Here is a 50,209-nt window from a genome sequence, read left to right as displayed (position 1 = left end):
CTTTTGAGCCAGTATGAATTTCCCGGGGACGACGTGCCCGTAATTACCGGCTCTGCTTTAAAAGCACTGGAATGCGGCTGCGGCAAGCGTGACTGCCAGTGGTGCAAGAGCGTTTGGGAACTGATGGACGCTGTTGACGCCTACATTCCCGATCCCGAGCGTGATATAGACAAACCGTTCCTGATGCCCGTGGAAGACGTATTCACCATCACCGGGCGGGGCACCGTGGCCACGGGTCGTATCGAGCGTGGCACCATTAAGGTGGGCGAAGAAGTGGAAATCGTGGGCCTCATGGACAAACCGCGCAAGACTGTAGTCACCGGCGTGGAAATGTTCCGTAAGATTCTGGATCGCGGCGAAGCCGGCGACAACGTGGGCTGCCTGCTGCGGGGCGTAGAGCGCAAAGAGATTGAGCGCGGCCAGGTGCTGGCCAAACCGGGCAGCATTAAACCGCATACCAAATTCCATGCTGAAGTATACGTGCTGACCAAAGAAGAAGGCGGCCGTCATACCCCGTTCTTCAACGGTTACCGCCCGCAGTTTTACTTCCGCACCACCGACGTGACCGGCGTGGCCAAACTGCCGGAGGGTGTGGAAATGGTTATGCCCGGTGACAACATTAAAATTGACATCGAGCTGATCACTCCCATTGCCATAGAAGAAGGTTTGCGTTTCGCCATCCGTGAAGGTGGCCGTACCGTGGGTGCCGGTGTGGTTACCGGTATTAATGAGTAAGTTTTATTTACTCTTTTCTTCCAGGCGAAAGGAGGTCAGTGCATGAAAAATCAAAAAATCCGTATCCGGCTCAAGGCGTATGATCACCACATGCTGGACCAATCGGCCCAGAAAATAGTGGATACCGCCCGGCGGACCGGTGCCAATGTGGCAGGCCCTGTGCCTCTGCCCACGGAAAAAAATATATACACCATCCTGCGTTCCCCACACGTCAACAAAGACTCCCGGGAACAGTTTGAAATGAGAACCCACAAGCGGTTGATTGACATCATGGAACCCACACCCAAAACGGTGGACGCGTTGATGCGCCTTGATCTGCCTGCAGGTGTGGATATTGAAATCAAACTATAGTAACTAGCATTAAAAACAATAGATAGCAGTCTCGAAGGTCAAGTTCAGCGCATGTGGCAAACCTCGTCAAGGCGGCCAATACGTTGAACCGCTGACGGCATCGAAAAGCCTAGCATATACGGCAGTACTTCGAGCAGGCTCGGGAGGTGCATGAAAGAATGCCCAAAGCAATATTGGGTAAAAAGGTTGGCATGACCCAAATATTTACCGATGAAGGTATCGCCGTGCCGGTAACCGTTATCGAAGCCGGACCCTGTACGGTGGCCCAAAAGAAAACCATTGCCAAAGATGGTTATAACGCTATTCAATTGGGTTTTGGTGAAAAGCGGGAAAACCTGTTTAACAAACCCATGAAAGGCCACTTTGCCAAGGCGGGTATTAAGCCCAAGCGTTATTTGCGGGAAGTTCGCGTTGATGATATTGATGCTTACGAAGTGGGCCAGGAAATCAAAGCGGACATCTTCACCCCCGGCGAAAAAGTGGATGTTGTGGGTACCACCAAGGGACGCGGTTTCTCAGGCGGTATCAAACGCCATGGATTCCATCGTGGCCCCATGGCACACGGTTCCAAGTATCACCGGCGGCCCGGTTCGCTGGCGGCCAAAGGCCCGGCCCGGGTGTTCAAGGGCAGGAGACTGCCGGGACATTACGGCGCCGAGCGGGTAACCATACAGAATTTAGAGGTTGTCCGGGCGGATGCCGGGCAAAACCTGCTGGCTGTTAAGGGAGCCATTCCGGGCCCGCGCGGCGGTCTGGTCATGGTCAAACAATCCGTTAAAGCCAGGTAACGGCGGCGCAGCGAAAGGAGGAAGTCATTCATGCCCAGAGTTGCCATGTATAATATAAACGGTGACCAAGTCGGGGAAATCGACTTAAAGGATGAAATATTTGGTATTGAGGTGCACCAGCAGGCTCTGCATGATGCAGTAACCATGCAACTGGCCGGTAGACGGCAGGGCACCCACGATACCAAAACAAGGGCCGAGGTCAGCGGCGGGGGTCGTAAACCGTATCGCCAGAAGGGCACCGGCCGGGCCCGGCACGGGTCTATACGTTCACCCATCTGGCGTGGCGGCGGCATTGTTTTTGGACCGCACCCGCGCAAATACAGCTACCGGATTCCCAAAAAGGTACGCCGTTTAGCTATGAAATCGGCACTGTCATCCAAGGTGAAGGGCGGCACTATTGTGGTGTTGGAGGAGCTTAAACTGGATGCCCCCAAAACCAAGGATATGGTAAAAATACTGAAGAACCTCAATGTGGATAGTAAAGCTTTGGTAGTGACAGCCCAGCGGGATGACGCGGTTTACAAATCGGCACGTAACATACCGGGTATTAAACAGTTAAGCGTTCCGGGACTGAACGTGTATGATTTACTGGCTCATAAAACGCTGGTAATTACCAAGGATGCAGTGGCCAGGGTTGAGGAGGTGTTTGTTTAATGAAAAATCCTCGTGATATTATTAAAAAGCCGGTGGTCACTGAAAAAAGTATGGGCCTGGTGGAGGAAAACAAGTACACGTTTATTGTGGATATGGGTGCCAACAAAATTGAGATTCGCCAGGCTGTGGAAGAATTGTTTAATGTTAAAGTTGACAAGGTGCGTACCATGCGGGTGAAGGGCAAGACAAAACGGGTACGTAACCGCTGGGGCAAAGCGCCTGACCGTAAAAAAGCCATTGTTACCCTTAAAGAGGGCCAAAAGATTCAACTCTTTGAGGGTGTTTAGTGAAATGACCCTTCGCTTTCATTATAGTGGACGCGGGGGTGCGATAAGGAGGGAAACCAGGTGGGGATTAAAAAATTCAAGCCCACATCGCCGGGTCGGAGGTTTGTAACTGTATCGACCTTCGAGGAAATAACCGCCACCGAACCGGAAAAGTCCCTGCTGGAACCGCTTAAAAGAAAAGGCGGCAGAAATGCCAGCGGCAGAATAACCGTTCGTCATCGTGGTGGCGGGCACAAAAGGAAGTACCGGTTAATTGACTTTAAACGGGATAAGGATGGTATACCGGCCAAGGTTGCCACCATTGAATACGATCCCAACCGCTCGGCACGGATAGCCCTTTTGCATTATGCCGACGGTGAAAAACGTTATATAATTGCACCGGTGGGATTGCAGGTGGGACAGACGGTGGAGTCCGGGCCCGATGCCGATATCAAAGTGGGTAATGCCCTGGCTTTGCGCAATATCCCGCTGGGTACGATGATCCATAACATTGAGCTGCATCCCAAGGGCGGCGGCCAACTGGTGCGCTCCGCCGGCGCTGCGGCGCAGCTTATGGCCAAGGAAGGTAAATACGCCCACGTGCGCATGCCTTCGGGCGAAATGCGTTTGATATTACAGGACTGCCGGGCTACCATCGGCCAGGTGGGCAATGTGGATCACGAAAACATTTCTATCGGTAAAGCCGGTCGCTCTCGCTGGCTGGGCAAGCGCCCGACAGTACGCGGTGTGGTTATGAACCCTGTGGACCACCCCCATGGTGGTGGTGAAGGCCGCTCACCCGTCGGCAGGAACCCGGTTACTCCCTGGGGTAAACCGGCGCTGGGCGCACGTACCAGGAAGAAGAAACCCAGTGATCGCTTAATTGTCAAGCGGCGCGGTAAATAATATGTATATGTACAGGTGCAGGAAGGAGGCCAGCCGATGGGTCGCTCTCTAAAAAAAGGCCCGTATTGTGACGAGAAACTCCTTAAAAGAATCCGAGAGATGAACGAAAAGGGCGATAAAAGGGTCATTAAGACCTGGTCCCGCCGTTCCACCATTTTCCCGGATATGATCGGGCATACCATTGCGGTGCATGATGGTAGAAAGCATGTTCCCGTATATATTACCGAGGATATGGTCGGGCATAAATTAGGCGAATTCGCCCCCACGAGGCTTTTCAGGGGACACGGATCACATACTGAAAGGTCTACGGCTTTGAAGTAAACGTGTAAAGGGGGTAAAACCATGCAAGAAGCAAAAGCGGTGGCGAAATATATTCGTATCTCCCCACGTAAAGTACGTCAGGTTATTGACATCATCAGGGGTAAGGATGTGCAGGAGGCTCTGGCTATTTTAAAATTTACACCCAAGCGGGCTTCGGTACCCGTAGCCAAAGTGGTTAAATCAGCAGCTGCCAATGCCGAACATAATTATGATATGAACAAGGATAACCTGTATGTGGCCGCTTGTTATGTAGACCAAGGACCCACCTTAAAGCGGTGGCAGCCCCGGGCAATGGGCCGCGCGGATGTACTGCGTCACCGTACCAGCCACATTACCGTGGTACTAAAAGAAAAGAAGGAGGGTTAGTGTGGGCCAGAAGGTAAATCCGATCGGATTGCGTATAGGCATCATAAGGGACTGGGAAGGCAAATGGTATGCGGATAAAAAGAATTTTTCCGCTCTTTTGCTGGAGGATTACAATATCCGCAAGTTTGTTAAAAAGAAACTGTATGCCGCCGGTATTGCCCGGATCCAGATTGAACGGGCCGCCAATAAAATAAAATTATCCATTCACACCGCCAAACCGGGTATTGTTATCGGACGCGGTGGTGCCGAAGTGGAGAATTTGCGTAAACAACTGGAACAAATGACCGGCAAGCATGTCAACATTAACATAGTTGAAATAAAGGTGCCCGAAATCGACGCTCAATTGCTGGCGGAAAATGTTGCTTCCCAGTTGGAAAGAAGGATTGCTTTCCGCCGGGCTATGAAGCAAAGTGTTGGCCGGGCCATGAAGATGGGGGCCAAGGGGATTAAGATCTCCTGCAGCGGCCGGCTGGCCGGGGCGGAAATTGCCCGGACGGAATGGTACAGTGAGGGCAAAGTACCCCTGCATACATTGAGGGCGGATATTGATTACGGTTTTGCCGAAGCAAATACAACTTACGGAAAAATAGGAGTAAAGGTTTGGATATATAAAGGAGAAGTTTTGCCGGAAGTAAGAAGAACCGCTGCCGGTAAAGGAGGCGAATAGGCTTAAATGCTCATTCCAAAAAGGGTAAAATACCGCAAGCAGCGCCGCGGACCAATGCCCTCGGGTAAATCCAAGGGGGGCAATGAGGTCCATTTCGGGGAATACGGGTTAAAAGCCCTGGAGCCTGGCTGGATTACCAACAGGCAAATTGAAGCCGCTCGTATTGCCATGACCCGTTATATCAAGCGGGGCGGTAAAGTGTGGATTAAAATATTTCCTGACAAGCCAATAACCAAGAAGCCGGCTGAAACCCGTATGGGTAGCGGCAAGGGAGCCCCCGAATGGTGGGTGGCGGTGGTTAAACCCGGCCGGATATTGTTTGAACTGGCCGGGGTCAGTGAAGAAGTTGCCCGGGAGGCCATGCGCCTGGCCTCGCACAAGTTACCCATTAAAACCAAGTTTGTAAGACGTGGGGAAGTAGGTGAGGCAAGTGAAAGCTAAGGAACTGCGTGATATGACAGTTGAAGAATTGCACAAGAAAATGAACGATACCAAAGACGAATTGTTCCGGTTACGCTTTCAATTGGCTACCGGACAACTGGATAATCCCATGCGTATAAAAGAAGTGCGCAGAAATATTGCCCGCGTCAAGACTGTGATCAGGGAACGGGAAATTGGTATCAAGCGGGCATAGTAAAAACATAATATCCCGGCAGGAAGGGGGTAGCCAGGTTGACGGAGCGCAATATGCGCAAATCTCAAACCGGTGTGGTGGTAAGCAATAAAATGGATAAAACCGCGGTTATCGCAGTGGAAACACTGGTCAGACACCCGCTTTACGGCCGCACCATCAGGCAAACCAAGAAATACAAGGCTCATGATGAACAAAATATGTGCAATATCGGCGATAAGGTAAGAATAATGGAAACCAGGCCCTTGTCCAAGGATAAGCGGTGGCGTGTGGTGGAAATATTGCGCAGGGCGGAGCAATTGTAGCCGCCGGTAGCCCGCCGGTTATTGTGCGAAGGAGGCTAACTTAAGTGATTCAAGTACAGTCTATGCTTAGAGCAGCAGATAATACCGGTGCTCGAAAGCTGATGTGTATTCGTGTACCGGGCGGTTCTATGCGCCGGTATGCCAGCCTGGGTGATGTGGTAATCGCCTCCGTCAAGGAAGCCACACCAGGCGGCGTTGTTAAGAAGGGTGACGTGGTCAAAGCAGTTATCGTGCGCACCAAAAAGGAAGTGCGGAGACCCGATGGGTCCTACATTAAATTCGATGAAAACGCCGCAGTAATTATTAAGGATGACGGAACTCCACGTGGCACTCGTATATTTGGGCCCGTGGCCCGGGAATTAAGAGAGCATGATTATATGAAAATCGTCTCCCTGGCCCCGGAAGTATTGTAGTAGATGCCGCTACAGGAGGTGTAACGGATATGACCAAACCCAAAGTGCATGTGCGTAAAGGCGATACAGTGTTGGTAATTCGGGGCAAAAGTGCAGGTAAAAAGGGCAAGGTGTTGGAAGTTCAACCCCTGAAAAGCCGTGTTATCGTGGAAGGGGTTAACAAGGTAAAGCGCCATATCAAGCCCAGCCGTAGCATGCCGCAAGGCGGTATTACGGAAAAAGAGGCACCTATCCACAGCTCCAATGTGATGCTGTATTGCAATAAATGCAACAAACCCACCCGGGTGGGCAAAAAAATACTGGAGGACGGCAAAAAGGTTCGCCAGTGCAAGAAATGCGGGGAAGTGCTCAACTAACCTGCGCGGAAGGAGGGTATTGGTGTGCCTAGGCTTAAGGATAAATTCAAAGATGAAGTTGTTAAGGCGATGATGGAACGTTTCGGCTATAAAAACCCCATGCAGGTGCCCAGGTTGGAAAAGGTAGTTGTCAATATGGGGGTGGGTGAAGCCATTCAGAACAGTAAGGCCATTGACGCCGCTGTCAATGATTTGATGATTATCACCGGCCAGCGTCCCGTGGTGACGAAAGCGAAAAAGTCCATTGCCGCCTTCAAACTGCGTGCCGGAATGACCGTCGGCTGTAAGGTCACGCTGCGTGGTGACCGTATGTACGAGTTTGTTGACAGGCTGTTTAATATTGCCCTGCCGCGGGTGCGCGACTTCCGCGGGATATCCCCGAAGTCATTCGACGGGCGCGGCAATTACACCATGGGCGTACGGGAACAGCTTATTTTCCCTGAGATAGAATATGATAAAATCGATAAGGTCAGGGGTATGGATATAATCTTTGTTACCACGGCCCGGACAGACGAGGAAGCACGGGAGTTGCTCCGTTTACTGGGTATGCCCTTTAAAGCTGCCTGATGATATTATTTTATAGCCAAAGGAGGGAAATGTGTGGCGAAAAAGTCGATGATCGCCAGGTCCAAGCGCCCTCCCAAATTTTCAGTGCGGGCGCACAACAGGTGCAATATTTGTGGCCGGCCTCATGCTTACATGCGCAAGTTCGGGATTTGCAGGGTATGTTTCCGGGAGTTGGCATATAAAGGCGAGATACCCGGACTGAGGAAGGCCAGTTGGTAAAAGGAAGGAGGTATTCCTTAGATGGTGATGACTGATCCTGTTGCCGATTTTTTGACCCGTATCAGAAACGGCAATATGGTTTATCACGATAAAATTGAAGCACCCGCTTCCAGGGTGAAGCGAGCCATTGCAGAAATTCTCAAACAGGAAGGTTTTATCAGGGATTACGAGTATATCGAGGACGGCAAACAGGGTATTCTTCGTGTTTACCTCAAGTACAATGCCGGTAAAGAACGGGTTATTACCGGTCTCAAGCGTATATCCAAACCAGGTTTGCGGGTCTATGTCCGCAAGGATTCCATTCCCAAGGTGCTGGGTGGGCTGGGCATTGCCATAATATCCACCTCCCGGGGGATTATGACAGACAAAAAAGCCCGTAAAGAGGGCCTCGGCGGCGAGGTAATCTGCTACGTCTGGTAGCGCGGGGGCATAGGAGGTGTAAGGCATGAGCAGAATCGGCAAAAAACCGGTGCCGCTTCCCGATAAGGTCACGGTCACGGTGGAAGGAAATACCGTCCGGGTCGAGGGACCCAAAGGGAAGCTGGAAAGAGAGTTTCACCGGGACATGCAAATCAAATTTTTAGATGATCGTACCATGGTAGTGGAAAGACCATCGGACAATAAATTGCACAGGTCTTTACACGGTCTAACCCGCACCCTGCTCAACAATATGGTGCAGGGCGTTGCCAACGGATTCCAGAAAAATTTGGAACTGGTGGGTGTGGGTTACCGGGCTGCCATGCAGGGCAATAAACTGGTATTAACCGTGGGTTATTCACATCCGGTGGAGATCGAACCACCGCAGGGAATACAGATTGAAGTGCCTACTCCAACCAAAATATGTGTCAAGGGTATAGACAAGGAATTGGTTGGTGCCATTGCGGCCAATATTCGTGCGGTAAGGGAACCCGAACCTTACAAGGGTAAAGGTATTAAATACGAGGGTGAACATATCCGCCGCAAGGTAGGCAAAGCCGGGGTTAAACGTTAACGGGGGAAGGAGTGAAGTGGCATGATTAATAAGCCTGATCGTAATGCGCTGCGCAAGAAACGTCAGCAGCGTGTGCGTAACAGGGTAAAAGGCAGCGGCCAGCGTCCCAGGCTGAACGTGTACCGCAGTCTCAACAACATATACGCCCAGATAATTAATGATGAACGCGGTGAAACCCTGGTGACCGCGTCGTCCCTTTCGCCCGAAATAAAAGGTACGGTTTCCGGGGGCAACAAGGAGGCGGCTGCAGCAGTGGGTAAACTAATTGCGGCCAAGGCACTGGAAAAGGGTATCAAAAAAGTGGTGTTTGACCGGGCTGGTTATGTATATCACGGGCGGGTCAAGGCCCTGGCCGATGGAGCCAGGGAGGGCGGCCTTGAATTCTAAGATGTATCGGTTAAAAAGGAGGGGAAACGGTGTCAAGATTTGAACCACCCAAGTCCGAGTTTTCCGAAAAAGTAGTATTTATCAATCGCGTGGCTAAAGTGGTCAAGGGCGGCAGGCGGTTCAGCTTTTCGGCCCTGGTAGTTGTCGGAGACGAGAAAGGCACGGTTGGTGCCGGTCTGGGCAAAGCCAGTGAAGTGCCTGAAGCTATACGGAAGGCTGTGGAAGACGCCAAGAAAAAGCTTATTCACGTACCATTTGCGGGATCTACCATTCCGCATGAAGTGATTGGACGGTTTGGCGCCGGTAAGGTACTGTTAAAACCTGCCGCACCCGGTACCGGCGTTATTGCGGGCGGTCCCGTAAGGGCTATTATGGAGCTGGCCGGTGTAAAGGATGTACTGACCAAGTCCCTGGGCTCCAATAATGCCAATAATGTAGTGCGTGCCACTTTTGAAGCCATTAAAATGCTGAAAACGCCGGAACAGGTAGCCCGCATGCGCAATAAATCAGTGGAAGAACTGCTGGGTTAGGGGGTTTTAGTTGTGGCCAAGTTGAAGATTACCCTGGTCAGGAGCGTCATTGGGCGCCCGGAGACCCAAAGAAAAACTGTGCGCGCCCTGGGGCTTAAAAAGACCAACAGCTTTGTAATTCAGGAAGATACACCCCAGATAAGGGGCGCCATCAGCAAAGTGTCCCATTTACTAAAAGTGGAGGAAGTGTAAAGGAGGTGCACCATGAACCTGCATGAACTGAAACCCACCCCTGGATCCCGGCGCAAACCCACCCGTAAAGGCCAGGGCATCGGATCCGGATTGGGTAAAACCGCCGGGCGTGGCCATAAAGGTCAAAAAGCCCGCAGCGGCGGCGGAGTAAGACCCGGATTTGAGGGCGGCCAAATGCCCTTGCAAAGACGTATGCCCAAGCGGGGATTCACCAATGCACCTTTTAAAAAGGAGATTACCACAGTTAACCTGGATAAACTGAATCGCTTTGAAAATGGTACCGAGGTGACCCCGGAAGTTTTATTGGAAGCCAGAGTGATCAGAAAAATACAGGACGGGGTTAAGATACTGGGCGAAGGCAACCTGGAAAAACCATTAACCATTAAGGCCCATGCATTTAGCAAGTCGGCGCTGCAAAAAATCGAGGCCGCCGGCGGCAAGGCCGAGGTGATATAAAATGCCTCAGATGCTGGACGGCTTGAAGGGTGCCTTTAAGGTCAGTGAGCTGCGCACCAAGCTTTTGTTCACCTTATCCATGATCTTTATATTTCGGGTGGGAGCACACATACCCGTACCCGGGGTGGATGTTGACGCGTTTCGTGAACTGATCAGCACCGCCGGTATAATATTGGGTTTCTTTGATGTTATTTCCGGCGGCGCCTTCAAGAGTTTTTCCGTTTTTGCCATGAGCATTATCCCTTATATTAATGCCTCCATTATTATGCAGCTACTGACAGTGGTTATTCCGCATCTGGAACGCCTGGCCAAGGAAGGCGAAGAGGGACGCAAGAAAATTTCACAGTATACCCGTTATTTTACGGTGGTACTGGCTTTTTTGCAGGCCGTCGGTATGAGTGTAATGATGGGCAACTACGGGGTTTTGCATAACCCGGGCTTTTTCAGCTATGCTGTAATAGTATTCACCCTTACGGCAGGTACAACTTTACTGATGTGGATCGGTGAGCAGATTACCGAACGGGGTGTCGGCAACGGTATTTCACTGCTGATATTTGCCGGTATTGTAAGCCGCTTGCCGTCCGGTATCCAGAACTTATACCTGCAGCTTGAGGCCGGCACCATAAATGTGCTCAGCCTGCTTATCTTGCTGGTTATCGGTGCTCTGGTCATTGCCGCGGTGGTAGCTGTCCAGGAAGGCCAAAGGCGGATTCCCGTACAATACGCCAAGCGTGTGGTGGGGCGCCGGGTTTACGGCGGCCAAACCACTCACCTGCCCCTTAAAGTGAACCAGGCTGGCGTGATACCGGTAATTTTTGCTTCCTCGTTACTAATGTTTCCCGAACAAATTGCCCGGTGGTTCCAGGGCTCAGCCATTGCGCAGTTTTATGTAAATTACTTTGGCTGGAATTCAGCAGCTCACACTATACTTTATGCTTTGCTGATTATTGGATTTACTTATTTTTACACTGCAGTAATCATGAACCCCGTGGATATGGCCGACAACATCAAAAAGTACGGCGGCTTTATTCCCGGTATCAGACCGGGGCGACCAACAGCTGAATATATTGCCAGGGTAATGAATCGTATCACACTGGCCGGGGCTGTTTTCCTGGCATTAATAGCCATCCTGCCCAACTTTGTATTGCTGGCCACCAGGATACCGAATATTTATTTTGGCGGCACGGCCCTTCTCATTGTGGTTGGTGTGGCTCTGGACACCATGAAACAAATCGAGTCACAGCTTTTAATGCGCAGCTACCAAGGATTTATCAAGTAGCCGGGGTGTACGTATGATTATCTGTAAATCCGAACGGGAATTATCCTATATGCGCAAGGCCGGTCAGGTGGTGGCGGGTGCCCTGGAAGAATTGGCCCGGGTGATTAAACCCGGGGTAACCACTGCGGAACTGGACCGGATAGCCGAGGAGTATATCCTGTCCATGGGTGCCACCCCGGCCTTCAAAGGATTATATGGCTTTCCAGCCACTATATGCGCGTCGGTTAATGAACAGGTGGTACATGGTATACCTGGTTTAAGAGAATTGGAAAACGGGGATATTATTAGTATTGACATTGGTGCGGAAATAAATGGATATTACGGTGATCATGCCCGGACCTTTGCTGTAGGCGAAATTTCTGCCCAGCTGCAAAAATTACTGGATGTAACCCGTGAATCGCTTGCGGTGGGTATTAGTATGGCCAGGTGCGGCAACCGGCTCTCCGATATATCCCATGCAGTACAAACTTATGTGGAGAAAAACGGTTTTTCCGTGGTCAGAGATTACGTGGGGCACGGTATCGGCAGCCAAATGCATGAGGAACCCCAGGTACCTAACTATGGCCGGCCCGGACGGGGGCCACGGCTTAAAGCAGGCATGACATTAGCGATAGAACCGATGGTAAATATGGGCACATATCATGTGCAAACTCTTCCGGATAATTGGACAGTGGTGACAAGGGACGGCCAACCGTCGGCTCACTTTGAGCATACCATTGTTATTACCGACGGCGAGCCGGTGATACTGACATTGCCGTAACAGTCTGTGCCTGCCGGTGACCAAGACCTTGGGCAAGGTGTTCGAACAAAGGACTGTGTATATACGCGCTGGTTGAGCGGGAGGTTGGTTGTTAATGAAAGTCAGGATAACTCCGGGGCAACTGGTGGAACCCAAGGCCGGGCGGGACAGTGGCAGTTTTTATCTGGTGATTGACGTTATTGATGGTAAATATGTGCTTGCCGTCGATGGCATGGTTAGACGATTGGAGAATCCCAAAAAAAAGAACATTAAACATCTCATTATACACCCGCAGATCGCCGGGGAGATTGTTGATAAGTTGAAATCAGGCCAGCGCATTAGTAACGCTGAAATACGCAGGGCTATTTTGCGCCTGATGGGCAACGCGGAAGAGCCGCCATTTTAAAGGAGGTTGGTTTTTTATCTAATGTCAGGTAAGGATGTTATAGAAATGGAAGGTACCGTAATTGAGCCGTTGCCCAATGCCATGTTTCGGGTGGAACTGAAAAACGGCCATAAGGTACTGGCTCACGTGAGCGGAAAAATCAGAATGAATTTTATCCGAATTTTAGCCGGGGACCGGGTGATGGTGGAACTATCCCCGTACGATTTAACCCGGGGTCGTATTGTCTACCGCTTTAAATAGTTACAGGCAATAACGATACATGTCTTTCAACTAAAGGCCGAGGAGGTTGAACAATGAAAGTCAGGCCTTCTGTGAAACCGATCTGTGAAAAATGTAAGATCATCCGCCGGAAAGGCAAAATTATGGTGATATGTGAAAACCCCAAGCATAAACAAAGGCAAGGGTAAGTTGGAGGTGTTTGAAAAGAATGGCACGTATCGCGGGTGTGGATTTACCGCGGGATAAAAGAGTGGAAATTGGTCTTACCTATATTTTTGGTATTGGTAAGCCCACTTCGCAAAAAATTCTAGAACAAACCGGAGTTAATCCCGATACCAGAATCCGGGACCTGACTGAGGACGAAGTTAACAGGTTAAGGGATGCCATTGAAAAGAACTACCATGTAGAGGGCGACCTGCGCAGGGAAATAGCCATGAACATCAAGCGGCTGATTGAAATCGGCTGCTACAGAGGCTTGCGCCATCGCCGCGGGCTGCCGGTACGGGGCCAAAACACTAAGAACAACGCCAGGACCCGCAAAGGACCGAAACGCACCGTTGGCGTACGCAGGAAGAAGTAGGGGGGTGAAATAAATGGCACGTAGAACAACCAGAACCAGAAGAAAGGAACGTAAAAATATTGATCGTGGTGTGGCCCACATCAAGTCCACCTTTAACAATACCATAGTTACCATCACCGATACCAAAGGTAACGCCATCTCCTGGGCCAGTGCCGGCGGGGTTGGTTTTAAAGGATCAAGGAAGAGCACCCCCTTTGCAGCCCAAATGGCCGCTGAAAAAGCTGCCCGGGAGGCTATGGAACATGGCATGAAAGAGCTGGAAGTGACAGTGAAGGGACCCGGTGCGGGTCGCGAAGCCGCCATTCGTTCCCTCCAGGCAGTGGGCCTGGAAGTTAGCGTAATTAAAGACGTTACACCTGTTCCCCATAACGGATGCCGGCCGCCCAAGCGCCGGAGAGTATAAGAGGAGGTGTAGTGAAAAGCTTATGGCAAGATATACGGGTGCGCAGTGCAAGCTGTGCCGTCGCGAAGGTCAAAAGCTGTATCTTAAAGGTGACCGCTGCTATACCGGTAAATGCGGTATTGACCGCCGTAGTTATGCCCCCGGTCAGCATGGTCAGAGTCGTAAAAAGATTTCCGAGTACGGACTGCAGTTAAGGGAAAAACAAAAAGCCCGTCGCTTCTACGGTATATTGGAAAAACAATTCCGGAATTATTATGTAAAAGCCGCCAGGCAGCCTGGTGTGACCGGTGAAAACCTGTTACGCCTGCTGGAGCGCCGTTTAGATAACGTGGTATACCGCCTGGGTTTGGCCGCCTCACGTAACGAGGCCCGCCAGTTAGTGCGTCACGGTCACTTTGTTGTAAACGGGCGCAAAACCAATATTCCTTCATTCCTGGTACGGGTGGGGGATGAAATTGTTGTACGTGAAAAAAGTAAGGAATCGCCGCGGGTTAAAGAATTGATTGAACGTGCTGCTGACAACACACCCCCGGCATGGCTGGAATACGACGCCGAGCAATTAAAAGGCCGGGTGGTGGCGCTTCCCTCCCGGGAGCAGATAGATGCCCCCGTTCAAGAAACCCTGATTGTGGAGCTATACTCCAAGTAGTACGGGTTTATCAGGGATAATCCCATTCCGTCCTAAGGAGGGGTTTAAATCTCAGCTATGTTGGAAATTGAGAAGCCTAGAATCGAATGTGTGGAAACCGATGATGAACAGCATTATGGAAAATTTGTTGTTGAACCGCTGGAAAGGGGTTATGGCATTACCCTGGGCAATTCCCTCAGGCGTATTTTGCTGTCCTCACTGCCCGGCGCGGCAGTAACCTCGGTAAAAATAGAAGGGGTTCTGCATGAATTTTCCACGGTGCCCGGTGTAAAGGAAGATGTTACTGACATTATCCTGAACCTCAAAGCCCTTTGCCTGAAAATGCACACCGATGAGGAAAGGGTTATGCGTATTGAGGCCCAGCAGGAAGGACCTGTAACGGCCGGTGATATTTTGACCGATCCGGACGTGGAGATACTAAATCCGGATTTGCACATTGCCACCCTGGCCGATGACGGGCGTTTGTTTATGGAAATGACCGTTTCCAAAGGCCGCGGTTATGTATCCGCTGAACGTAACAAAAAAGGCGATCATATTATCGGGGTTATTCCGGTGGATTCGATATTTACCCCCGTGCGCAAAGTAAATTACCAGGTGGATAATACCAGGGTGGGGCAGCGTACAGATTACGATCAGTTAACCATGGAAGTCTGGACGGACGGTAGTATCAGACCAGATGAAGCGGTCAGTCTAAGTGCCAAGATATTAAGCGAGCACCTGCGGCTTTTCATTGGTTTAACCGAGTCTACGGACGAAGTTGAAATCATGGTGGAGAAGGAAGAAGAACAAAAGGATAAAATACTGGAAATGCCCATTGAGGAACTGGATTTAAGTGTACGTTCATATAACTGTCTGAAACGGGCGGGAATCAACACCGTGGAAGAGTTGGTTCAGCGCAACGAGGAAGATATGATGAAGGTGCGCAACCTGGGCAAAAAGTCACTGGAAGAGGTCATGAATAAACTGGCCGAATTGGATTTGAAACTGCGCGATGACGATGATTAAGGAGGGATGAAGGTGGCTTACGCTAAATTGGGCCGCAACACTGGCCATAGAAAAGCTATGTTGCGTAACCTGGTGACTGCTCTGTTCCGTGATGAACGTATTACCACCACCGAGACCCGAGCCAAGGAAGTTAGAAGAATTGCTGAAAAGATGGTCACCCTGGCCAAGCGGGGGGACCTTGCCGCTCGCCGTCAAGCACTGGAGTACATTTATGAGGAAAGAGTGGTACGTAAACTTTTTGATACCTATGGCCCCAAGTACGCCGAACGCCAGGGGGGTTACACCCGAGTAGTCAAACTGGGTTACCGGCGTGGTGATGCCGCCCAGATGGCTCTTTTGGAACTGGTTTAATAGTCTTTTGCTGACCGGGAAATCGCAACCAGCGGTTTCCTCTTGGCATTTATAGGCGGGGAGTTATTGCTATGCCCGGTCAAAGAAACTTGCTTATTGAGCTGCAAAGGGTATCCTACAGCTACCCCGCGGGTAATTCTCCCGTCCTGCAGGATATAAATGCCCGGGTGGAAAAAGCTCAGTTCATTGCAGTGATCGGTCCCAACGGGTCGGGTAAATCCACTCTGGCCAGGATAATGGCGGGTTTATTGACTCCCACCGGCGGGCGGGTACTGGTGGACGGTATGGATACGGCCGTGCCGGATACCCGTAAAGAGATACGCCGGCGCGTTGGATTGGTGTTGCAAAATCCCGAAAACCAGCTGGTGGCCGCGGTGGTTGAGGAAGACGTGGCCTTTGGCCCGGAAAACCTGGGATTGCCGCCGGGCCAGGTGCGCCATCGTGTGGAGGAGGCGCTGTCCGCGGTAGGCTTGGGGAAAATGCGCCAGCGCCCGCCGCACATGCTCTCCGGGGGGGAAAAACAGCGTTTGGCCATTGCCGGTATACTGGCTCTGCGCCCGTTATGCGTGGTGCTGGACGAACCCACCTCCATGCTTGACCCCCTGGCACGGCAAGAGGTTTTTCAGGTACTGCGCCGTCTTGCGGCCGGTGGTACCGCTGTGGTACTGGTTACCCACCATATGGATGAAGCAGCCGTCGCTGACCGGGTTTGGGTACTGGGTCATGGCAGTATGCTGGCCGATGATAAGCCGGCAGCGGTATTCAGTGAGGTTAAACTGCTGCATGATCTGGGTTTGGCGTTACCCGAGGCGGGGGAACTGGCCCGGTGTATGGCCGGGCATGGTCTTGAGCCGCCCGCGGGTATCTGCACCCTGGATGATATGGTGGAGTATTTATGCAGTGTATTGAAGTAGAGAGACTGACCCATGTATATCTACCCGGCACGCCCCTTGAAAATGTGGCCCTGCGGGATATTGAACTGACGGTGCATGAAGGTGAGTTTATAGCTCTGGTGGGAGCGGCCGGAAGTGGCAAATCAACTCTGGTACAGCATTTCAACGGCTTGCTGTTGCCCACTGCCGGCCGTGTACGGGTTTTTGGCACGGATACTACCGATAAAAAACACCGCCAGGGGTTATGGAGCCAGGTGGGGCTGGTATTTCAATTTCCGGAAAGACAAATTTTCAGTGCCACTGTGTTTGATGATATTGCCTTTGGCCCCCGGAATATGGGGTGGGATAGGGCGAAGGTGGCCGGCCGGGTTAAAGAAGCGCTGGCCCTGGTGGGACTTCCCGAAGCAATACAAACCGCAGACCCGGCTACGCTCAGCGGGGGAATACTGCGGCGGGTTGCCATAGCCGGAGTGCTGGTTATGCGCCCCCGGGTGCTGGTTTTGGATGAACCCGGCGCCGGTCTTGAGCCCAGGGCCAGACAATTCATTCTGGCCGGTCTTAAGGACCTTCAGGTGCGGCTGGGCACCACTGTGATATTAATCACCCATTTCCTGGAGGATGCAGCCGCCTATGCCGACCGGGTAGTGGTACTAAAACGGGGAGAATTGTTATGCGACGGTAAAACCCGGGAAGTGCTCAGTCAAAGGCAAGTGTTACAAGAAGCCGGTCTCAAGGCGCCATTTGCCGTGGAACTGGCCCAACGGTTAAATGCCGCCGGCATAAACCTGCCCGCAGTGCCCTTAACCCTGGCGGAAGCCGCTCGCTTGTTGTGCGGGCTCATGCAGCCACCGGAGCCGGGACGGAGGTAAAACAATGATCAAGGGTATTTCCATGGGGCAATACCTGCCGGCCTGTTCACCGGTGCATCGCCTGGACCCCAGGGCCAAGCTGTTGTGCACGGTCATGGCGGTTCCCGCCGTGCTGGTGACCTATAACACCATCGCCCTGGTCCTGGTATCTATGTGGGTACTGCTGGCCGCGGCATTTTCGGGAATAAAACCGGGTGTGTACTGGAGCAGTCTTAAGCCTTTATGGGTGCTCCTGCTGGTAAGCTTTGTACTACAGGTTTTTTTTACTCCCGGTGAAGCGGTTTTAACCGCCTGGTTTATTAAAATATCCCGGGAAGGGCTGGTCAACAGTGGATGGTTGTTGTGGCGCATCAGTGTACTGTTGATAGCGGCCGCTGCCCTTACCTTTACCACTACGCCCCTGCAACTGACTGCAGCGCTGGAATGGTTGTTGTCACCGCTGCGCCGGGTGAAAGTACCGGTGCGGGAATTAGTCATGATGATTAATTTGGCGTTGCGTTTTGTGCCCACCCTTTTTGATGAGGCCAGGCAGTTGTTACTGGCGCAGCGTTCCAGGGGCGCTGATTTTACCCGTGGCGGTATCAAGGAACGCGCCGGCAGGCTGGCTCCCTTTATTGTACCCCTGCTGGCAAATATCTTCAGCCGGGCCGATGAGTTGGCTCTGGCCATGGAAATCCGGTGCTATGAGGTTGGTGCCCGGCGCTCCCGGATGCATGTACTGCGGTTCGGGCCGGCTGACTATACAGCGCTACTGGTTACCATGGCTGTTGTGCTGGCGGTGGCGGCCATGCGTGTGCTGTGATATATGCATTAAAAACTCGCGCCGGACATCTGCTATAATGCCAAAGCAATGATAACTTTTACGCGAGGTGGTCCGTTGCGGAATATTAAGTTAACCGTGGCCTATGACGGCACCAATTACCACGGGTTTCAGGAACAGCGGGGCACCGGGCTGGCCACTATACAGGAAACTTTGGAACAATGCCTTGGCCGCCTGGCGAGGCGGCGAGTGCAGGTAATCGGTGCGGGGCGTACCGACTCGGGGGTGCATGCCCGGGGCCAGGTAGTTAATTTCGATGCATCGGGGTGGCCCATACCGGTGGAACGAATACCACTGGCGCTAAACGGCCTGCTGCCCGGGGATATTGTGGTGACCCAAGCCCGGGAGGTGGAGGAAAATTTCCATGCCCGTATCTGCGCCCGTTCTAAAACATACCGGTATACAATATGGAACAGCGGGATCCCTTCGCCCTTTCACCGCCTGTATAGCTGTTTTTGGCCGGTATCCCTGGATGCTGAGGCCATGTCCGCGGCCTGTACATACCTCGAAGGCACCCATGACTTTAAATGTTTTCAGGCCTCGGGTGCCACCGTTAAAACCACGGTACGCACATTGTATCAAGCCCGGGTTATACGTGAAGGTCCAGTGATACACTTTGTTTTTAACGGCGATGGTTTTTTGTACAACATGGTGCGTATCATGGCCGGGACGTTATTACAGGTGGGTATGGGCAAAATCAAGCCCGAATCAATAAAAACCTTAATTGAATCCCGTAAGCGGGCGCTGGCCGGCCCGACGCTGCCCCCCCAGGGTTTATGTCTTGAGCGTGTGGAATATTAGAGCTATAAATTCATTTACCTTGACACTGGTAATGCTATGTATTAAAATATTTATATGTGTGACCTAATGGCGACCGACGAGCCCCCGGTTGGCCGGTAAGGTTTCTTTTCATCACACGGGAGGTAATAAATAGTATGAGGACGACATATATGGCCAAACCCGCCGATGTACAGCGCAAGTGGTACATCATTGACGGTGAAGGCAAGGTGCTGGGACGTGTGGCTGCTGAGGCCGCCAGGCTATTAAGAGGTAAGCATAAGCCAATCTTCACACCCCATGTTAATACAGGCGACCATGTAATTATTATTAATGCTGATAAAGTGGTACTTACCGGTGATAAATTGCGCCAGAAGATGTATTACCGGCATTCCGGTTACCCTGGCGGATTGAAAGCCACCAGATACGATAAACTGATGCAGGAAAAACCCGAACTGGCCGTTTACAAGGCAGTTACCGGCATGTTGCCCCATAACAGCCTGGGCAGGGATATGGCTAGGAAATTAAGAGTGTACCGTGGCAGTGAACACCCCCATGAGGCCCAAAAGCCGGAAGTTTGGGAAATGTAACGGTTGAAAAGGAGGAACTTTTTCAGTGGCCCTAGTTCAGTTTTACGGTACCGGACGCAGGAAAGACGCCGTAGCCAAGGTTTTTCTTCGTCCCGGTGAAGGCAAAATCACAGTTAACAATAAAACTCTGGAAGAATATTTTGGCCGCAAGACTCTGCAAATTATTGCCCGCCAACCGTTGGAGTTAACCGGTACAGGGAGTCGCTTTGATGTCATGGCCAAGGTGCTGGGCGGCGGCGTCAGCGGCCAGGCCGGTGCGGTTAAAATGGGTATTGCCCGGGCATTGATAGAGGCGGATCCCAATTTGAGGCCGGTGCTTAAAAAAGCCGGATTCTTAACCCGTGACCCGCGTATGAAGGAAAGGCGTAAATACGGCCTGAAAAAGGCCCGGCGTGCTCCGCAGTACTCCAAACGTTAGTACCATCATCAATTTAGTAAAACCGGGACCACCACATACAGGTGGTCTTTTTTTTTGGTTTCGAAAGCTTTGCGTGCACACCGCAGCTTTTCCTCATATCCCGTTTATCTCCTGCATATTTTAGAACGGGGGATGGGTACGGACCCCTTTAAGTGCGGGAGGGGATAGGTAAATGCTTCGGGTTATCCGGGTAAAGATACGTTTTTTATTGCTGGTAGTTATTGTAATGGTAGCGGTTTATTATACGGTACAGGGCATTGCGAATAATTTGGAAAACCGCCGGGTGGCCACGCTGTCCTGGTCGGTGGCCAACAAGGTTATTGTTGTCGACCCCGGACACGGTGGTATTGACCCGGGTTCAACAGGAGCCACCGGAGTACTGGAGAAGGATATCACCCTGGCTGTTTCGCGCAAGTTGAGCACTGTGCTGGGCCAGGGCGGTGCCATTGTGTTAATGACCCGGGAATCCGATACTGATCTCAGTGATGCGGACGGCGGCAAATTAATTACCCGCAAAAGACAGGATTTGTCAAGGCGGGTAGCCCTGGCCAATGAACGCAATGCCGATGCCTTTATCTGCGTGCATGTCAACAGTTTCAAGTCCGGTCCCAAAGAACACGGGGCACAGACATTTTACCAACCCGGTTCCGAAGAAGGGCAAAGATTGGCCATGGCCATACAGGGTGAACTGGTGCGGTTGTTAAAAAACACCACCCGCCGGGCCAAAGCCGTGGATTATTATACCACCCGCAATGCCAAAATGCCGTCGGTAATTGTGGAAATTGGTTTTATTAGTAACCCCGGTGAAGAGAAGTTGATGTGTGACGAAGATTACCAGGCGAAACTGGCTTACGCGATATATTCGGGCCTGGTTAAATATTTTGCTGAGGAGGCCACACCCACCAGTGGCTCGGTGGATATGGAGAAGGCTACCGAGACCTTTATGCACAACGAGGGCAAAGATTTCGGAGCTCCATAGAGGGGTCAGGCTTAAAGTTTATTAAAGTAACTTGCTATTGAAGGTGCCAGGTGTTTTAAATACCTGGCACCGAATTTTTACTTTTCAAACAAGCCTTTCAGAAAGCCTGTGTAAAAAATGAATCCCGGCTAAGCCGGGTCATATAAAAACCTCATCCGGTTCATAATTTGAATTACCGCCACCGAAGCTACAGTGGCAATCACTACAATTATTAAATTCTCCAAGGTAAGCGGCACGGTTTGCAGCACGCGGTTTAAGAGGGGCATGTAGACGGCCAGTGCCAGCAAAGCTAAAACAAGGGCAATGGCCCCCCAAATTAAGGGGTTACTGAACAGTGAGCGATCCAATTTGATTATCCCGCCCATGCGCACGTTGAAAACATGAAACAACTGCACTGTCGCCAGGGTGACAAAGGCCACGGTGCGGGCCTCGGCCAAATCGCCGGTGGCGCCCAAGGTGAACAGGTAGCTGCCTAAACTAACCAGCGCCAGTACCGTACCCTGTACCAGCAGGCGCAGCTTGAAACGGTTGGTAAGGATATCCTGACCGGGGTTCCGGGGGGGGCGACTCATGATACCGCGCTCCGCCGGTTCCCAGCCCAGGGACAGGGCGGGGAATACGTCGGTCACCAGGTTCAGCCATAATATCTGTAAAGCCACCAGGGGCAAAGGCACACCCATAAGCAGTGCCACAAAAATGAGGATGATTTCGCTGAGGTTGCAGGAAAACAGGTAATGAATGAACTTGGTGATATTGTCAAATATGACCCGCCCCTCTTTAACGGCCCGGATAATGGTGGCGAAGTTATCATCCGCCAGCACCATATCGGCCGCTTCCTTGGCCACCACGGTGCCTTCCTGGCCCATGGCGATGCCGATATCGGCTTCCTTTAAGGCCGGGGCGTCATTTACGCCGTCCCCTGTCATGGCCACAATCGCACCTTGCTTTTGCAAGGCTTCCACAATTTCCAGCTTATCTTTGGGGTTAACCCGGGCAAATATGCTGGTGTGGGCCAGTTCATTGGATAATTCCATTTTAGACATGTTTTGCAGTGACGAGCCGTGGACAACATCAGTGTGGGTCAGTCCCAGACGGTCACCGATGGCCCGGGCGGTTTCAGGCTGATCTCCGGTAATCATTATGGTACGTATACCCGCCTGGGATGCTTCTTCAATGGCTTGCTTTGCTTCCTTCCGGGGTGGGTCCATAATGCCGGCCAGGCCGATTAACACTAAATCCCGGTAAGGCTCTTCATCCACAGTATCCACCGGGCGGTAGGCTACGGCCAGCACCCGCAATCCCCGGTGGGCCATTTGGTCGTTGGCCTCCTCCACCTGCTGCCATACCTGCCGGTCCAGGGGTACCCGGGCACCGTCCTTGAGCATTGACGTACAGCTTTCCATAATTACTCCGGGCGCACCTTTGGCCATCACCAGCATTTGCCCGTCCGGCATCCGGTAATAAACGGCCATGCGTTTTTCATCGGAGTTGAAGGGAATTTCCTTTAATTCCTTATACCCGGAGCGCCTGGCGGTTTCAGGATTAAAACCGCCCTTCATGGCGGCCACCACCAAAGCACCTTCGGTAGGATCACCCACCACATCCCACTGGCCTGTGTCGTTTCTATTAATTGAGGCGTTACTGGCCAGGGCACCGGCTATGAGAAACAACTCCAAATCGCCCCGCACCTGTTCCCGGTGATTACCGTCCAAAAAACCACCTTCTGGTTTATAACCGGTGCCGGTCACTTTGACGGCTCGCCCGCCCAGCCAGATTTGCTCCAGGGTCATTTCATTTTCGGTGAGGGTGCCCGTTTTGTCGGTACAAATTACAGTGGTGGAACCCAGGGTTTCCACCGCCGGTAAACGCCGGATGATGGCGTTTTGTTTGGCCATACGGGTCATGCCGATGGCCAGGGTAATGGTGGTCACGGCGGGCAGGCCTTCGGGTACGGCGGCTATGGCCAGAGCAATGGCTGTCTCCAAAACCTCAATAACCGGCCGGCCCATGGCCATGCCCACCGCCGCCATCAAGGCCGCAATGGCCAGGCTTATGCCGGCCAGTGAGCGACCTAAAGCGGCCATCCTCTTTTCCAATGGGGTTTCTTCGCCACCGGTTTGCTCCAGCAGGGCGGAAACACTGCCTATTTCCGTGCGCTGGCCTGTGGCGGTAACCACGGCGTGCCCCACGCCCCGTACCACCACGGTGCCCATGTAGACCATATTTTTACGGTCTCCCACGGGCAAGTTTTCCTGTTCCAGTACATCTGTTTTTTTGTTTACGGGTTGAGACTCGCCGGTTAAAGAAGCCTCCACCGTGGCCAAATTTTCAGCCTCTACCAGCCGGGCGTCGGCGGTTACCTGGTCACCCTCCTCCAGAACCAGAATATCGCCGGGCACCAGTTGCGCCGCGTCAATTTCCTGTAATTTACCGTTGCGGATTACCTTGGCCGTGGCCGTGACCATCTTTTTTAAAGCATCCATGGCCTGTTCCGCCTTGTATTCGGTAACAAAGCCGAACATGGCGTTCAGCACCAGCACCGCCACTATCGCCACAGCTTCAACATAATCCCCCAGTAACAGGGAAATCGCGGTGGCACCCAGTAATAATACCATAATAATATTACGGAACTGGTTCACCAAAATGACCCAGGGAGAAATGCCAGCATGCTCTTTGAGGCGGTTCTCCCCGTATTCCGCCAGGCGGCTTTGCACTTCTTCACCGGTTAGGCCGTTCTCCGCGTCTGTGTTCAAATGGGCAATTATATCCTCAAATTTCAGTGTATGCGGGTGTTTAATCACCGGTTGTCTCCCCCTGTAAGAAATTTGCCTGACTGCAATCCAACTATCCTTTATAATGGCCGCCGGTGACCCGTTCAATGCATTGGGGTTGGTAATATGATACTGTACAGTAAGGGTGGTATAAGATACAATATAAGGACGATGGCCGGAGATATACGTGTACAAAAAGCATGGTGACCCGGGGTTGATTGGATAGAAACACGGTTTTTATACTGGTACCAGTGTAAAATTAGTAGCCAGGTGAATAATTTAAGTTTAGTAAACATACCGGGAGTGTATATAAATATGATGTGGCCAGGGCAGGGTGCATAGCGTGTTTATGGGAACGGAACAGATATTGTCGGTTTTGGAGCAGTATGGAGTATGGGGTTTGGCGCTAATGACCTTTTTGGATTCATTCATCAGTCCCATACCGCCCGAGGTGCTGTTTATACCCTTGTGTTTAGTGAATCCCGAAGTCGCTTTGGGGCTGGCATCAATTACCACCACCGTTTCCGTCATCGGAGCCATGGTGGGGTACTGGGTGGGACAAAAGGGTGGCCGGCCGTTGTTATTGCGGTTTTTTCGCCGGGAGAAGATTGCCCGGGCCGAAGATATTATCAATGCCTACGGGGCAATGGCAGTACTAATTGCAGCCTTTACCCCCATACCTTTCAAATTGATTACCATAACCTCGGGGGTGCTGGACTTACCCTTAAAAAAGCTGGTCTTTTGGTCCACGCTGGGCCGGGCTGCCCGCTTTTTTTTGGAAGCCTGGCTGATTATGGTATTTGGCCGGGCTGCAGTTAATTTCCTGGAGAGTTCAAATTTTGCCATACTGACTCTGGTCATTGCGTTTTTGGGGCTAGCCCTTTATGTAGCCTGGCTAGTCTATCGTAAAAGGACCGGTTAAAAATTAATACTTTAAACATAAAAAAAGCCGGGAGATAAACTCCCGCTTTTTTAAATGCTAAAGGGTTCAATTTTGCCGTCCTGTGCCAGGGCACGGGCCAGTAAATAATAAACCGGTTCAATTTGACTGGCCAGGCTATATTGATGAGTGGACATTACCCAGGAGGTAGCCACTTCATCCATGGTACCGAAGATCATCTGTCTGGCCAGCTTATGGTTGACATCTTGCCTGAAGGCGCCGCTGGTTATTCCTTCGACAACAATTTCCTCAATAATGTTGAAGTAAAGCTTGAGTGGTGCTGCAATTCCTTTGCGAATAGAGTTTTCCGACTGGCGCAGCTGAATTTGTACCACCAGAGCCAGATTGCGGTCGGACTCCAACCGGTTGAAATGCAGGTGAATTAGCCTGGCCAGCTTGATAAAGGGGTTTTTTAAGTCTTTTAATTCGTGCCGGGCTCCGGCGGTAAATTCACCCATTTTAATTCTAAACAATGATATCAGTAAATCTTCCTTGTTTTTGAAGTACAGGTAAATTGTACCGTCAGCTACCCCGGCTTCCCGGGCAATTCTTGATACCTGGGAGTTATGGTAGCCATTTTCCGCAATAACCTTGACGGCAGCTTCAATGATGGCATAATATTTTTCTCCGGTCCGTTTGGCGGCCATGTGCCACCTCCTCCCATTTTTTAAAGGCGCCTGACGGGAGTTTGTAAAAGCTAAACTCTTACAAACTCCTGTTATTGAGAACCACACTTGGTTTAGTACATGGTGTTTTTAAAAGGGCGCCGATAGGGTAATTAAACTACGTATTTGCCAGCGTCCAGAACTTTGGCGGCAATTTTCTGCTTAACGCCGATCAGGTTGATGGGTGTGTACTTGGCCAGGCGTTTGGCGATGCTCAGGTTGGTGCGCAGCATGTCGCCGTTTTCAAACATATAAGCCAGTGCTTGCTTGGCCCAGGCATCGAATTTGGGGAAGGCGTCATACACATAAGCCAGTGCCAGTTCCACTTTGGTTTCAGCGTTTTCCGGGTCTGCGGCAAGGGCTTTTTTGGCCCGCAGCACTGCGCTCTCCATGGCGTAAATTTCAATGACCATGTTAGCCATGATTTCAATGATTTCCTGTTCTTTGACGATCTTCTGCATGTACTTTTGGGCTGCGGTACCGCCAACCAGCAAGAGCAGTTTCTTGGCCCGGTTGATGATGTCCATCTCAATTTCAAAGGGTGCCTCGTCCCCGGTGGGGGTTTTTGCCCTTAACGAAGTTACTTCGGCGGCCAGTGCCTGGGCGGCCTGAAGCAGGGGCAGTTGACCCTTCATGCCGCGGCGGAGCAATGTACCGGGTATGATCAACCGGTTAACTTCGTTGGTGCCTTCAAAGATACGGTTGATCCGGGCGTCACGGTAGAAGCGTTCCGCCGGGAACTCCTGGGTGTAACCATAACCGCCGTGAATTTGCACGGTTTCGTCGGCGGCGTAATCCAGAGTTTCTGAAGCGTGTACCTTGGCAATGGAGCATTCAATGGCGTAGTCCTCGATGGCGGCACCGATTTCTTTGCCGTCGGTTTTTCCTTCCAGGGCTTCCTCAATATTACCCACCAGGCGGTAAACCAGGCTTTCAGAGGCATATGTTTTAGCAGCCATTTGGGCCAGTTTGTTTTTAATCATACCAAACTTGGCGATAGGCATGCCAAACTGCTGGCGCTCCATGGCATACTTGGCTGCCAATGCCAGTGCGGCTTTGGCGGAACCCACGCCACCGGCACCCAGTTTGTAGCGACCGATGTTTAAAATGTTAAAGGCAATGACATGCCCTTTGCCTATTTCACCCAGCAGGTTTTCCACGGGCACTTTGGCATCTTCAAATATCAGCGAGCAAGTGGAGGAACCCTTGATGCCCAGTTTCTTTTCTTCGGCGCCGATGGAGAAGCCGGGGGTATCTTTATCCACGATAAAGGCGGTAAATTTATCACCGTCGATTTTGGCATAAGTGACAAAAACATCGGCAAACCCGGCATTGGTGATGAAAATTTTCTCGCCGTTTAAAATATAGTATTTACCGTCTTCACTGAGAACAGCCTTGGTCCGGGCACCCAGCGCGTCGGAACCTGCCATGGGCTCGGTCAGAGCATAGGCGGCTACCAGTTTACCGGTGGCCAGGCCGGGCAGGTATTTTTTCTTTTGCTCTTCATTGCCGAAAAGCACGATGGGTAGTGAACCGATACCGGTGTGGGCACCGTGGCTGACGGCAAAGGAACCGCCGGTGGATACGTTTTCGGTGATAATGGCGGCGGATATTTTACCCATTTCTCCGCCTTCATATTCCTCGGGAATGTCGGCGGACAGCAGGCCCAACTCACCGGCCTTTTCCAGTATGGAACGCATCAAGCCTTCCTTTTGCTGGTCCAAATCCTCGATGTTGGGCTGTATTTCGTTTGCAACAAAATCAGCCACAGTATCGGCGATCATTTTATGCTCATCGGAAAAATCCTCTGGAGTAAAAATCTCGTTTGGGTCGATATCTTCCAGTAAGAACATAGCACCCTTTTGCATTTTCGTTACCCCTTTCTTATTTTGGTCATTATTTAGTAAACAGTCAAGAGTACGGTGTGAAAATGTGCCCCATGCCATGGCCATGCACGGCATGGACACATTTTACCTGTCGATAGTTATTAAACCATTTCAAATACAGCGGCTGCGCCCATTCCGCCGCCGATGCACATGCTTACCACACCATAACGGGCATTTTGCCGTTTCATTTCATAAACCAACTGGGTGGTCAGCTTGGAACCGGTGCAGCCCAGCGGGTGGCCCAGGGCAACGGCGCCGCCGTTGAAGTTTATCTTGGCGGGATCCAGTTCCAGCACCTTGATGCAGGCCAGGGCCTGTACAGCAAAGGCTTCGTTCAATTCAAATACGTCCACCTGGTCCTTGGTGATACCGGCCAGTTTAAGTGCTTTGGGAATGGCCACGGTGGGTCCCATACCCATAATTTCCGGCGGGCAGCCGCCCACGGCATAGGAGCGGAACACGGCCAGTGGTTTTAACCCCAGAGATTCGGCCTTTTCCCTGCTCATAATCATTACCGCGGCAGCGCCGTCACTGGTTTGGGAACTGTTACCCGCAGTAACCGTTCCGCCCGCTTTAAACACCGGGCGCAGCTTGCTCAGAACTTCCATGTTGGTACCGGGCCGGACACCTTCGTCGGTATCAAAGATAACCGACTTTTCCACCAGTTTACCCTTGGAACGGGTTTTATTGGTTACGGTGAGGGGCACGATTTGTTCTTTGAAGCGGCCTTCTTGAATGGCTTTGGCCGCCTTGGCGTGACTGGCCACGGAAAATTCGTCCTGCTCTTCTCTGGAAATATTGTACTTTTCAGCAACGTTTTCAGCAGTTAAACCCATGCCCATATATGCTTCGGGGCAAATACTCATTAGATCCGGGTCCGGCATGCATTTGTTTCCGCCCATGGGTACCAGGCTCATGCTTTCCACGCCGCCGCACAGGTATACATCAGCAAAACCCGCCATAACCCTGGTGGCACCGATGGCGATGGACTCCAGTCCTGAAGAGCAGAAGCGGTTAACTGTGGCACCGGCCACGGAATTGGGCAGGCCGGCCTTTAATACCAGCATGCGGCCTACGTTCATACCCTGCTCGGCTTCCGGGAAGGAGCAACCGAATATAACGTCATCTATTTCAGCGGGGTCAAGGCCGGGTGTTCTTTCCATCAAGGCCTTGATTACCTCGGCACCCATGTATTCCGGCCGGGTGTTTTTCAATGTACCCCGGGGTGCCTTACCCACTGCGGTACGTACTGCACTGACAATTACAGCTTCTCGCATTATTCCTACCCCCCTTAATTCCTCAGTGGTTTGTTGTACTTCAGCATGTGTCTCATCCGGTCGAGGGTCTTGGGCTCACCCAGCAGGCTCAGGAAGGCTTCCCTTTCCAGATCCAGCAGATCCTGCTCGGTAACCAGAGTGCCCGGTGTTACGCCACCGCCGGTGACGATATAAGCCACTTTTTTGGCAATCTTGGCATCATGTTCACTGATTTGCTTGCCCCAGAGCATGGTTTGGATACCCAGTTCAATGGCGGCATAACCCGCATTGCCAACGGCTTTCATCTTTTGAGGCTGCAGCGGGGTAAACCCGGCGGCTGCCATTTCCAGAACCATACGCTTGGCATCGCCGATGATCCGGTCACGGTTGGGGCTGACCCGGTCGGTGGGCCGCATGTAACCGAACTTGATGGCTTCCTGGCCGCTGGTGGCCACTTTGGCCATGGCGATGTTTTCAAAGGCCCGGTTGATCATGGGCTGCACCGTGTTGGTACCGCCGACATTAACCACGCTGGCGGGGGGCATTAACTCCGCGGCACGAAAAGCCAGTTCTTTGCAGCCGCCGCCGCCCGGTACCAGGCCGACACCCACTTCCACCAGACCCATGTAGGTTTCGCCCGCTGCGTTAACCCTGTGGGCATGCAGGCAAACTTCGCAGCCGCCGCCCACGGTCATGCCGTGGGGTGCCGCCACCACGGGTTTTTTGCAGTACTTGAGGCGCATATTGGCTTTCTGGAACTCATCCACCATGATTTCCAGTTCATCAAACTCGTCGTCCTCGGCTTCCATTAAGATGAGTAACAGTTTGGCCCCCACCGAGAAGTGCTTGCCGTAGTTACCGATGACCAAACCTTCGTAGTTCCGTTCCACTTCTTTAACCGAGTAGTTAATCATATTGGCGATATCGTCGCCGATGGCATTGGCTTTGCTGTGGAATTCCAGGCAAACCACGCCGTCGCCGATGTCAATGAGGCTGGCGCCGCTGTTGGATTTAATAACTTTATTTTGTTCTTTAAGGGGTGCCAGGAAAATAACCCCTTCGGGAATCCGTTCCTGGACAGTTTCCTTGGTGTCTTGATGGAAATAATAACGGTAGCCGTCCTTTTTCTCGTAGAAACTGGTCCTGCCGGAGGCCAGTAAATCTTCCACCACTTTGGGCACGGTGCCGCCTTCGGCTTTGATGCGGTCGGCCACTTCTTTTACGCCCAGGGCGTCCCAGGTTTCGAAGGGGCCGAAATCCCAGTTGAAGCCCCAGCGCATGGCGTCGTCAATGGACTGTATATTATCGGCTATTTCGCCCAGCAAGTTGGCGGCGTAAACAATGGTGTCCACGGTTACCCGCCAGGCAAATTCCGCGCCCTTATCCTTGCCGAACAGCAGGGCTTTCATTTGCTTGGGAGTTTTGCCGGCCTGCTTGGCGGCTTCCAGGGAAGCAAACTTGGGCTTCTGCTTGGGCCGGTATTCCATGGTATTGTAGTCCAGCACCAGTATTTCGCGGCCCTTTTCAGTTTTAACCTTTTTATAGAAACCTTGCTTGGTTTTGTCGCCCAGCCACTTGTTCTCCAGCATCTTCTGGAGGAATTCCGGGGTTTCAAAAACAGCCTTTTCCTTGGGGTCGGTGGCCACGTCGTAAACGTTTTTGGCCACGTGCACCATGACATCCAGGCCCACCATGTCCAGGGTGCGGAATGAGGCGCTCTTGGGACGGCCCAGGACGCGGCCGGTCAGTGCATCCACCTCTTCCACGGTCAAGCCGTATTCCAGCATGGCTTTAATGGTGGCGCACATGCCGTAAACACCGATACGGTTGGCGATGAAGTTGGGGGTGTCTTTGCAGATGACGACACCCTTGCCCAGTACCCTTTCACCGAAGTCTTGCATAAACTCCATCACTTCAGGCAGGGTTTCGTTGCAGGGAATGAGCTCCAGCAGTTTCATGTAGCGGGGCGGGTTGAAGAAGTGGGCGCCCAGGAAGTGCTGTTTGAACTCTTGAGATAGTCCTTCGCACATTTTATTAATGGAAATACCCGAGGTGTTGGAAGCAACGATGGTCCCCGGCTTGCGGACGGCCTCAACCTTTTTAAACAGGTTTTGTTTGATATCCAGCCTTTCCACGACCACTTCGATAATCCAGTCGCATTCGGCCAGTACATCCATGTTGTCCTCAAAGTTGCCGGGAGTTAACAGAGCTGCGTTTTCCGGTACATATAACGGTGCCGGTTTTGCCTTGATCAGGGCAGCGATGGCATTGGTGGCCAGGCGGTTTCTTACCTGAGGACTTTCCAGGGTAAGTCCCTTTTTCTCTTCATCGGGAGTTAGCTGGTTAGGCACGATGTCCAGCAAATAGGTGGGAATACCCACATTTGCCAGGTGCGCGGCAATGGTGGCACCCATTACTCCGGCTCCCAGGACCGCGGCCTTGTTAATGCTGCGCTTCATCTTCCGGTTCCTCCTTTTACTGCATTATTTGCTTGCTGTACCCGCACGGCGGGGTGCGGGTTGTTGACAAAAAAGAAATGAATTGGATGGCTTTATAAATGACTGAACGTTCAGTCATTGTATTAATATTAAGATATTTCATTTTAATAAAAAAATCAATAGTACACCAGGGTTGCCAGGAACCGCTCGGGACCAATGAACGACCATTCACTGTTAAATTATAGCCATTGAGATATGAAAAACAACAGCTCGCGGTAAAAAAGCGCAATTTTGCGTCCTGAAAATTAAAATGGGGAAAGCAACTGCGGGGCGTTACACAGGTATCAACCATGCAAATTTTTGGACACCGGGCACCGAATTACCGCGCTGGAATTTATTTTTGGGCATCCAGGCGGGCGACAAAGATCAATATCTGGGCTACAACATCATATAATTCCGGTGGTATTTCCGTGTTTACCCCCAGTTTATACAGCGTTTCGGCGAGCCTGGCATCTTCATAAACCGGTACGCCGTGGTCTTCAGCCATTTCCCTGATGGCGCGGGCCAAATCACCCCGGCCGGCGGCCGTTACCCGGGGGACCTGATCTTGACCCGGTTGGTACTGCAGTGCGGCGGCATAGTGATTGGCTATATTCCTTTTATCGTTGCGTTTGTTGTCCATTTAGCTACACCTTTCGATCCAGCAAAGCCGGGGAGGCAAATTCAGCCCGGAGCTTGCGTAGTTTTTGATCCAGAACGGCACAGTGAAAGGTAATTTGAGCAAAGCCCAGTTGCTGTACCTGCCGCTTCAACTCTTCTGCGGCGGTGGTGAGCCGGGCGGCAATACTTTCATTTTCGACGCGGCAGGCTATATGTATTGCTGTATTCCCACGCTGGGTAAGCACGAAGAATAGCTGTCCCAGGCTCATTGTGGCCAAGCTGAATACAATGCCGGTTTCTTCTCTATATTGTTTATGCCCGGGGTCACCGGTTTTGCGGAAAACAAAAAATTGGGTGTCCGGGTAAAGCGATGTCTTTACTGGCAAGGGTAGTAGTAACGGTTCACCACCTTCCGCCTGGCGTTGCCTGGGGGTTGCTTCTGTTTCCGGTGTAGATGTAAACAGCGATGAGGGACGCGGTATGGTTTTATTCGCAACCGGTTCCCGGGGCGTTTGTTTCTGGTTTTGCTGTTCGCTTAAAATGATATTAAGCAATATCGGTAATACGCCGGAAATCTGCATGTGTAGCCACTCTACCTTTTCCTGAAAAAGTTTGTCCGAAAAGCAGGGCTTGGGCACCTGCGTAAGCATCGCAAAGGCGAGCCAGTGTATAGACATAAACGGGTTTCGCGCACATTTTGGAGCAGTCCCTCAAATAAGAGTTGTGCTGGCTAATTACTGGTTTGATATTAATTCCTTTACCTGCTTCCCTTTTCCTGCCGGGTATGATAGGAATTGTACATTATAACTAAAAAGGTATGAGTATTATAACCGCTTGGGCCAACCTGGCAGGTTTTGCCGGTTAATTGGCGAAATTAATAAACAGGTGATTGCATGACGGGTGGTTTAATATAACTTGGTTAGGGGTATAAAATATGGAATTAGGGACAATTTTCTGGACGGCGCTGGTGGTTGGCTTTTCCGGAGCCATCATGCCGGGGCCGCTGTTGACGGTAACCATTGGGGAATCCGTCCGGCGGGGTTTTATTGCCGGGCCGCTGTTAATGGTGGGGCATGCCCTGCTGGAAATTCTACTGGTACTGCTACTGGTGTGGGGGGCGGCAGAGCTATTGATGTCGGACCGGGTGCATACCGCCATTGCTTTGGTGGGCGGTTGTTTTTTGATTTACATGGGCCAGGCCATGTACCGGGACGCCCGGGCAGGCAAGGTTACACTGCAACTGGCTACTGCTGAGAAAAGGGTTGCCGGTGATGAAAAGCTTCCCGGCGACCGGCCAGCCAGTGGCCGGTTCAGGCTGCACCCGGTACCGGCGGGCATTTTGGTAAGTCTGTCCAACCCGTACTGGAGCCTTTGGTGGGCTACGGTGGGGCTGGCCTATATCACCACCTCCATGACCCGGGGTACAGGCGGGCTGGTGGCATTTATGAGCGGGCACTTGTTGTCTGATTTTATTTGGTACGGGTTGGTGGCGGGTGCGGTGGCCGGCGGCCGGCGTTTTTTGAGCCAGCGGTTTTATCGTGGTGTGATAGTGGTTTGCGGGGTGTTTTTAGTGGGGCTGGGCGGTTATTTTGTATACCAGGGTCTCAGTTAAAACACAATATATGGCATATACCGAATATTAAAGGAAAGGAGTTGATTACCCGTAGCGGCCTGTCCGTATTACGGGTATACCTATGCCTGTTGTTTTTTGTGGTATTTGTCCCCACCCGCCGGTGATGGTGCCCGAGGTGGGACAGGGCCGGGACGAAGATGTATCACACACCAAAGGGGCTATGCTGGAATTGGGGAGGCGGGTCAGTGATAGCGGTGCGGACACGCTGGTGATGATTACTCCTCATGGTGCTGTGTTCAGCGATGGCATTGGCATTAATGCAGTAAAGAGACTCGAGGGTGACCTGGGCCGGTTCGGTGCTGCCGGGGTGCGCTTTGCACTGAACAATGATGTGGAACTGATGCAGGCCATTGGAAAGGTGGCCGCCGGGAAAGGTATTACGGTGGCTGCTCTGGACAATGCCTTGGCCGGCCGCTATGGTGTATCCACCGGGCTGGATCACGGTATTACGGCACCCCTTTATTTTATCCGGGAGGCCGGTGTAAACCTTCCTCTGGTGCATGTATCCATGGGGCTGCTGCCCTTCCATGAGCTATATGCCTTCGGTGTGGCGGTGCGGGAAGCTGCTGACCAATTGAACCGCAAAATAGCGGTATTGGCCAGTGCGGATCTTTCCCACCGGCTGACCCCGGATGCGCCGGCGGGCTATCATCCCGCCGGGAAGGAGTTTGACAGCCGGTTGGTGGAACTGGTGGGGGCGGCGGATGTGGAAGGTATATGCGGTTTGGATCCCGAACTGGCGGAAAATGCCGGGGAGTGCGGGCTGCGTTCCATCATTATGATGCTGGGTACCCTGGATGGGGTTACGATAGGAAGTGAGGTACTGTCCTATGAAGGACCCTTCGGGGTTGGCTATATGGTGGCTGCACTGGTGCCCGGTGCCCGGGATGATAACCGCTTGTTTCTTGGAAAACTGCGGCAAGCCGCGCTGTACCGCGCCGGGGCCAAAAGGGCGGCGGAAAGTTTTCCCGTGCGGCTTGCCCGACAGGTACTGGAGCGATATTTCAGCGGTGCAAAGAATAAACTGTTTGACCCGGCCCAGGTGCCGGAGGAATTTAAAAACAACCGGGCCGGGGTGTTTGTTTCACTGAAAAAACACGGCCAGCTCAGGGGTTGTATCGGTACCATCGCTCCCACATATAATACTATAGCGGAGGAAATTGCCCATAACGCCATTAGCGCGGCTATTCGGGATCCCCGGTTTAACCCGGTGGAACCGGGGGAATTGCCGGAACTGGATATATCAGTGGATGTTTTAACCGACCCCGAGCCGGTGCAGGGGCTAAATGAACTGGATCCCCGCCGTTACGGAGTTATCGTCTCCGCGGGGGGCAGGCGGGGACTGCTGCTGCCCGATCTGGAAGGCATTAACACTGTGGAGGAACAAGTGAACATTGCCAGGCAGAAGGCGGGCATTGGACCGGGAGAGGCCGTGCGGTTGGAACGTTTTGAGGTGGTAAGGTACCGGTAGGTTCCTGTTCCAGTATTATATATGCAAGGAGTTGGTGGGGTGCGGCGCGAGGTCATGTTTTACACCAAAGGCCCCGGGGAGCAGGTTAATTGCAAAGTGTGTCCCCGGCTTTGCAACATTGCCCCGGGTAAACAGGGTTTTTGCCGGGTGCGGCAAAACCAGGGGGGTACCCTGTATGCTGCCAATTACGGCCAGTGTTCCTCCTATGCCCTGGATCCCATTGAGAAGAAGCCGTTATACCATTTTTATCCCGGTCATGTGATATTTTCCCTGGGAACGGTGGGCTGCAATTTACGCTGCGGTTTTTGCCAAAACTGGCAAATAGCCCAGGAAACCCCCGACACCACTTACCTGAGCCCGGAACAAGCGGTACAACTGGCCCTGCGGCAAAAAAAGCACGGTTACCCCTGCGTGGGGCTGGCTTATACCTATTCAGAGCCCTTCATGTGGTATGAATATGTTTACGATACCGCCGGGCTGGCCAGGGAGGCGGGACTTAAAAATGTGCTGGTGACCAATGGTTATGTCAATGAACAGCCGCTGCGGGAGCTGCTTCCTTATATTGATGCGATGAACATTGACGTTAAAGCCTTTACCGATGATTTTTACCGCTCCACCTGCGGGGGCCGGCTGGACCCGGTTTTGCGCACCGTGGAAGTAGCCCGCGGGCACTGCCACCTGGAAATCACCACCCTTTTGGTGACCGGCTTAAACGACAGCCCCGGGGAGATCAGCCGCCTGGTGGACTGGCTGGCGGGACTGGACCCGGATATACCACTGCACTTTTCCCGCTACTTTCCCAATTATAAATTGGATTTGCCCCCCACCCCCGAGGAAACTTTAAGGCAGGCCCGGGATATAGCCCGGCGCAAGCTGCGCTATGTGTACGTGGGTAATGCCCCGCACATGAAATCTTCCAGTACTGTTTGCCCGGGTTGCGGTGAAGTGCTTGTTGACCGGGAAGGTTACCATACCCGGGTGCGGGGGATATCGGGCGGAGTCTGTTCCCGTTGCGGGGAAAAGATCTCCATGGTGATGTGAATTAAATGCACCAAGGGTTGTTTTTTAAAGTTTATTAAGGAAGAAAGGGTGCTTTTATGTCTTTGCAAGAGCAGGTGGCCAGGCTTGCTGATATGCTGCTGGCCAGCAAAAAGACAGTGGCGCTGACCGGGGCCGGTATATCCACTGAAAGCGGTATTCCTGACTTTCGCAGTCCGGGCGGGCTGTGGTCCAGGGTTGATCCCATGTATGCCTTTTCCGCCGACACTTTTAGGTACCGGCCCGCCGCCTTTTACCAGGCCGGACTACCTCACCTGGCCTCCATCAATAATGCCCGGCCCAATAGGGCCCATGAGGTGCTGGCGGCATTGGAAAATGCAGGTATGCTGGCCGGGGTGGTTACTCAAAACGTAGACAGCCTGCACCAGCGGGCCGGTTCAGCCAGGGTATGGGAACTGCACGGGCACCTGCGCTCGGCAACCTGCATGCAGTGCGGGGGGCAAATTGCCTGGGATGGTCTGTTGGAGAAGGTGATGGCCAGCCAAATACCACCCCGGTGCAATGACTGTCAGGGTATTTACAAGCCTGACTGCGTTTTTTTCGGTGATCAACTGACCGGTGATTTTACAGAGGCCCTCAAAGAGGTTTCCACCAGTGAATTATTGCTGGTGATAGGCTCCAGCCTGGAGGTGGAACCCGCCAATTACCTGCCCATGCTGGCCGGTAAACTGGCCATAATTAACCTTGACAACACCATGGCGGATGGCAAAGCCAGTCTGATCATTAACCATTCGGCCGGTAAAACCATGGATCTGTTGTGGAATGAAATTCTTAAAAGGAAGGGCGGCTGATTAACCAGGCAGGTGACTAATTCTTGACGGTGGAACAAATACTGTAGTTTGTTGTCTATTTATTGGATATAATACAACCGGGAACTGTTTACCTTTGTCGCCGGGTTATTATTACAAACATGTGCAAGGCGAAAAGCAAGTGTCAGCGGTACACCCGCATCGTAAAGGGTGTGTATAATTTACACAGTAGCATGGAGTAATATATACCGGGAAAAAATACGTATAATATAAAACAATATATTAAGGGCAAAATAATAAAATTAGCTATCAGGAGAGTTGTTAGATTGGCAAACGCCAGAACAGAAGAACTGAAAAAAATATTACTTGAGCATATACCGGCCGGTGGACAAGTCAGCCTGCCCGATTTATGGAACCGGGCCGGGAGCCACCTTGACGAGATTTCCGGTGCGCTGCAATCCCTGGCTACCCGGGGTGAGGTGACGGTGACCGGGCCCCAGGGCGGCCCTCCGGAACAGGTATTTTTGAGCCGTCCCAACGGTACCGGGGATACCGCCGGGGCACTTGCCGGAAAAGAAAAAAGGATGGCCGCTAAAATAATTTCCTCCAATATGCCCGTGTTGAAGGGAAGGCTTTTGGCCGAAGTTCAGGAGAAGATCAGAGAGCTTTTGGTTGACGGGGTACCCCGCACCCGGGAGCAGCTATCGGAAACTTTGGCGGTGGAACTTCCGGCCAGGCTGCCCGGAAGTATGCCCGATGTAGTTATGCTGCCTGGCCATTTCTATACATTAAGGGATACTGCGGCGGGGCAGGCAGAGCTAACCCGCCGGGCCGAGGAGGCCCGGGCCCACAGCCGGCGCGTGCAGCGGCAGCGCCAGCAGGTGGACGAATTAATTGAGGAGCACGAAACACTGTCGGAGGAAGAAATTAACCGGTCTTTAGGTGAAAAGCTGCTCCCCGAGGCGGTGGCCCATTTGGTTTGCCTGCCGGACGGGCGTTATACCCATCCGGACAGCGACGCGGCCTGGGACGAGGTGGGCAGGTATTTATCCCGCAGTGAACCCATCAGCCGCAAGGAATTTGTTCGAATGTTCAAACGCCACAAGAAACTGGTGGCCCATATTAAAAAGGGGCGGGAAGAGCCCCCCTTTGTGATACTGCCCGACGGGCGCGTCACTGTGGAAACAAGGCCCGAGGGCGCCGGGGAACTGCGCCGCCGGGAAATACTGGCCTATGTGCACTATACATTACAACAAAAAATGGGTGGGCGTTCCTTTTTCACCCTGGAGGATTTTGCTCCCCGGGAGCGTAAACTGGCCCGGCAGGAGGCTTTGCAGGCCGGCTGCGTGGAACTTAAAATAGGCCGGCGGGAGCTATTTTGCGCGCCTATTAAATCAGACCCGGGCAAAATTGCCCGTGAACTAAAGGAAATTACCGGGCTGGACTTGCCGGCCCGGGGCGGCCCGACGGTGCCGGTGGCTTACCTGATAGACAATTCTTACACCGCCCGGGAAGCGGGACGGGTTTTAGGGATACGCCCCGGCGATGTGGGCGGCCTGCGGGAACTGGGACACCTGCAGGGGTTTCAAATGGAGGGGGTGGTGCGTTACTGGCGCGTATCCGTTGATACACTGCGCCGTTCCCCCAACATGGATAGGCTGCTGCGACGGGCAGAGAAGATTAAAACAGGCGACGCCGCCAGAATACTGGCCATCACCCAGGATCAAATCAAACGGTTGATCCGGGAAGGACACCTGCGCAGTGCGGGCCGGTCGGAGCGGGGTGCATACCACTTGCGCCGGGGCGACGTGGAGGATTTACTGGAGCACTTGCCCGATATCCGGGCGGGATGGGGTGAGGCAACAGACCAAAGCCAGGACCGGCCGGTGCGGCGTAAAAAACGGCGCCCCAGGCGGCATAAGGTTGAAAAGGTTACCGAACCCGGGCCGATAGTACTGGATGATTACCAGCAAAAAGCCATTGCCGCCCTGCTGGAGGGTTATTCGGTACTGGTGGCCGCGCCCACCGGCACCGGTAAAACACTGATTGCCGAGCGGCTGGTGGAAAGTATATTGGAACAGGGCCGGGAGGTGGTCTATACTTCCCCCATCAAAGCCCTTTCCAACCAGAAATACCGGGATTTTGCCCGCCAGTACGGTCACTACCGGGTGGGCCTCATAACCGGTGACGTGTCCATCAACGAGCGGGCGCAGCTTTTGGTCATGACCACTGAAATTTTCCGCAACTGGTGTTTTGCCAATCCCGAATGGATGGATAATATATCCCACGTGATATTTGACGAAGTGCATTACCTTGACGATGTGGAGCGGGGTACGGCCTGGGAAGAAAGTATCATTTTTGCACCGCCCCACATGCGCATCTTGGGTTTGTCCGCTACCGTGCCCAATATCCATGAATTGGCCCGGTGGATGGAAGAAGTAAGGGGAGAAAAGGTAGTGGTGGTGGAGGAATACCGGCGGGCCGTGCCTTTGGAAATTAACTGGATTACCCCGGATAACGAGGTGCTGGATGAAGAGGAAGCCCTGGATGAAATTGAGGCGCTGCGCCAGGTGGGCAGCCGGTACTATATGTATGGCAACGGCGGGGAGGGGGATTAAATTTGGCTTTAGTAAATAACGCCATGTGTGTGGGCGTGATCGAATCTATCCAGGACCACCTGCCCGCCCTTTATTTTGTATTCAGCAGGGGACGTACCGAGCTCCTGGCGGAAGAACTGAGCCGGGAGTGGGACTTTTTGCTGCCCGGGGAAAAGAGCCGGGTGAGTGAAATGATGGAAAGGGCGGAGCAGATTACCCCGGGTTTATTCGGGGGACGGCGCAAGCACCTGCGGCGCCTGCTGCTCCAGGGCATTGGTTACCACCACGCGGGCTTATCCCCCGCCTTGAAGGAGCTGGTGGAGAACCTTTACGAAGCCAGGCTGATCTTTGTCCTTTTTTGCACCGAAACCTTCGCTGTGGGCATCAACTTTCCGGCGGCCAGTACGGTTTTTGATTCCACCCGCAAATGGGACGGGCGTAACCACCGGGGGCTGTTGAACCGGGAGTTTTTTCAGATGGCCGGGCGAGCCGGACGGCGCGGTTTTGATAAGGTGGGACATGTCTATATTAATATAGATGAAAAATTTCCCGAACAAACCGGCTTTTTCGATGAAAGCCAGGTGGAGCCCGTGCGGGGCCGGCTGGTCATTTCCCCCAATACTGCCCTCAGCCTGCTGCACTGGAAAACTGACGAGGAAATAGAACGTTACCTGTCCCAAAACCTGGCGGTTTACCAGAACAACCGGGAAATTGCTAGCCTGGCCGGAGAACTGGAAACGGTGGAGGAAAAGATTTATACGTTGCGTAAAAACTTTTGCCAGGATAAAGACGGGCCGTCCTGCCCCATGTTGCGGGAAAAGTTAAAGAAAGAGCTGAACCGGCTGCGCAACCGCAGGCGGCGGCACAAACCCGAAGTGCCGGGGCGGATAGCTGAAATCAAATCCATTCTGGCCCAGCCCGCCAAAGGGTGTTTTCACCATGGCTGCCGGGACGCCCATGATGAAATTACTGCGCTGGTGGAGCGGAAAAAGGAACTGGTCCGGCGTAACCGCCAGCTGAAAAAATATGCCGTGGACTATCACCAGGAATTTCGACGCATGTGTGACCTGCTGGAGAAGCTTGGTTTCATTGAGGGTAAAACTTTGCTGCCCCGGGGATTGTTTGCATTACACGTACATGTACAAGAAATACTGGTCACCGAGCTGGTGTTTTCCGGCATACTGCGGGATGCCGCACCGGCCGAAGCGGCCGCCATTTTAGCCGGGATTGATTACCAGCCCGGCCGGGACGAAGTGGTTTTGCCCGGCGAGTACAATATGGACAATGCAGCGCTGTTAAGAAACAAACTGCTGGACGCCGGTGTGCCCGAACACCTTTGTGTATGGTCGCCGCTGCCCGGTCCGCTGGCCGAAGCCTGGTATAAAGGGGCTACCTTTGAGGAACTGCAGAAACGCTGCAATTTACATGAGGGGGATATTTTTTCCATTATCCGCCGGGAGATCGATGTGCTGCGGCAAGTGGAACGGGCTGCCGGGGAGGATCGCTCCTTCAAACAGGCCGTGCATGATATTCGGAACGTCCTGGACCGGGACGAGGTAGCCGTGCTGATATAGGAAGCACGGGGGCGGTTAGTGTGAAAGTACAGGAATAAATGGAAACTTTCATCTGTTCTCCTGTGCCGGGTGCCGTCATGGTTATTCACTGCTTTCGGGGGAAATTGTTTCGCGCTGCGTAATTGTGCTGCACAGCTAACAATCTTTTGCAGCCGCCCCTCCGGCTTATTATGTATAAGCCCCTTTTTACCAATCTTTACGGCAAAAATCTTGATTGCGGGATCGACGATGGTGTGATATGTGCAACTGTTTATAGCAAACTGCAGTTGTCTGTAGCTAAAATTAGGGGGTAGTACTTTGGCATCATGGGGACAGGCCGGTATTCTGCTGCTGGTTATTATTTTACTGGGCATTGCCGGTCATAATTACGTGGTGGCTGTCGCTGCAGGGGCGCTGCTGGCGCTGCGCCTGCTGCACGGCGAGGCGCTGTTTCCCGTACTGGAAAAACACGCCCTCAACGTGGGTATCGGTGTGATCACCCTGGCCATACTAATTCCCTTTGCCAGCGGTGGGATTGGCTGGCCCGAGATATATAGAACCCTGGCCAGTCCCGCCGGGCTGGTGGCCCTGGTCACGGGCGTTTTTGTGGCCTATTTGGGGGCACGGGGAGTAGGTTACCTGACCGTAGAGCCCCAGGTGATGGTGGGGCTCATGGTTGGTACCATTATTGGGGTGGCCTTTTTCCGGGGAGTGCCCGTCGGCCCCCTCATCGCTGCCGGTATGGTGGCCCTGGTGATGGGACTGCTGGGGCACGGCAAATAGGGAAGCAAGGGATTTATTCTACACTGGCCTGATTTTTCTTTGCGGTTTAATAATCTCTATTTTAAAATATCGTTCCAAACAGCATAAATAATCAATAAATAAAAGAGTTTCGTTGTCATAATCATACTGGCTGACATCCTGTTCAATGCGTAATCCCAACATTAATTTATTGCAATGAATAACTCTTGTTCTTGTCTCAAAGATAACGATAATAAAATCATCCTCTTGACTTGAATGTTGGAAAGGCGTGCATAGCAAATTACCCCGGGTATCTCGGAAGCCGCTGTTCGTTCGAGATTACACAGGGTAATTACATGAAAAGGCAGGTGTTTTTATGCAGTCCGGGGAAAGAAAGAAAATTGATGTTCCTATTGGCAAAGTAGTCAGGGTACTGGAGCAAAGAACCGACATAGCTGCGGTGTATTTATTTGGCTCATACGGCACAGAGTATCAAACCATCCATAGCGATATTGACCTGGGTGTTATCTTTTTGCCGGAAATTAAGGCGGATTTAAGGACGGAACTGGAACTGGAAGTTGCTCTAAGTTTGGCACTGGAAACAGATCGAATTGACGTGGTTAATTTAAACAGGTCGCCCATACAACTACGTTACCGTGCTATTGCGGAGGGTCAATTGATCTACCAGGCGGATTATGTATCGACCAGTAATTTTTTGGAGGATACTTACAAGTACTATTTTGATTATGCATACCACCTGAAAAACTTTCAGCGCGAAAGGTGTAAGGCGCTAAAGGAGGTTTATGTCGATGGTGGATAAGGAAGTTGTCCAGCATAAAATCAGTGTTATCGAGGACAATTTAGCCAAATTGGAAATCCTGGCCCAGCTCTCCCCCGAAGAATTTTTAGACAAGTTCTACTATGTTGAATCCGCAAAGCACCTGATACAGGTATCCATTGAAGCGATGCTGGATATTGCCCACCATGTTATTGCCAGGGAACGTTTCCGAACCCCCAAAACTTATGCCGAAGCCTTATTAATTTTAGTAGAGCAAGGGATTCTACCTCAAAAAAAAGAGCCGGTTTTTTTACAGATGGCCAAGTTTCGAAACCGGGTGGTTCACCTGTATCATGATGTGGACGATAAAGAGGTATACCAGATTCTGATAAGGAACCTGGATGATTTTAGAACATTCGTTGGGGCAGTAGTAAAAACATTTCTATGAAAAGAAGCACGGGGACGGTTCCGGTGCTTTACGTTTTGCTGGCACAAAAACTGTCCCCTGTTCAGGTGAATTTTTACCAACTGGTCTTTTCGGCCGACAAATCTAATACCAGTCAGCTATTTTTTGTAAAGCTAGCTTTCCACCTCAACTTCCGTGTTTTCCAAAACGCGGGCCACTAAGTTATAAAAACCAATGGTCAAGGTCAGTTCCACCAGTTTCCGGTGGCTAAAGGATTTGGCCGGTCCATTAAATGTTTGGCCGGTAGATTTTACGTCAAGGTGACTTCACCGGTGTAATGAGTTGGCAGAATATTAATTCTGTTTTGCACCCCATTGCCATTAGTCTTTTCCATTGTGGCCATTTTTCCTGAACACCCTGATTTTATACAACCGGTAGATTAAGTAGCCACCCACGGCCAAGATTGGTGTATAGGGCAGCAATATAACCAAAAAGACAAACAGATCCTGAACCAGGTTGATCATACCGTTAACGCCGCGCTGCCACCCGGCCTGTATCCGCTGCCCGAAGGGGTCCCTCAAAGTTTCACCGGTGGATAATCCCTGGGGTGAGCGAAGTTCCAGGTTTATGGTGGCTAGATTCACCCGGTTATCCAGCACCTTCAGCCTGGCTTCAAAGGATTCGATCTCACCGCGTATCCGGGCCAGCTCGTTCTCGATTTCCAGCATATCCTTAACCGTGTTAGCCTTGCTCAGTAGTTCCAGGTATCGTTCCTCCTGTTTTTGGAGGTTGTTTTTGCGGGCTTCGACATCATAATACTCTTCAGTGACGTCCTGCCCGGAAATGTTTTTTCTCTCAACTTGCCCCAGGGCTTCCAAACGGGGCAATGTCTCATCCACCTTTTCCACTGGTAAACGTAAAGTAAAATTACCCCGGGGGCGGTCATTGACAAACCAAAAGTCGGCATCTTGAACATAACCGTTAACCTCCTGGAGTATTTGCTCCACTTTCGAGACAGTTTCATTGACATCAGCCACTGCCATCACCAGGTTCACGGTGGTAATAATTTTTTGTGTTGCACCGGCCCGGGCTTCTTCCTCTGCCTTGACCTTTTCCATTTGTTCAGTGGACATATTGGCTGTTTGATTATCATACTGGCCGCTGCCGTCAGTTGCGGTTGGAGCGGACGCGTCATTGGCCGCTCCACCGCAGCCGCCGGCGACGAACAGAAGTAAAATAGCCAGCACTAAAAACAATAACCTGCGCACGATACACCATCCTAACTTTTTATGCCGGGGCAACGCTGGTTACAACCGGGCATGTTTTATATTCAGCCATGTTGGCTGTTAAAATTAAGACGTACCAAGTACCCAAAAGTTCGCCTAAAGGGAAACAAAGATATATTATTTGAGCTTGCATATAACGCCCTTACACAGTGGATAAGTGAAAACGGTTACACCCCTACCCGGTTGGCTTATGAATTTTATCTAAACAGCCCCTGTGATACACCGGAAAGTGAACTTCTAACCAGGATTACCTTTCCGGTTAAATAGGAAGAAAACGGGCAGCCCGGCTAATTAGAGCCAATTTTTGATCAGGAGAAAAAGATAACCCGCCGGTTTACATTGGCGGGTATTTCTCATGTACCAAGTTTATAGGGGGTACTGGAAACCCTACCCCCGTGCTCACTAACTAGACGGCGTTGCGCAACGGCAACGTGCTTACTTTATAACGGAAAAGCACTGCCGAAGCCATTAACAGCACAGCAAATATAATTAGCCCCGCCGAAAAACCCAAATATCTTTCCAGCATCCCGCCCAGCGGCGGCCCGAGCATTAACCCCATGGAAAAACAGGTGTTAAAGACCCCGTATACAAGCCCGGCCCCGCCGCCGGGCCACAAAACCGGGTCGGCCGCAACAATATGATACATTAACGGTTGACTGGGTGTAAGCACCGCTCCCAGGGCTATGCCTAAAAGTGTTATCAGCAGGGTTAATATTACCGGGTTGGGTGCCAGGGCTAAAAATGGCAGGCAAAGGGCGCTGGCCCAAAGACCCCAGTACACAAATGGTTTGTAGCCGTGCCGGTCCGATAAAAAGCCCACCCCGGCGTCACTGAAGGCGTGCACCAAGCCCATCAGGCCGAAAACCATGCCAATTTGTAAACTGCCCAGCCCAAAACGCCCGTGCAGGTAATTGGGTAATAATATTTCCAGCATGCCAAAGCTGCTGCTGGCAATTATAACTACCACACCCAGCCATACCAGGCCAGGGTTATCTCTAACCTGCCAAATAGCAAAATTCTTATCCCGGTTACCCCCGGCCAAATGGCCGAATTTCACAAAACAGAGCATTAAAAGCAACGAAAAACAAAAAGCTGCCAGTGTCATAAACATTTCCCGGTAACCCAGGTAGTGGAACAACATGCCGCCAATGGGAGGGCCAAGAATTGTTCCCAGACCCATGGCCGCCATAATTAAACCTAATTTTTCCCCCTGCTGTTCGGGGTATAACAAAGCTACCATGGCCAGTCCCGCCGTCCACGAAGCAGCCGCCGCGATTCCCTGTATAAGGCGACAACAGAACAATATTTCGGGGCTGTTGGCGAAGCCGTAAAGGGCGGTGGCCAGGGTTAAACCCGCCATGCCGGCTAAAAAAACCTTTCTGTAGCCGTATCTTTCGGCGATTATGCCCAAAGGGATACTGAACACTAAAAGCCCCAGGGAATAGGCAGCAAATATAACCCCCATCATCACCGGGTTTAATTGCAACTGCTGGGTATAAACAGGTATTAGAGGCACTATGGTTCCATATAACAGGGTATCGGTGAAAATCAGCACCATTACAAAGTAGAATATCCTTTGCTTATATCCCAACATAACTTAATTCTCCCTGTTTTTTATTTGTCGTGCTAAAAAAGATACCTGAATTCTTTCTCGGCACGCTTTGAAAGATCCTTCTTTGGGAGCAAGGGGATATATCAGTAAAAAGCAACCGGGCAGTCCGGTTAATTTGGAGGGTAATTTTTAATCAGGAATAAAAGAAAACCCGCCAGTCCGCGCTGGCGGGTTTTCCAATAACCGGGGAATGATGTTTAATCAAAAAGTCGGCGGTATTCTCCATAGCCCTCCTTTTCCAGATCCTCCTTGGGAATAAACCGTAATGAAGCCGAGTTAATGCAGTAACGCAAACCTGTTGGGGCCGGGCCGTCGTCAAACACATGGCCCAAATGGGAGTCCGCCTCTTTGCTTCTAACTTCGGTGCGGAGCATATTATGGCTCTTATCAGTGCGTTTTTTGATGTTTTCCGGGTGGAGCGGTTTGGTGAAACTGGGCCAGCCGCACCCGGAATCAAATTTATCAAGGGAACTGAACAGAGGTTCACCGGAAACGATATCCACGTATATACCCTCTTGCTGATGATCCCAGTATTCATTATTAAAGGGCGGTTCGGTGGCGTTGTTTTGGGTCACTTCATACTGGAGCCTGTTCAACTTTTTCTTAATCAATTCCCGGTCCCTGTCATTTCCCCAGTATTTTTCTATAAATTTGGTGCGCCCGGAGCCCCGGCGGTACATGCCGTAGTGTTCGGGATTTTTTTGGTGGTAGTTTTGGTGGTATTCTTCAGCGGGGTAAAAAGGAGAAGCTTCGATTATTTGCGTGGCAATAGGCTTGTCAAAACGACCACTTTCTTCGATGGCCCTTTTGGACGCTTCAGCTTTTTCTTTTTGGTTTTGGTTATGGTAAAAAAATGCAGTTCTGTAAGATGGCCCGCGGTCCGCAAACTGTCCCCCCGCATCGGTGGGGTCAATCTGCCGCCAGTAAGTGTCAAGTAGTTTTTCATACGGGCATATATCGGGATCAAATGTTATTTGCACCGCTTCATAATGCCCCGTGGTATTGGAGCAGACTTCCTCATAGGTGGGAAACTCTTTGTGCCCACCGGTATAGCCGGACAATACTTTAACCACGCCCGGTAACTGCTGAAAAGGGGCCACCAGGCACCAAAAACAGCCGCCTGCAAAGGTTGCCAGCTCCAAGTGTTTTTCGTTATTTTTCGTATCCACATTAATAACCCCCCGGCATTTATTAATCATATAGATGCGGCTTTTATTGGTGTTTTATGCAGGCTGCCAGAAAAAATTTGCAGGATGGCAAGAAACAAAAAACGTACCGGAGTCATCATTGTTACTTCTTTAGCAGGCCAAATGCCTTGGACATCTCCAATACCACCACCGGAGCCATGGCCAACCCCAGAGCTAAAAGGTACATGTTATTGGATAACTGGGTTAAGCCAAAGGCAGTTGCCACAGCGGGAATAAATACAATAAAGCCTATCAAGGCCACTGAAATGCCCGCAGCCCAATTCAGATACCGGTTGGAAAAAATACCGGTTTTGAACAAAGAGTGGTTGGAGCGCATATTGAAAGAGTGAATAACCTGGGAAAGGGCCAGTACGAGAAATGCCATGGTGCGCCCGGCCACGATATTTCCGGTGCTTTTCCAACCAATCAAAAAGCCGGTCAGGGTTAATGCGGCAAACATGGTGCCCAGCATAACGATGCGTATTCCCAGCCCGTGGGCAAAGATACTCTCGCCTCTGGGTCTGGGTTTGCGGGTCATAACATCCCTTTCCACAGCTTCCATGCCCAGTGCAATGGCGGGCAGGCTGTCGGTAATGAGGTTAATCCATAAAAGCTGTATGGCCAGTAAGGGGGACTCCCGCCAAAAAAGCATAGCGATAAATACCGTCAGTACTTCACCGATGTTGGTTCCCAGCAAAAAACCGACAACTTTTCTAATATTGTCGTAAATGCCGCGACCTTCCCGCACCGCATCCACAATGGAGGCAAAATTGTCATCGGTGAGTATTATGTCCGATGCACCTTTGGCCACATCCGTACCCGTAATCCCCATTGCGCACCCGATATCCGCTGCCTTCAGGGCAGGGGCATCATTTACGCCGTCGCCGGTCATGGAAACAATTTCACCCTGGTGTTGCCAGGCGCGCACGATGCGTATTTTATCCTCCGGTGAAACACGGGCATATACTGCAATATTGCGCACCCGCTCATTAAGTTCCGCTTCGGACATCATGGCCAGTTTCCTGCCGGTAATGGCATCATCCTCATCCAGCAAAATACCCAGGTCTTTGGCAATGGCTGAAGCGGTGGCCACATGGTCACCGGTAATCATCACCGGTTTAATACCTGCCTGGCGGCAAACCGCCACCGCATCCCGCGCTTCGGGGCGGGGCGGGTCGATCATGCCCACCAAACCCATGAAAGTTAGCCCGCTTTCCAGCTCTTCCGTTGTGGGCGTTGGGGGAAGGGTGGCAATTTCTTTATAGGCCACAGCCAGCAAGCGCAAAGCCTGCCGGCTCAATTCCCGGGCGTATTTTCTGCCCGCTTCCAAATTTCCTTTTATACACCTATCCGCCAAGACATCGAAGGCACCCTTGACAATTACAATGTACTTGCCATCAATATGATTGACCGTAGTCATCAACTTGCGGTCGGAATCAAAGGGTAATTCAGCCAGTCTCGGGTACAGGCGATTTAATTCATCCTTGGGCATGCCGTTTTTACGGGCCGCCAGCACGATGGATGTCTCGGTGGGATCTCCAATGTGGTGCTCCCGGCCGTTCTCAAATTCCACTGTGCCGTCACAGCACAGGGCGGCGTATTGAAGGAGTTTTTTAATTGCCGGTGAATTGTCCTCACTGATATCCTCAAGAACGGGTGTCTCCGCATCCAGTGCCTTTACCAGTGTCATTTTGTTTTGTGTCAAGGTGCCGGTTTTGTCGGAGCAAATGACCGTTGCGCTGCCCAGTGTTTCCACCGCGGGCAATGTCTTGATAATAACATTCTTTTTGACCATCCGCTGAACGCCAATGGCCAGTACAACCGTTACAATGGCCGGTAAGCCTTCGGGTATGGCCGAAACCGCCAGTGACACTGCAATCATAAAGATTTCCATGGCGTTCATGCCGTCCATTATTCCAATGACAAAAATGATTGCACAGGCTGCCAGGGCCATAAAACCAAGGTATTTACCCAGCTGGGCCAGTTTGTGCTGAAGGGGTGTTTGGGTGTCGATGGCCGAATCCAGCAGATGGGCAATTTTGCCCATCTCGGTATCTGTGCCCGTTGCGGTGACCACAGCTTTGGCGTGGCCATAGGTAATGCTGCAGCCCGAATAAAGCATGTTTACCCGGTCACCCAACGGGGCGTTTTCCGCCACCACAGCAGCGGCATCCTTTTCAACGGGGACGGATTCTCCTGTCAGGGCGGATTCCTGGGATTGTAAACTGGCGGACAGAATAATTCTAGCGTCAGCGGGAACATAGTCACCGGCTTCCAAACTGATAATGTCACCGGGAACCAGGTGTGCCGCTTCGATAACGGTTTCTTTACCGTCGCGAATTACCCGCGCGTGGGGAGCAGAGAGATTTTGCAAAGCTTCCAGTGCTTTTTCCGCCTTGCTCTCCTGGATCACTCCTATTGTGGCGTTGATAACAACTATCAATAGGATCAAGGCAGGCTCGAAAAAACCTTCGGGTTCTCCCTCGTGGCAGGCAATTGCAAATGAGATTACCGCTGCCAGTATCAAGATGAGAATCATTACGTCCTTAAACTGCTCAAAGAAACGCTGTAAACTGGTTTTATTTTTTTTAGCCTTGAGTTTGTTTACACCGTATTTCGCCAGGCGCTTTGACGCCTCAGCAGAGTCCAAGCCCGTTTCCGGGCGTACTTGTAATTGATCCAGCACTTGGCTGTAATTTAAGCTATGCGGTGCCATGTTAATAGCTCCTTGCCCCCTTTGATATACACGTTGGTTGCATTGCATTTATATCAAGTTTAGATGTGTCAAGTTTTTATTTTTATGGTTTTATTGGTTTTAAATGGTCTAATTGTACAATTTAATTGTGAACTAAACAATGATTATTTAGCATTTTTTCAAAATAATTATTCTTTTAAACTAGCGAAAAAATGATTGAAATTTCACCAAGGTTAATTGTAACTGTAGGGTATAGACAGGTATTAGAGGTACTATGGTTCCATATAACAGGGTACCGGTGAAAATCAGCACCATTACAAAGTAGAATATTCTATTGTTATATCCTACCTTTCATGATTAAATTAATTAAGGGAAGATCTGTGGAACAAACAAATAGTGCGTTTACCGGGACTTGGGAACTTGATGGATAGTACAGGCTAGCAGCCTGTCTGAGTATTAACATAATCAAGGAAAATTAGATACTATTAGCAGGGCAATTGGTACAAGTTGTCGAAATATACAATATTATGATCAAAGGATATAAGCCATACAACCCAAATCAAATATATTTATTTCCGCCCGCGCCACAGGATTGGTTACCCAAGGAACATCTTGTTTATTTTATCAGTGATCTTGTTGACCACTTGGATCTAACGGTTATCCACAAGGTATACGAGAAAGGGATAAAAGGTCAACCACCGTATCATCCTGTTTTAATGACTAAGATTCTGTTTTATGCCTATTGCCG

At 51.5% G+C, this 50,209-nt stretch carries 62 protein-coding genes; 51 read left to right on the top strand and 11 right to left on the bottom strand.

Translation table 11 applies throughout. The annotated features are described in order from the left end of the window. The 39 genes from LX24_RS13070 to cwlD all read left to right on the top strand — a co-directional run. Window positions 1–735: EF-Tu C-terminal domain-related protein (locus LX24_RS13070; protein ID WP_243131743.1), on the top strand; the 735-nt coding region annotated here is incomplete at its 5' end. Between the two features lie 42 nt (window positions 736–777). Continuing rightward, window positions 778–1,086, top strand: a complete 309-nt coding sequence (gene rpsJ / locus LX24_RS13065; protein WP_166512590.1) for a 30S ribosomal protein S10 — start codon at window positions 778–780, stop codon at window positions 1,084–1,086. A gap of 158 nt (window positions 1,087–1,244) precedes the next feature. Beyond that, complete coding sequence (rplC, locus tag LX24_RS13060) at window positions 1,245–1,874, top strand: 50S ribosomal protein L3 (RefSeq protein WP_166512589.1); 630 nt, start codon at window positions 1,245–1,247, stop codon at window positions 1,872–1,874. A gap of 30 nt (window positions 1,875–1,904) precedes the next feature. After that, a complete protein-coding gene (gene rplD / locus LX24_RS13055) occupies window positions 1,905–2,528 on the top strand; it encodes a 50S ribosomal protein L4 (RefSeq protein ID WP_166512588.1) in 624 nt (207 codons plus the stop codon). Then, on the top strand, window positions 2,528–2,815 hold the full coding sequence (rplW, locus tag LX24_RS13050; RefSeq protein WP_166512587.1) for a 50S ribosomal protein L23: 288 nt from the start codon (window positions 2,528–2,530) through the stop codon (window positions 2,813–2,815). The genes rplD and rplW overlap by 1 nt, the downstream gene beginning before the upstream one ends. Before the next feature lie 60 nt (window positions 2,816–2,875). Next, window positions 2,876–3,700: a 50S ribosomal protein L2 gene (rplB, locus tag LX24_RS13045; RefSeq protein WP_166512586.1), complete on the top strand. Its 825-nt coding sequence runs from the start codon at window positions 2,876–2,878 to the stop codon at window positions 3,698–3,700. A gap of 36 nt (window positions 3,701–3,736) precedes the next feature. Then, the gene (gene rpsS / locus LX24_RS13040) at window positions 3,737–4,021 is read left to right on the top strand and encodes a 30S ribosomal protein S19 (protein WP_166512585.1); all 285 of its coding nucleotides are present in this window, start codon (window positions 3,737–3,739) and stop codon (window positions 4,019–4,021) included. Window positions 4,022–4,042: 21 nt separating this feature from the next. Next, window positions 4,043–4,387: a 50S ribosomal protein L22 gene (gene rplV, locus LX24_RS13035; RefSeq protein WP_166512584.1), complete on the top strand. Its 345-nt coding sequence runs from the start codon at window positions 4,043–4,045 to the stop codon at window positions 4,385–4,387. 1 nt (window position 4,388) lies between these two features. Beyond that, window positions 4,389–5,054, top strand: a complete 666-nt coding sequence (gene rpsC, locus LX24_RS13030) for a 30S ribosomal protein S3 (protein ID WP_166512583.1) — start codon at window positions 4,389–4,391, stop codon at window positions 5,052–5,054. Window positions 5,055–5,060: 6 nt separating this feature from the next. Then, complete coding sequence (rplP, locus tag LX24_RS13025; protein WP_166512582.1) at window positions 5,061–5,495, top strand: 50S ribosomal protein L16; 435 nt, start codon at window positions 5,061–5,063, stop codon at window positions 5,493–5,495. Next, window positions 5,485–5,688, top strand: coding sequence for a 50S ribosomal protein L29 (gene rpmC, locus LX24_RS13020; protein WP_166512581.1), 204 nt, complete (start codon window positions 5,485–5,487; stop codon window positions 5,686–5,688). The genes rplP and rpmC overlap by 11 nt, the downstream gene beginning before the upstream one ends. A 53-nt stretch (window positions 5,689–5,741) precedes the next feature. Then, window positions 5,742–5,990, top strand: coding sequence for a 30S ribosomal protein S17 (rpsQ, locus tag LX24_RS13015; RefSeq protein WP_166512595.1), 249 nt, complete (start codon window positions 5,742–5,744; stop codon window positions 5,988–5,990). 44 nt (window positions 5,991–6,034) lie between these two features. Further along, the gene (gene rplN / locus LX24_RS13010) at window positions 6,035–6,403 is read left to right on the top strand and encodes a 50S ribosomal protein L14 (RefSeq protein ID WP_166512580.1); all 369 of its coding nucleotides are present in this window, start codon (window positions 6,035–6,037) and stop codon (window positions 6,401–6,403) included. Window positions 6,404–6,432: 29 nt separating this feature from the next. Beyond that, the gene (rplX, locus tag LX24_RS13005; RefSeq protein ID WP_166512579.1) at window positions 6,433–6,759 is read left to right on the top strand and encodes a 50S ribosomal protein L24; all 327 of its coding nucleotides are present in this window, start codon (window positions 6,433–6,435) and stop codon (window positions 6,757–6,759) included. Window positions 6,760–6,783: 24 nt separating this feature from the next. Next, window positions 6,784–7,326 carry a 50S ribosomal protein L5 gene (rplE, locus tag LX24_RS13000; protein ID WP_166512578.1) on the top strand — a complete coding sequence of 181 codons (543 nt, stop codon included), beginning with the start codon at window positions 6,784–6,786 and terminating at the stop codon, window positions 7,324–7,326. A 33-nt stretch (window positions 7,327–7,359) separates the two neighbouring features. Then, a complete protein-coding gene (locus tag LX24_RS12995) occupies window positions 7,360–7,545 on the top strand; it encodes a type Z 30S ribosomal protein S14 (RefSeq protein ID WP_166512577.1) in 186 nt (61 codons plus the stop codon). A gap of 21 nt (window positions 7,546–7,566) precedes the next feature. Further along, window positions 7,567–7,965, top strand: a complete 399-nt coding sequence (rpsH, locus tag LX24_RS12990; RefSeq protein WP_166512576.1) for a 30S ribosomal protein S8 — start codon at window positions 7,567–7,569, stop codon at window positions 7,963–7,965. A 25-nt stretch (window positions 7,966–7,990) separates the two neighbouring features. Further along, entirely contained in the window at window positions 7,991–8,536 is a 546-nt protein-coding gene (gene rplF / locus LX24_RS12985) for a 50S ribosomal protein L6 (RefSeq protein WP_166512575.1), read from the top strand. Window positions 8,537–8,557: 21 nt separating this feature from the next. Further along, window positions 8,558–8,923, top strand: coding sequence for a 50S ribosomal protein L18 (gene rplR / locus LX24_RS12980; RefSeq protein ID WP_166512574.1), 366 nt, complete (start codon window positions 8,558–8,560; stop codon window positions 8,921–8,923). Window positions 8,924–8,952: 29 nt separating this feature from the next. Next, on the top strand, window positions 8,953–9,453 hold the full coding sequence (gene rpsE, locus LX24_RS12975) for a 30S ribosomal protein S5 (protein WP_166512573.1): 501 nt from the start codon (window positions 8,953–8,955) through the stop codon (window positions 9,451–9,453). A gap of 12 nt (window positions 9,454–9,465) precedes the next feature. Continuing rightward, window positions 9,466–9,645: a 50S ribosomal protein L30 gene (rpmD, locus tag LX24_RS12970; RefSeq protein ID WP_166512572.1), complete on the top strand. Its 180-nt coding sequence runs from the start codon at window positions 9,466–9,468 to the stop codon at window positions 9,643–9,645. A gap of 12 nt (window positions 9,646–9,657) precedes the next feature. Continuing rightward, window positions 9,658–10,101 carry a 50S ribosomal protein L15 gene (gene rplO / locus LX24_RS12965; protein ID WP_166512571.1) on the top strand — a complete coding sequence of 148 codons (444 nt, stop codon included), beginning with the start codon at window positions 9,658–9,660 and terminating at the stop codon, window positions 10,099–10,101. 10 nt (window positions 10,102–10,111) lie between these two features. Next, window positions 10,112–11,380, top strand: coding sequence for a preprotein translocase subunit SecY (gene secY / locus LX24_RS12960; RefSeq protein ID WP_166512594.1), 1,269 nt, complete (start codon window positions 10,112–10,114; stop codon window positions 11,378–11,380). Between the two features lie 13 nt (window positions 11,381–11,393). Next, the gene (gene map / locus LX24_RS12955; RefSeq protein WP_166512570.1) at window positions 11,394–12,140 is read left to right on the top strand and encodes a type I methionyl aminopeptidase; all 747 of its coding nucleotides are present in this window, start codon (window positions 11,394–11,396) and stop codon (window positions 12,138–12,140) included. A 94-nt stretch (window positions 12,141–12,234) separates the two neighbouring features. After that, on the top strand, window positions 12,235–12,525 hold the full coding sequence (locus LX24_RS12950; protein WP_166512569.1) for a KOW domain-containing RNA-binding protein: 291 nt from the start codon (window positions 12,235–12,237) through the stop codon (window positions 12,523–12,525). A 21-nt stretch (window positions 12,526–12,546) separates the two neighbouring features. Beyond that, window positions 12,547–12,765 (top strand): translation initiation factor IF-1, encoded by a 219-nt coding sequence (gene infA / locus LX24_RS12945; RefSeq protein WP_166512568.1) that lies wholly within the window; start codon window positions 12,547–12,549, stop codon window positions 12,763–12,765. 53 nt (window positions 12,766–12,818) lie between these two features. Beyond that, window positions 12,819–12,932, top strand: coding sequence for a 50S ribosomal protein L36 (gene rpmJ, locus LX24_RS12940; protein ID WP_015617898.1), 114 nt, complete (start codon window positions 12,819–12,821; stop codon window positions 12,930–12,932). 20 nt (window positions 12,933–12,952) lie between these two features. After that, window positions 12,953–13,324 carry a 30S ribosomal protein S13 gene (gene rpsM / locus LX24_RS12935; protein ID WP_166512567.1) on the top strand — a complete coding sequence of 124 codons (372 nt, stop codon included), beginning with the start codon at window positions 12,953–12,955 and terminating at the stop codon, window positions 13,322–13,324. A gap of 13 nt (window positions 13,325–13,337) precedes the next feature. Continuing rightward, window positions 13,338–13,727, top strand: coding sequence for a 30S ribosomal protein S11 (rpsK, locus tag LX24_RS12930; protein WP_166512566.1), 390 nt, complete (start codon window positions 13,338–13,340; stop codon window positions 13,725–13,727). A 22-nt stretch (window positions 13,728–13,749) separates the two neighbouring features. After that, window positions 13,750–14,376, top strand: a complete 627-nt coding sequence (gene rpsD / locus LX24_RS12925) for a 30S ribosomal protein S4 (protein WP_166512565.1) — start codon at window positions 13,750–13,752, stop codon at window positions 14,374–14,376. Window positions 14,377–14,433: 57 nt separating this feature from the next. Further along, window positions 14,434–15,381 carry a DNA-directed RNA polymerase subunit alpha gene (locus tag LX24_RS12920; protein WP_166512564.1) on the top strand — a complete coding sequence of 316 codons (948 nt, stop codon included), beginning with the start codon at window positions 14,434–14,436 and terminating at the stop codon, window positions 15,379–15,381. Window positions 15,382–15,393: 12 nt separating this feature from the next. Next, entirely contained in the window at window positions 15,394–15,732 is a 339-nt protein-coding gene (gene rplQ / locus LX24_RS12915) for a 50S ribosomal protein L17 (RefSeq protein WP_279233227.1), read from the top strand. A gap of 71 nt (window positions 15,733–15,803) precedes the next feature. Then, a complete protein-coding gene (locus LX24_RS12910) occupies window positions 15,804–16,646 on the top strand; it encodes an energy-coupling factor transporter ATPase (RefSeq protein ID WP_166512562.1) in 843 nt (280 codons plus the stop codon). After that, on the top strand, window positions 16,628–17,494 hold the full coding sequence (locus LX24_RS12905) for an energy-coupling factor transporter ATPase (RefSeq protein ID WP_166512561.1): 867 nt from the start codon (window positions 16,628–16,630) through the stop codon (window positions 17,492–17,494). Before LX24_RS12910 ends, LX24_RS12905 begins: the two co-directional genes overlap by 19 nt. Window positions 17,495–17,498: 4 nt before the next feature. Beyond that, complete coding sequence (locus LX24_RS12900; RefSeq protein ID WP_166512560.1) at window positions 17,499–18,296, top strand: energy-coupling factor transporter transmembrane component T family protein; 798 nt, start codon at window positions 17,499–17,501, stop codon at window positions 18,294–18,296. A gap of 75 nt (window positions 18,297–18,371) precedes the next feature. Further along, entirely contained in the window at window positions 18,372–19,115 is a 744-nt protein-coding gene (gene truA / locus LX24_RS12895) for a tRNA pseudouridine(38-40) synthase TruA (RefSeq protein ID WP_207706616.1), read from the top strand. Between the two features lie 134 nt (window positions 19,116–19,249). After that, complete coding sequence (rplM, locus tag LX24_RS12890; protein WP_166512558.1) at window positions 19,250–19,681, top strand: 50S ribosomal protein L13; 432 nt, start codon at window positions 19,250–19,252, stop codon at window positions 19,679–19,681. A 25-nt stretch (window positions 19,682–19,706) separates the two neighbouring features. Then, complete coding sequence (rpsI, locus tag LX24_RS12885; RefSeq protein ID WP_166512557.1) at window positions 19,707–20,099, top strand: 30S ribosomal protein S9; 393 nt, start codon at window positions 19,707–19,709, stop codon at window positions 20,097–20,099. Window positions 20,100–20,271: 172 nt separating this feature from the next. After that, window positions 20,272–21,078, top strand: coding sequence for an N-acetylmuramoyl-L-alanine amidase CwlD (gene cwlD, locus LX24_RS12880; RefSeq protein ID WP_166512556.1), 807 nt, complete (start codon window positions 20,272–20,274; stop codon window positions 21,076–21,078). A gap of 128 nt (window positions 21,079–21,206) precedes the next feature. Here the strand turns inward: cwlD and LX24_RS12875 are convergent, their stop codons facing one another. Further along, window positions 21,207–23,879, bottom strand: coding sequence for a cation-translocating P-type ATPase (locus tag LX24_RS12875; protein ID WP_166512555.1), 2,673 nt, complete (start codon window positions 23,877–23,879; stop codon window positions 21,207–21,209). A gap of 319 nt (window positions 23,880–24,198) precedes the next feature. On the opposite strand from LX24_RS12875, the gene LX24_RS12870 reads away from it, so the two are divergent. Further along, complete coding sequence (locus LX24_RS12870; RefSeq protein WP_243131744.1) at window positions 24,199–24,771, top strand: YqaA family protein; 573 nt, start codon at window positions 24,199–24,201, stop codon at window positions 24,769–24,771. Between the two features lie 50 nt (window positions 24,772–24,821). On the opposite strand, the gene LX24_RS12865 is transcribed toward LX24_RS12870, so the two are convergent. The 6 genes from LX24_RS12865 to LX24_RS12840 all read right to left on the bottom strand — a co-directional run bounded on the left by LX24_RS12865 (window position 24,822) and on the right by LX24_RS12840 (window position 32,275). Further along, on the bottom strand, window positions 24,822–25,436 hold the full coding sequence (locus LX24_RS12865) for a TetR/AcrR family transcriptional regulator (RefSeq protein WP_166512553.1): 615 nt from the start codon (window positions 25,434–25,436) through the stop codon (window positions 24,822–24,824). Window positions 25,437–25,567: 131 nt separating this feature from the next. Next, window positions 25,568–27,322 (bottom strand): acyl-CoA dehydrogenase family protein, encoded by a 1,755-nt coding sequence (locus tag LX24_RS12860; RefSeq protein WP_166512552.1) that lies wholly within the window; start codon window positions 27,320–27,322, stop codon window positions 25,568–25,570. Window positions 27,323–27,441: 119 nt separating this feature from the next. Next, on the bottom strand, window positions 27,442–28,617 hold the full coding sequence (locus LX24_RS12855) for a thiolase family protein (RefSeq protein WP_166512551.1): 1,176 nt from the start codon (window positions 28,615–28,617) through the stop codon (window positions 27,442–27,444). Between the two features lie 14 nt (window positions 28,618–28,631). Then, window positions 28,632–31,055 carry a 3-hydroxyacyl-CoA dehydrogenase/enoyl-CoA hydratase family protein gene (locus LX24_RS12850; RefSeq protein ID WP_166512550.1) on the bottom strand — a complete coding sequence of 808 codons (2,424 nt, stop codon included), beginning with the start codon at window positions 31,053–31,055 and terminating at the stop codon, window positions 28,632–28,634. A gap of 373 nt (window positions 31,056–31,428) precedes the next feature. After that, a complete protein-coding gene (locus LX24_RS12845) occupies window positions 31,429–31,716 on the bottom strand; it encodes an EscU/YscU/HrcU family type III secretion system export apparatus switch protein (protein WP_166512549.1) in 288 nt (95 codons plus the stop codon). A 4-nt stretch (window positions 31,717–31,720) separates the two neighbouring features. Further along, window positions 31,721–32,275 carry a hypothetical protein gene (locus tag LX24_RS12840; protein ID WP_166512548.1) on the bottom strand — a complete coding sequence of 185 codons (555 nt, stop codon included), beginning with the start codon at window positions 32,273–32,275 and terminating at the stop codon, window positions 31,721–31,723. A 353-nt stretch (window positions 32,276–32,628) separates the two neighbouring features. On the opposite strand from LX24_RS12840, the gene LX24_RS12835 reads away from it, so the two are divergent. From LX24_RS12835 to hepT, 9 genes are all read left to right on the top strand, one after another. Further along, complete coding sequence (locus tag LX24_RS12835) at window positions 32,629–33,306, top strand: LysE family transporter (protein ID WP_166512547.1); 678 nt, start codon at window positions 32,629–32,631, stop codon at window positions 33,304–33,306. A gap of 82 nt (window positions 33,307–33,388) precedes the next feature. Further along, a complete protein-coding gene (amrA, locus tag LX24_RS12830; protein ID WP_166512546.1) occupies window positions 33,389–34,798 on the top strand; it encodes an AmmeMemoRadiSam system protein A in 1,410 nt (469 codons plus the stop codon). Window positions 34,799–34,852: 54 nt separating this feature from the next. Then, window positions 34,853–35,839 (top strand): AmmeMemoRadiSam system radical SAM enzyme, encoded by a 987-nt coding sequence (gene amrS, locus LX24_RS12825; RefSeq protein ID WP_166512593.1) that lies wholly within the window; start codon window positions 34,853–34,855, stop codon window positions 35,837–35,839. 56 nt (window positions 35,840–35,895) lie between these two features. Then, window positions 35,896–36,648 carry an SIR2 family NAD-dependent protein deacylase gene (locus LX24_RS12820; RefSeq protein WP_166512545.1) on the top strand — a complete coding sequence of 251 codons (753 nt, stop codon included), beginning with the start codon at window positions 35,896–35,898 and terminating at the stop codon, window positions 36,646–36,648. A 284-nt stretch (window positions 36,649–36,932) separates the two neighbouring features. Beyond that, window positions 36,933–39,224 carry a DEAD/DEAH box helicase gene (locus LX24_RS15045; protein ID WP_243131742.1) on the top strand — a complete coding sequence of 764 codons (2,292 nt, stop codon included), beginning with the start codon at window positions 36,933–36,935 and terminating at the stop codon, window positions 39,222–39,224. 2 nt (window positions 39,225–39,226) lie between these two features. Continuing rightward, window positions 39,227–40,777, top strand: coding sequence for a helicase-related protein (locus LX24_RS12810; protein WP_341473576.1), 1,551 nt, complete (start codon window positions 39,227–39,229; stop codon window positions 40,775–40,777). A 297-nt stretch (window positions 40,778–41,074) separates the two neighbouring features. Continuing rightward, window positions 41,075–41,539: a DUF441 domain-containing protein gene (locus tag LX24_RS12805; protein WP_166512544.1), complete on the top strand. Its 465-nt coding sequence runs from the start codon at window positions 41,075–41,077 to the stop codon at window positions 41,537–41,539. A gap of 334 nt (window positions 41,540–41,873) precedes the next feature. Continuing rightward, complete coding sequence (gene mntA, locus LX24_RS12800; RefSeq protein ID WP_166512543.1) at window positions 41,874–42,317, top strand: type VII toxin-antitoxin system MntA family adenylyltransferase antitoxin; 444 nt, start codon at window positions 41,874–41,876, stop codon at window positions 42,315–42,317. Then, window positions 42,307–42,723 (top strand): type VII toxin-antitoxin system HepT family RNase toxin, encoded by a 417-nt coding sequence (gene hepT / locus LX24_RS12795; RefSeq protein WP_166512542.1) that lies wholly within the window; start codon window positions 42,307–42,309, stop codon window positions 42,721–42,723. The genes mntA and hepT overlap by 11 nt, the downstream gene beginning before the upstream one ends. A 338-nt stretch (window positions 42,724–43,061) precedes the next feature. On the opposite strand, the gene LX24_RS12790 is transcribed toward hepT, so the two are convergent. Further along, on the bottom strand, window positions 43,062–43,949 hold the full coding sequence (locus tag LX24_RS12790; protein WP_166512541.1) for a DUF4349 domain-containing protein: 888 nt from the start codon (window positions 43,947–43,949) through the stop codon (window positions 43,062–43,064). A 21-nt stretch (window positions 43,950–43,970) separates the two neighbouring features. Here LX24_RS12790 and LX24_RS12785 point away from each other — a divergent pair, with 21 nt between their 5' ends. Next, a complete protein-coding gene (locus LX24_RS12785) occupies window positions 43,971–44,234 on the top strand; it encodes a GyrI-like domain-containing protein (RefSeq protein WP_166512540.1) in 264 nt (87 codons plus the stop codon). Window positions 44,235–44,373: 139 nt separating this feature from the next. On the opposite strand, the gene LX24_RS12780 is transcribed toward LX24_RS12785, so the two are convergent. The 3 genes from LX24_RS12780 to LX24_RS12770 all read right to left on the bottom strand — a co-directional run bounded on the left by LX24_RS12780 (window position 44,374) and on the right by LX24_RS12770 (window position 49,482). Beyond that, window positions 44,374–45,561 carry an MFS transporter gene (locus LX24_RS12780; RefSeq protein WP_166512539.1) on the bottom strand — a complete coding sequence of 396 codons (1,188 nt, stop codon included), beginning with the start codon at window positions 45,559–45,561 and terminating at the stop codon, window positions 44,374–44,376. Window positions 45,562–45,776: 215 nt separating this feature from the next. Further along, a complete protein-coding gene (msrB, locus tag LX24_RS12775; protein ID WP_166512538.1) occupies window positions 45,777–46,778 on the bottom strand; it encodes a peptide-methionine (R)-S-oxide reductase MsrB in 1,002 nt (333 codons plus the stop codon). Between the two features lie 91 nt (window positions 46,779–46,869). Continuing rightward, window positions 46,870–49,482 (bottom strand): calcium-translocating P-type ATPase, PMCA-type, encoded by a 2,613-nt coding sequence (locus tag LX24_RS12770; RefSeq protein WP_166512537.1) that lies wholly within the window; start codon window positions 49,480–49,482, stop codon window positions 46,870–46,872. Window positions 49,483–49,988: 506 nt separating this feature from the next. On the opposite strand from LX24_RS12770, the gene LX24_RS15380 reads away from it, so the two are divergent. Then, window positions 49,989–50,209 (top strand): transposase (locus tag LX24_RS15380; RefSeq protein ID WP_479723365.1); only part of this gene is annotated, 221 nt, incomplete at its 3' end.

This window comes from Desulfallas thermosapovorans DSM 6562 (assembly GCF_008124625.1).
Lineage (GTDB): Bacteria > Bacillota > Desulfotomaculia > Desulfotomaculales > Desulfallaceae > Sporotomaculum > Sporotomaculum thermosapovorans.
The sequence above is the reverse complement of the archived record's forward strand: the minus strand, read 5'-3'. Positions and strand labels throughout refer to the sequence as shown.

Coding starts and splice junctions, on each gene's coding strand:
- LX24_RS12900 (WP_166512560.1), top strand. CDS start 17,499: ATGATCAAGGGTATTTCCATGGGGCAATACCTGCCGGCCTGTTCACCG.
- LX24_RS12950 (WP_166512569.1), top strand. CDS start 12,235: ATGAAAGTCAGGATAACTCCGGGGCAACTGGTGGAACCCAAGGCCGGG.
- LX24_RS12820 (WP_166512545.1), top strand. CDS start 35,896: ATGTCTTTGCAAGAGCAGGTGGCCAGGCTTGCTGATATGCTGCTGGCC.
- LX24_RS12865 (WP_166512553.1), bottom strand. CDS start 25,436: ATGGCCGCCAAACGGACCGGAGAAAAATATTATGCCATCATTGAAGCT.
- rplF (WP_166512575.1), top strand. CDS start 7,991: ATGAGCAGAATCGGCAAAAAACCGGTGCCGCTTCCCGATAAGGTCACG.
- LX24_RS12850 (WP_166512550.1), bottom strand. CDS start 31,055: ATGAAGCGCAGCATTAACAAGGCCGCGGTCCTGGGAGCCGGAGTAATG.
- LX24_RS12855 (WP_166512551.1), bottom strand. CDS start 28,617: ATGCGAGAAGCTGTAATTGTCAGTGCAGTACGTACCGCAGTGGGTAAG.
- rpmJ (WP_015617898.1), top strand. CDS start 12,819: ATGAAAGTCAGGCCTTCTGTGAAACCGATCTGTGAAAAATGTAAGATC.
- rpsQ (WP_166512595.1), top strand. CDS start 5,742: ATGCGCAAATCTCAAACCGGTGTGGTGGTAAGCAATAAAATGGATAAA.
- rplV (WP_166512584.1), top strand. CDS start 4,043: ATGCAAGAAGCAAAAGCGGTGGCGAAATATATTCGTATCTCCCCACGT.
- LX24_RS12785 (WP_166512540.1), top strand. CDS start 43,971: ATGCCGGGGCAACGCTGGTTACAACCGGGCATGTTTTATATTCAGCCA.
- LX24_RS12770 (WP_166512537.1), bottom strand. CDS start 49,482: ATGGCACCGCATAGCTTAAATTACAGCCAAGTGCTGGATCAATTACAA.
- rpsH (WP_166512576.1), top strand. CDS start 7,567: ATGGTGATGACTGATCCTGTTGCCGATTTTTTGACCCGTATCAGAAAC.
- rplP (WP_166512582.1), top strand. CDS start 5,061: ATGCTCATTCCAAAAAGGGTAAAATACCGCAAGCAGCGCCGCGGACCA.
- mntA (WP_166512543.1), top strand. CDS start 41,874: ATGCAGTCCGGGGAAAGAAAGAAAATTGATGTTCCTATTGGCAAAGTA.
- msrB (WP_166512538.1), bottom strand. CDS start 46,778: ATGATTAATAAATGCCGGGGGGTTATTAATGTGGATACGAAAAATAAC.
- rplM (WP_166512558.1), top strand. CDS start 19,250: ATGAGGACGACATATATGGCCAAACCCGCCGATGTACAGCGCAAGTGG.
- rplO (WP_166512571.1), top strand. CDS start 9,658: ATGAACCTGCATGAACTGAAACCCACCCCTGGATCCCGGCGCAAACCC.
- rplX (WP_166512579.1), top strand. CDS start 6,433: ATGACCAAACCCAAAGTGCATGTGCGTAAAGGCGATACAGTGTTGGTA.
- rpsS (WP_166512585.1), top strand. CDS start 3,737: ATGGGTCGCTCTCTAAAAAAAGGCCCGTATTGTGACGAGAAACTCCTT.
- LX24_RS12910 (WP_166512562.1), top strand. CDS start 15,804: ATGCCCGGTCAAAGAAACTTGCTTATTGAGCTGCAAAGGGTATCCTAC.
- secY (WP_166512594.1), top strand. CDS start 10,112: ATGCTGGACGGCTTGAAGGGTGCCTTTAAGGTCAGTGAGCTGCGCACC.
- amrA (WP_166512546.1), top strand. CDS start 33,389: ATGCCTGTTGTTTTTTGTGGTATTTGTCCCCACCCGCCGGTGATGGTG.
- map (WP_166512570.1), top strand. CDS start 11,394: ATGATTATCTGTAAATCCGAACGGGAATTATCCTATATGCGCAAGGCC.
- LX24_RS12835 (WP_166512547.1), top strand. CDS start 32,629: ATGGAATTAGGGACAATTTTCTGGACGGCGCTGGTGGTTGGCTTTTCC.
- LX24_RS12840 (WP_166512548.1), bottom strand. CDS start 32,275: ATGCAGATTTCCGGCGTATTACCGATATTGCTTAATATCATTTTAAGC.
- rpsD (WP_166512565.1), top strand. CDS start 13,750: ATGGCAAGATATACGGGTGCGCAGTGCAAGCTGTGCCGTCGCGAAGGT.
- hepT (WP_166512542.1), top strand. CDS start 42,307: ATGGTGGATAAGGAAGTTGTCCAGCATAAAATCAGTGTTATCGAGGAC.
- LX24_RS12845 (WP_166512549.1), bottom strand. CDS start 31,716: ATGGACAACAAACGCAACGATAAAAGGAATATAGCCAATCACTATGCC.
- LX24_RS12780 (WP_166512539.1), bottom strand. CDS start 45,561: ATGTTGGGATATAAGCAAAGGATATTCTACTTTGTAATGGTGCTGATT.
- rplC (WP_166512589.1), top strand. CDS start 1,245: ATGCCCAAAGCAATATTGGGTAAAAAGGTTGGCATGACCCAAATATTT.
- LX24_RS12860 (WP_166512552.1), bottom strand. CDS start 27,322: ATGCAAAAGGGTGCTATGTTCTTACTGGAAGATATCGACCCAAACGAG.
- infA (WP_166512568.1), top strand. CDS start 12,547: ATGTCAGGTAAGGATGTTATAGAAATGGAAGGTACCGTAATTGAGCCG.
- rpsJ (WP_166512590.1), top strand. CDS start 778: ATGAAAAATCAAAAAATCCGTATCCGGCTCAAGGCGTATGATCACCAC.
- LX24_RS12905 (WP_166512561.1), top strand. CDS start 16,628: ATGCAGTGTATTGAAGTAGAGAGACTGACCCATGTATATCTACCCGGC.
- LX24_RS12920 (WP_166512564.1), top strand. CDS start 14,434: ATGTTGGAAATTGAGAAGCCTAGAATCGAATGTGTGGAAACCGATGAT.
- rplR (WP_166512574.1), top strand. CDS start 8,558: ATGATTAATAAGCCTGATCGTAATGCGCTGCGCAAGAAACGTCAGCAG.
- rplD (WP_166512588.1), top strand. CDS start 1,905: ATGCCCAGAGTTGCCATGTATAATATAAACGGTGACCAAGTCGGGGAA.
- amrS (WP_166512593.1), top strand. CDS start 34,853: ATGTTTTACACCAAAGGCCCCGGGGAGCAGGTTAATTGCAAAGTGTGT.
- rpsM (WP_166512567.1), top strand. CDS start 12,953: ATGGCACGTATCGCGGGTGTGGATTTACCGCGGGATAAAAGAGTGGAA.
- rplW (WP_166512587.1), top strand. CDS start 2,528: ATGAAAAATCCTCGTGATATTATTAAAAAGCCGGTGGTCACTGAAAAA.
- cwlD (WP_166512556.1), top strand. CDS start 20,272: ATGCTTCGGGTTATCCGGGTAAAGATACGTTTTTTATTGCTGGTAGTT.
- rpsK (WP_166512566.1), top strand. CDS start 13,338: ATGGCACGTAGAACAACCAGAACCAGAAGAAAGGAACGTAAAAATATT.
- LX24_RS12870 (WP_243131744.1), top strand. CDS start 24,199: ATGGGAACGGAACAGATATTGTCGGTTTTGGAGCAGTATGGAGTATGG.